General features: G+C 63.1%; 52 protein-coding genes and 2 tRNA genes (2 of these 54 running past the window's edge). 28 read left to right on the top strand and 26 right to left on the bottom strand.

Translation table 11 applies throughout. From position 1 onward, the window contains the following. A protein-coding gene (locus LB555_RS06415; RefSeq protein ID WP_015317474.1) for a sugar kinase crosses the window boundary here: on the top strand, positions 1–525 show its 3' portion. 399 nt of this gene lie to the left of the window's left edge; 525 of the gene's 924 nt are visible here — the last part of the coding sequence; its start codon lies off the left edge, out of view; it ends in the stop codon at positions 523–525. Positions 526–530: 5 nt separating this feature from the next. On the opposite strand, the gene LB555_RS06410 is transcribed toward LB555_RS06415, so the two are convergent. From LB555_RS06410 to LB555_RS06400, 3 genes are all read right to left on the bottom strand, one after another. Next, on the bottom strand, positions 531–1553 hold the full coding sequence (locus tag LB555_RS06410; protein ID WP_015317473.1) for an aldose epimerase family protein: 1023 nt from the start codon (positions 1551–1553) through the stop codon (positions 531–533). An 86-nt stretch (positions 1554–1639) separates the two neighbouring features. Further along, positions 1640–3097 carry an NAD-dependent succinate-semialdehyde dehydrogenase gene (locus LB555_RS06405; RefSeq protein WP_224682494.1) on the bottom strand — a complete coding sequence of 486 codons (1458 nt, stop codon included), beginning with the start codon at positions 3095–3097 and terminating at the stop codon, positions 1640–1642. A 183-nt stretch (positions 3098–3280) separates the two neighbouring features. Beyond that, on the bottom strand, positions 3281–4231 hold the full coding sequence (locus tag LB555_RS06400) for an AEC family transporter (RefSeq protein ID WP_015317471.1): 951 nt from the start codon (positions 4229–4231) through the stop codon (positions 3281–3283). 463 nt (positions 4232–4694) lie between these two features. Here LB555_RS06400 and LB555_RS06395 point away from each other — a divergent pair, with 463 nt between their 5' ends. The 9 genes from LB555_RS06395 (at position 4695) to LB555_RS06355 (ending at position 12308) form a co-directional block, all read left to right on the top strand. After that, positions 4695–5243 carry a histidine phosphatase family protein gene (locus tag LB555_RS06395; RefSeq protein WP_015317470.1) on the top strand — a complete coding sequence of 183 codons (549 nt, stop codon included), beginning with the start codon at positions 4695–4697 and terminating at the stop codon, positions 5241–5243. A 229-nt stretch (positions 5244–5472) separates the two neighbouring features. Then, positions 5473–5546: transfer RNA gene (locus LB555_RS06390), tRNA-Tyr, on the top strand. 1 nt (position 5547) lies between these two features. Continuing rightward, positions 5548–5612: transfer RNA gene (locus tag LB555_RS06385), tRNA-Met, on the top strand. A 357-nt stretch (positions 5613–5969) separates the two neighbouring features. Continuing rightward, a complete protein-coding gene (locus tag LB555_RS06380; protein WP_181174586.1) occupies positions 5970–7112 on the top strand; it encodes a slipin family protein in 1143 nt (380 codons plus the stop codon). 177 nt (positions 7113–7289) lie between these two features. Then, entirely contained in the window at positions 7290–7571 is a 282-nt protein-coding gene (locus LB555_RS06375) for an acyl carrier protein (RefSeq protein ID WP_010909964.1), read from the top strand. Positions 7572–7626: 55 nt separating this feature from the next. Beyond that, positions 7627–8817: a beta-ketoacyl-ACP synthase gene (locus LB555_RS06370; RefSeq protein ID WP_224682493.1), complete on the top strand. Its 1191-nt coding sequence runs from the start codon at positions 7627–7629 to the stop codon at positions 8815–8817. Positions 8818–8861: 44 nt separating this feature from the next. Beyond that, positions 8862–10133, top strand: coding sequence for a beta-ketoacyl-ACP synthase (locus tag LB555_RS06365; protein WP_224682492.1), 1272 nt, complete (start codon positions 8862–8864; stop codon positions 10131–10133). 36 nt (positions 10134–10169) lie between these two features. Further along, a complete protein-coding gene (locus tag LB555_RS06360; protein ID WP_140615990.1) occupies positions 10170–11198 on the top strand; it encodes a zinc-binding dehydrogenase in 1029 nt (342 codons plus the stop codon). Between the two features lie 126 nt (positions 11199–11324). Further along, positions 11325–12308, top strand: a complete 984-nt coding sequence (locus LB555_RS06355; RefSeq protein WP_224682491.1) for a lipid A biosynthesis lauroyl acyltransferase — start codon at positions 11325–11327, stop codon at positions 12306–12308. Between the two features lie 70 nt (positions 12309–12378). Here LB555_RS06355 and LB555_RS06350 read toward each other — a convergent pair whose 3' ends face one another. Beyond that, positions 12379–12807 (bottom strand): L,D-transpeptidase, encoded by a 429-nt coding sequence (locus tag LB555_RS06350; RefSeq protein ID WP_140714882.1) that lies wholly within the window; start codon positions 12805–12807, stop codon positions 12379–12381. Positions 12808–13023: 216 nt separating this feature from the next. Here LB555_RS06350 and LB555_RS06345 point away from each other — a divergent pair, with 216 nt between their 5' ends. The 5 genes from LB555_RS06345 (at position 13024) to LB555_RS06325 (ending at position 19411) form a co-directional block, all read left to right on the top strand. Then, positions 13024–14304, top strand: a complete 1281-nt coding sequence (locus tag LB555_RS06345; RefSeq protein ID WP_224682490.1) for an acetylornithine deacetylase/succinyl-diaminopimelate desuccinylase family protein — start codon at positions 13024–13026, stop codon at positions 14302–14304. 161 nt (positions 14305–14465) lie between these two features. After that, on the top strand, positions 14466–15944 hold the full coding sequence (locus LB555_RS06340; RefSeq protein ID WP_224682489.1) for an ABC transporter substrate-binding protein: 1479 nt from the start codon (positions 14466–14468) through the stop codon (positions 15942–15944). Positions 15945–15978: 34 nt separating this feature from the next. Next, positions 15979–16926: an ABC transporter permease gene (locus tag LB555_RS06335; protein ID WP_224682488.1), complete on the top strand. Its 948-nt coding sequence runs from the start codon at positions 15979–15981 to the stop codon at positions 16924–16926. After that, positions 16923–17792: an ABC transporter permease gene (locus LB555_RS06330; protein ID WP_224682487.1), complete on the top strand. Its 870-nt coding sequence runs from the start codon at positions 16923–16925 to the stop codon at positions 17790–17792. Before LB555_RS06335 ends, LB555_RS06330 begins: the two co-directional genes overlap by 4 nt. After that, entirely contained in the window at positions 17789–19411 is a 1623-nt protein-coding gene (locus tag LB555_RS06325) for an ABC transporter ATP-binding protein (RefSeq protein ID WP_224682486.1), read from the top strand. The genes LB555_RS06330 and LB555_RS06325 overlap by 4 nt, the downstream gene beginning before the upstream one ends. Positions 19412–19427: 16 nt before the next feature. On the opposite strand, the gene LB555_RS06320 is transcribed toward LB555_RS06325, so the two are convergent. After that, positions 19428–19859, bottom strand: a complete 432-nt coding sequence (locus LB555_RS06320) for a TerB family tellurite resistance protein (RefSeq protein WP_015317458.1) — start codon at positions 19857–19859, stop codon at positions 19428–19430. A 114-nt stretch (positions 19860–19973) separates the two neighbouring features. Between LB555_RS06320 and LB555_RS06315 the strand changes: the two genes are divergently transcribed. Continuing rightward, the gene (locus LB555_RS06315) at positions 19974–20759 is read left to right on the top strand and encodes a TSUP family transporter (RefSeq protein ID WP_140724190.1); all 786 of its coding nucleotides are present in this window, start codon (positions 19974–19976) and stop codon (positions 20757–20759) included. Between the two features lie 51 nt (positions 20760–20810). Continuing rightward, positions 20811–20981, top strand: a complete 171-nt coding sequence (locus LB555_RS06310) for a hypothetical protein (RefSeq protein ID WP_023769888.1) — start codon at positions 20811–20813, stop codon at positions 20979–20981. A gap of 167 nt (positions 20982–21148) precedes the next feature. Here the strand turns inward: LB555_RS06310 and LB555_RS06305 are convergent, their stop codons facing one another. Then, a complete protein-coding gene (locus LB555_RS06305; RefSeq protein ID WP_224682485.1) occupies positions 21149–22624 on the bottom strand; it encodes a cobyric acid synthase in 1476 nt (491 codons plus the stop codon). Beyond that, positions 22624–23238 (bottom strand): dimethylsulfonioproprionate lyase family protein, encoded by a 615-nt coding sequence (locus LB555_RS06300; RefSeq protein WP_224595088.1) that lies wholly within the window; start codon positions 23236–23238, stop codon positions 22624–22626. The genes LB555_RS06305 and LB555_RS06300 overlap by 1 nt, the downstream gene beginning before the upstream one ends. A gap of 144 nt (positions 23239–23382) precedes the next feature. Between LB555_RS06300 and LB555_RS06295 the strand changes: the two genes are divergently transcribed. The 3 genes from LB555_RS06295 to mmsB are packed head-to-tail and all read left to right on the top strand — an operon-like array spanning position 23383 to position 25980. Further along, the gene (locus LB555_RS06295) at positions 23383–24549 is read left to right on the top strand and encodes an isobutyryl-CoA dehydrogenase (RefSeq protein ID WP_224595087.1); all 1167 of its coding nucleotides are present in this window, start codon (positions 23383–23385) and stop codon (positions 24547–24549) included. A gap of 23 nt (positions 24550–24572) precedes the next feature. Then, positions 24573–25094 carry a hypothetical protein gene (locus tag LB555_RS06290; RefSeq protein ID WP_224682484.1) on the top strand — a complete coding sequence of 174 codons (522 nt, stop codon included), beginning with the start codon at positions 24573–24575 and terminating at the stop codon, positions 25092–25094. Between the two features lies 1 nt (position 25095). After that, the gene (mmsB, locus tag LB555_RS06285) at positions 25096–25980 is read left to right on the top strand and encodes a 3-hydroxyisobutyrate dehydrogenase (protein ID WP_140791778.1); all 885 of its coding nucleotides are present in this window, start codon (positions 25096–25098) and stop codon (positions 25978–25980) included. A gap of 282 nt (positions 25981–26262) precedes the next feature. Here mmsB and LB555_RS06280 read toward each other — a convergent pair whose 3' ends face one another. From LB555_RS06280 to LB555_RS06250, 7 genes are all read right to left on the bottom strand, one after another. Next, entirely contained in the window at positions 26263–26907 is a 645-nt protein-coding gene (locus tag LB555_RS06280) for a cytochrome c oxidase assembly factor Coa1 family protein (protein WP_224682483.1), read from the bottom strand. Positions 26908–26988: 81 nt separating this feature from the next. Continuing rightward, complete coding sequence (locus LB555_RS06275) at positions 26989–27354, bottom strand: hypothetical protein (protein WP_015317450.1); 366 nt, start codon at positions 27352–27354, stop codon at positions 26989–26991. A gap of 134 nt (positions 27355–27488) precedes the next feature. Continuing rightward, the gene (locus LB555_RS06270; RefSeq protein ID WP_015317449.1) at positions 27489–28868 is read right to left on the bottom strand and encodes an aspartate aminotransferase family protein; all 1380 of its coding nucleotides are present in this window, start codon (positions 28866–28868) and stop codon (positions 27489–27491) included. Between the two features lie 244 nt (positions 28869–29112). Then, complete coding sequence (locus LB555_RS06265; protein ID WP_224523119.1) at positions 29113–31182, bottom strand: prolyl oligopeptidase family serine peptidase; 2070 nt, start codon at positions 31180–31182, stop codon at positions 29113–29115. 98 nt (positions 31183–31280) lie between these two features. Further along, on the bottom strand, positions 31281–32441 hold the full coding sequence (locus LB555_RS06260; protein ID WP_224682482.1) for an MFS transporter: 1161 nt from the start codon (positions 32439–32441) through the stop codon (positions 31281–31283). Positions 32442–32537: 96 nt separating this feature from the next. Beyond that, entirely contained in the window at positions 32538–33713 is a 1176-nt protein-coding gene (locus tag LB555_RS06255; RefSeq protein ID WP_140873557.1) for an MFS transporter, read from the bottom strand. A gap of 167 nt (positions 33714–33880) precedes the next feature. Continuing rightward, entirely contained in the window at positions 33881–35788 is a 1908-nt protein-coding gene (locus LB555_RS06250) for a phospholipase D-like domain-containing protein (RefSeq protein WP_224682481.1), read from the bottom strand. Between the two features lie 258 nt (positions 35789–36046). Here LB555_RS06250 and LB555_RS06245 point away from each other — a divergent pair, with 258 nt between their 5' ends. The 4 genes from LB555_RS06245 (at position 36047) to LB555_RS06230 (ending at position 42207) form a co-directional block, all read left to right on the top strand. Next, complete coding sequence (locus LB555_RS06245) at positions 36047–37624, top strand: trimethylamine methyltransferase family protein (protein ID WP_140661062.1); 1578 nt, start codon at positions 36047–36049, stop codon at positions 37622–37624. 167 nt (positions 37625–37791) lie between these two features. After that, positions 37792–38277: an endonuclease domain-containing protein gene (locus LB555_RS06240; RefSeq protein WP_015317443.1), complete on the top strand. Its 486-nt coding sequence runs from the start codon at positions 37792–37794 to the stop codon at positions 38275–38277. Further along, positions 38274–40844 (top strand): FAD-dependent oxidoreductase, encoded by a 2571-nt coding sequence (locus LB555_RS06235; protein WP_224682480.1) that lies wholly within the window; start codon positions 38274–38276, stop codon positions 40842–40844. Before LB555_RS06240 ends, LB555_RS06235 begins: the two co-directional genes overlap by 4 nt. A gap of 7 nt (positions 40845–40851) precedes the next feature. Continuing rightward, entirely contained in the window at positions 40852–42207 is a 1356-nt protein-coding gene (locus tag LB555_RS06230; RefSeq protein WP_224682479.1) for a M24 family metallopeptidase, read from the top strand. On the opposite strand, the gene LB555_RS06225 is transcribed toward LB555_RS06230, so the two are convergent. Together LB555_RS06225 and LB555_RS06220 are read right to left on the bottom strand one after the other, a co-directional pair. Further along, positions 42172–42999 (bottom strand): phosphate/phosphite/phosphonate ABC transporter substrate-binding protein, encoded by an 828-nt coding sequence (locus tag LB555_RS06225; protein ID WP_224682478.1) that lies wholly within the window; start codon positions 42997–42999, stop codon positions 42172–42174. The two genes, LB555_RS06230 and LB555_RS06225, sit on opposite strands and share 36 nt — an antisense overlap. Positions 43000–43093: 94 nt before the next feature. Beyond that, a complete protein-coding gene (locus LB555_RS06220) occupies positions 43094–44104 on the bottom strand; it encodes a fatty acid desaturase (RefSeq protein ID WP_181166283.1) in 1011 nt (336 codons plus the stop codon). A 228-nt stretch (positions 44105–44332) separates the two neighbouring features. On the opposite strand from LB555_RS06220, the gene LB555_RS06215 reads away from it, so the two are divergent. Both LB555_RS06215 and bmt read left to right on the top strand, forming a co-directional pair. Then, complete coding sequence (locus tag LB555_RS06215; protein ID WP_140615940.1) at positions 44333–45190, top strand: helix-turn-helix domain-containing protein; 858 nt, start codon at positions 44333–44335, stop codon at positions 45188–45190. Positions 45191–45311: 121 nt separating this feature from the next. Then, complete coding sequence (gene bmt, locus LB555_RS06210) at positions 45312–46334, top strand: betaine--homocysteine S-methyltransferase (protein ID WP_224682477.1); 1023 nt, start codon at positions 45312–45314, stop codon at positions 46332–46334. An 18-nt stretch (positions 46335–46352) separates the two neighbouring features. Here bmt and LB555_RS06205 read toward each other — a convergent pair whose 3' ends face one another. The 8 genes from LB555_RS06205 to LB555_RS06170 form a co-directional block, all read right to left on the bottom strand. Continuing rightward, positions 46353–46535, bottom strand: coding sequence for a hypothetical protein (locus LB555_RS06205; RefSeq protein WP_224623363.1), 183 nt, complete (start codon positions 46533–46535; stop codon positions 46353–46355). Between the two features lie 219 nt (positions 46536–46754). Further along, the gene (locus LB555_RS06200; protein WP_224682476.1) at positions 46755–47450 is read right to left on the bottom strand and encodes a glutamine amidotransferase-related protein; all 696 of its coding nucleotides are present in this window, start codon (positions 47448–47450) and stop codon (positions 46755–46757) included. Between the two features lie 160 nt (positions 47451–47610). Further along, positions 47611–49797, bottom strand: coding sequence for a VWA domain-containing protein (locus tag LB555_RS06195; RefSeq protein WP_224682475.1), 2187 nt, complete (start codon positions 49795–49797; stop codon positions 47611–47613). A gap of 2 nt (positions 49798–49799) precedes the next feature. Next, the gene (locus tag LB555_RS06190; RefSeq protein ID WP_224682474.1) at positions 49800–50360 is read right to left on the bottom strand and encodes an RNA polymerase sigma factor; all 561 of its coding nucleotides are present in this window, start codon (positions 50358–50360) and stop codon (positions 49800–49802) included. A 120-nt stretch (positions 50361–50480) separates the two neighbouring features. Continuing rightward, positions 50481–51659, bottom strand: a complete 1179-nt coding sequence (locus LB555_RS06185; RefSeq protein WP_224682690.1) for an NAD(P)/FAD-dependent oxidoreductase — start codon at positions 51657–51659, stop codon at positions 50481–50483. 97 nt (positions 51660–51756) lie between these two features. Beyond that, positions 51757–52494 (bottom strand): dienelactone hydrolase family protein, encoded by a 738-nt coding sequence (locus LB555_RS06180; RefSeq protein WP_224682473.1) that lies wholly within the window; start codon positions 52492–52494, stop codon positions 51757–51759. A gap of 106 nt (positions 52495–52600) precedes the next feature. Further along, entirely contained in the window at positions 52601–53281 is a 681-nt protein-coding gene (locus LB555_RS06175; RefSeq protein WP_224682472.1) for a 4Fe-4S dicluster domain-containing protein, read from the bottom strand. Between the two features lie 97 nt (positions 53282–53378). Beyond that, a complete protein-coding gene (locus tag LB555_RS06170) occupies positions 53379–54953 on the bottom strand; it encodes a trimethylamine methyltransferase family protein (RefSeq protein ID WP_224682471.1) in 1575 nt (524 codons plus the stop codon). A 288-nt stretch (positions 54954–55241) separates the two neighbouring features. On the opposite strand from LB555_RS06170, the gene LB555_RS06165 reads away from it, so the two are divergent. Then, entirely contained in the window at positions 55242–55940 is a 699-nt protein-coding gene (locus LB555_RS06165) for a corrinoid protein (protein ID WP_015317429.1), read from the top strand. A 79-nt stretch (positions 55941–56019) separates the two neighbouring features. Here the strand turns inward: LB555_RS06165 and LB555_RS06160 are convergent, their stop codons facing one another. Next, positions 56020–56157 (bottom strand): entericidin A/B family lipoprotein, encoded by a 138-nt coding sequence (locus LB555_RS06160; RefSeq protein ID WP_015317428.1) that lies wholly within the window; start codon positions 56155–56157, stop codon positions 56020–56022. A 55-nt stretch (positions 56158–56212) separates the two neighbouring features. Between LB555_RS06160 and LB555_RS06155 the strand changes: the two genes are divergently transcribed. Beyond that, complete coding sequence (locus LB555_RS06155) at positions 56213–56842, top strand: DUF1638 domain-containing protein (protein WP_224523149.1); 630 nt, start codon at positions 56213–56215, stop codon at positions 56840–56842. A 5-nt stretch (positions 56843–56847) separates the two neighbouring features. On the opposite strand, the gene LB555_RS06150 is transcribed toward LB555_RS06155, so the two are convergent. After that, positions 56848–57503 carry the 3' portion of an NAD-dependent epimerase/dehydratase family protein gene (locus LB555_RS06150; RefSeq protein WP_224682470.1) on the bottom strand. It continues 265 nt past the right edge of the window, so 656 of the gene's 921 nt are visible here — the last part of the coding sequence; its start codon lies off the right edge, out of view; it ends in the stop codon at positions 56848–56850.

The following is a 57503-nucleotide window of genomic DNA, read 5'->3' as shown; positions in this document are numbered from 1 at the left end:
ACTTTGGCAATTCTCGATGAGGCCGCGCGCCAGACGCTGCTGGCCGCAGTGGCAAAGGCGCGCGCGGCGGGCTCGCTGATTGCCTTCGATCCCAACTATCGGCCGCGGCTCTGGCGTAACCGCGAGGACGCGCAAGCAGCGATTGCCCGGGCGCTTGCGGTTACCGACATCGCGCTGCCGACGTTCCCGGACGAGCAGATGCTGTTCGGCGATGACACACCGCAGGCGACCGCCGAGCGCCTCGGGCAATTGGTCAAGGAGGTCGTGGTCAAGAACGGCGAGGCACCGGCGTTGATTGGCAAGGGTGGAGCGCTGCGGGAGGTCGCCGCAATCCACGTGCCTGCGCCCGTGGACACGACCGGTGCCGGCGATTCCTTCAACGGCGGCTATCTCGCCGCACGGCTTGGCGGGATTGCCCCGGCGGACGCTGTCCAGCGTGCGCACCGCGTCGCCGCCGCCGTCGTGCAGGTCCGCGGCGCATTGGCGCCGTTCGAGACGCTACGGGCGGCGTTCGGCCAGTCCTGAAAAAGTCAGCCCTGCCGGAACCGATATTCCGTCACGTGGTGGTAGATCGCGCCAGGCCATAGCGTCGCCTGCGGGAAATACGGCCGGTTCGGCGCGTCGGGCCATATCTGCGGCTCCAGACAGAAGCCGCTGAAGGCCTTGTAACCCCGCCCTTCCAGGCCGGTGCGTGGCGTCACATATTGCCCGGTATAAAGCTGGACGCCGGGCTCGGTGGTCCAGACTTCCATCTCGACGCCGGAACTCGCCCCTTGCACCCAAGCTGCCTGCTTGAGCGGACCGCGCGCCGCGGCCAGGCAGAAATTCTGGTCGTAGGGTAACTGTTCGCCCTCGGTCTCCATGCGCAGCGGCCGCGCCTGGCGAAAATCGAAGGGCGTGCCGTCGACCGGCTTGACCACGCCGGTCGGGATCATGTCGCCGTCGACAGGCAGATAGGCGCCGGCGTTCAGCATCATCCTATGGTCGAGAATGTCGCCGGCACCGCCATCGTCGAGGTTGAAATAGGAATGCTGGGTGAGATTGCACGGCGTCGGCTCCTCGCAGGTCGCCGTCAATTCGACGCTGAGCGTGCCGGGAATTTTCAGCCGGTAGGTGCAGGTAACGTCGAGCGCTCCGGGAAAGCCCATCGCGCCATCGGGATCATGCAGCGTCAGCGTGACGAAGTCCCTGCCATGCAGCGAAACCGTCCATGGCCGGTGGGAATAGCCTTGCGAGCCGCCATGCAGCGTATGCTTGTCCAGGAAGTTGCGCTCGGTCTGATAGCGGTTGCCGCCAATTGTGAAACGAGCGTCGCCGATGCGGTTGGCGTAGCGCCCAACCACCGCCCCGAAGAAGGCAGTATCTGTCTCATACGCTTCCAGAGTGCTGTAGCCGAGAACCAGCGGCGCGTCATGCCCGGCCAGGCGCAGGTCCTGGACGATGGCGCCGAGCCCGATGATGTTGGCGGTGAGGCCGCCGCCCCTGATCGTGAAGCGGCGGACCGGTTCGCCTGCCTGCGTCGTGCCGAAAACCTCGCCGTCCTTCATCATCATGCCCGCAAACGTCAGTGGATCCAAAGGACTTCGGCTGGTTCTTCAGCCTCGAGGCAGGTGTACGAGCCTGCCTCCGGACTAGCCTATCAGAGGCCGAGGCCGCCGATGCACACATATTTGGTATCGAGGTAATCCTCGATGCCCTGATGTCCGCCTTCCTTGCCAAGTCCGGATTCCTTGACGCCGCCGAACGGTGCTTCAGGTGTGGTGATCAGCCCTTCATTGACGCCAACCATGCCGTATTTCAGGCCTTCCATGACCCGGAAGGCGCGGCCGAGATCGCCGGTGTAGAAGTAGCAGGCAAGGCCGAACTCCGTGTCGTTGGCGAGCGCCACGGCCTCTTCCTCGGTCTCGAACTTGAACACGGGTGCGACCGGCCCAAAAATCTCTTCCTTCATAAAGCGCATTTTCGGCGTCGCGTTGGCGATGACCGTCGGCTGGAAGAACGAACCGCCGAGCGCGTGGCGCTTGCCCCCGGCGACGACCTTGCCGCCCTTGGCCGTGGCGTCGGCGATCAGCTCCTCGACCTTCTCGACCGCCTTCTCGTCGATTAGCGGCCCCTGCTGGACGCCCTCTTCCAGGCCGGAACCAACCTTCAGCCCGTTGCTGGCCGCGGCGAGTTTCTCGACGAACTTGTCATAGACGCCAGCCTGGACCAGGAAGCGGTTGGTGCAGACGCAGGTCTGGCCGGAATTGCGATATTTGGCGGTGATCGCGCCGGCCACCGCACGCTCGATATCGGCGTCGTCGAAAACGATGAACGGCGCGTTGCCGCCGAGTTCCATCGATACCTTCTTGACGGTCACCGACGATTTCTGGATCAGGATCTTGCCGACTTCGGTCGAGCCGGTGAAGGTGATCTTCTTGACCAGCGGATTGGCGCAAATCTCGTCGCCGATCTCGCCGGCGGCGCCGGTCAGGATGTTGATGACGCCCTTGGGAAAGCTGACTTCCTCGGCAAGCGCCCCCCAGGCAAGGCCGGAATACGGCGTCTGCGAGGCCGGCTTGACGACGGCGGTGCAGCCTGCGGCAAGTGCGGGACCGAGCTTGCGGGCCAGCATCGAGGACGGGAAATTCCACGGCGTGATGGCGGCGATGACACCGACCGGTTCTTTCGTCACCAGGATGCGGCGGTCCGCCCATGGCGAGGGCACGACATCGCCATAAGTGCGGCGGCCTTCTTCGGCGAACCACAGGATGTAGGCGGCAGCCGAACCGATCTCGCCCTTGGATTCGAACAGCGACTTGCCCTGCTCGATGGTGAGCAGTTCGGCCAGCACGTCCTGATTGTCCATCATCGCATCATGCAGCTTGCGCAGCAGCTTCGAGCGCTCGAGCGCGGTCGTCTTGCGCCAGGTTTTGAAAGCTTCATCGGCGGCCTCGATGGCGCGGCGAGTCTCTGCCTTGCCCGACTTCGGTACGGTGCCGATCTTGAGGCCTGTAGCCGGATTGTTCACGTCGACCGTCTGGCCGCTGTCGGCCTGCACCCATTCGCCGTTGATGAGATTGGCCTGCCGCATGAAATGGCTGGTTTTCTGAAGCATGGTCTAGCCTCCGTTCGGCGCTCACGGGCCGCTATCTGGATGTCTTCGGTAAAGCGCAGGCAGGGCCGCGCGCTGGAGCCATTGCTCTTAACCTAGGGAAAGCCCCGCAAGCAATCGCAAGATGGCATATAGGGGTTGGACCAGCACAAGACGAGCGCGCCTTGGCGTACGGCGTCGCCAACCTTACCCGAAAACATGCAGGACAACCGTCAGCCAGAAAGCGGTGGTGATCGCCGCGCAGGCCGTGGCGATGGTCATCTGGTTCGATGCCAGCGCCTGGCCGGTGTTGAACTGCACCGCGATGAGATAGGAATTGATACCGGAGGGCAGCGCCGCCACCACGACCGCCACCTTGGCGGTCAGGGGCGGCAGGCCGAGCAGCCAGACGAAGGCAAGAACCAGTGCCGGCATCAGGAACAGTTTGAGCGCCGAAAGCGCCAACGCCGGCCGCACATTGCCTGATATCCCGAAGCGGCGCAGGCTGAGCCCCATGGCAAACAGCGCCACCGGCCCGGCGGTGTTTGCCATGGCCTCGACCAGCCGCATCACAAGAGCCGGCAACGGCACGCCGCCGAGCCGCCATGCGAGACCCAGCAGAATGCCGATGATCAAAGGGTTGATGAACAGCCGCTTGAGGAAACTGTGCAGGACCCGCAGCGGATGCACATGCTCGCCACTGCCGCGGCCGAACATTTCGAACAGCACGATAGAGGCCATCATCATGATCGGCAGGTGCACGCAAACCAGCAGCGACAGCACTTCGAAGCCGCTCGGGCCGAATATGCCGAGGATGAAGGGGGCGCCGAGCAGCACGATGTTGGAGAAGGCCGACGAGACGCCTCCGACAACGCCGGCGCGGGCATCCCGCCCGAATATCCGCGTGATGACGAGATGGCCGGCGGCCCAGGTGATCGCCGCCGCCGTGAAATAAGCACCCCACAGCGGCCAGGGCGCCACGCCATGGAAATCCGCCGTCACCATGGTCTGGAAGAGAAGCAGCGGCATGGCCACGCTGACGGCAAAGTCGGATATCCCCTCGCCGCTCGCCGGTCTCAAATAGCCCGTCAGCCCGGCGAGATAGCCGAGCGCGACAAGACTGAAGACGAACAGGACGGTTTCGGTAAGCGGAGACATTTTTCAGGGATAGGCGAGCCACGGTCGCGGCGCAATCGCGCCCGATCATGCTGCTCGATGCCTGCCGCACCAATCCGTGCCGATGCCATCGTGCGGCGCGCGCCAAACCGCCTCGGCCGAGCCGATCGGAGCTGGCGGGCTGGAACCGGTGCGCGGCGCCAAGGCCCTCGGCAACGCGCAAAGGCCGATGCGAGCCTCGGCATTGTGATCGGCTTCGCCGCGGAACCGACCGTTCGGCGATGTATGGCGCCGCTGGTGAAAACAGCCCTACGCGGCGGCTCTGCCGCATCATCTCGCGGCGATGAAAGGTACCGAGTTCCGCTCGGTGATCGATCTGGTGAAGCAGCAGCTCGCCAAATGTGAGGCGTGAGACACGGCTGACGCCCGGCTTGTCTTTGTGCCTGCTTTCCAATCCTTATATGCGAATGGTTGGAGCCCGACACGGGAGCATGGAAGGGTGGCGATGATCCGGTTAGCCTTGGCGTTGTTCCTGCTTGTCGTCCCCGCCGCCGCGCACGCGACGGACGCCGGCTGGGCGCTGCTGCGCGATGGCGGCCATGTCGTGCTGCTGCGCCACGCTATGGTCACCGGCACCACCGACCCGGCCAATTTCGACATCGGCAATTGCGCCACCCAGGTCAATCTGTCGGCGCGCGGCAAGCAGCAGGCAAGCAAGATCGGCGCCCTGTTTGCCGCCCGCGCGGCTCCCATCGAGCGCATTTTGTCCAGCCGCTATTGCCGCTGCCTCGACACCGCGCGCACCGCCTTCGAAGCCGAGCCGGAGCTGTTCGCACCGCTCGATCTCCTGAAGGGTGACGATGCGCAGAAAGCAGCGCAGATCGCGGCCATCATGAAGGAAATCCGCGCCTATTCCGGCTCCGACAATCTGGTCCTGGTCACCCATCTCGAAAACATCGTGGCGCTGACCGGCGTGTCGCCGCGCGAAGGCGAAGCAGTGGTGGTCGAGCCGCAAGGCGACGGCTTGCGCGTACTCGGCCGCGTCACCTTCTGAGACAACTGCTCCCGAACGCGGGCGCGGCAATGAGTGTTGCCGAAATGCCACCGCCGAAAGAAGCCGCGAATTCGGCACGACAATGTCGCTTGCGACAACCCGTCGCAGGGGCTATAGGCGCGCTCCCGGTCACGAAAACCGAAGCGAGCACAACGGTTGGAGCTTTCGTCTCCGCCCGTGCAGACGGCTTTGCCGCCCTGTATACGGCGCCGCTTTGGGGATTGGGATCGCGGATGTAGCTCAACTGGGAGAGCGCCGGACATAATCCGGAGGTTGTGGGTTCGAGTCCTGTCGTCTGCACCACGGATAGCTCAGTTGGTAGAGCATCAGACTCATAATCTGATTGTCGAAGGTTCGATTCCTTCTCCATTGGCTTGATAAGCCAGCACCCTGCCAGGTGTTATCTGAAACGGTCCGGGGACTGGAATGCTGAAGACGTGACGGACGGCCGAAGCCTTCGGGCCAGGACGTATCGAAAGGTCCGATGCCATCGGCTCGCGGCCAGGCTCGCGGTGATGGTCAAGGCGCAGTGTCGCCGGCAAGGGAGGCTCGCCTCCGGCGCCCGCTTCGCTGCCCCGCGATCCGCTCCCGCAGGCCCGCCGCGCATCGATGCCACCAGTCCCCGGATCATTCGTGTCCGGAATTGGAAGTGAAACGAGAAACGAAGGGAAGATCGACGCATGACGTGACGCCTCGCATGGGGCCATGCCCGACAGGAGTAAGACAATGACTATTCTCGATACAGTTCTTGGGCGCGAGCGCGTCCTCGTTAGGGAAAACGAACGTGCCCTCACTCTCTACAAGGGAGAGATCAAGGCTGTCCTGCTGCCGGGTGAGCACTGGCTCGCCAACCGGAACCAGAGCCTTGAGGTGTCCCGGCACGATCTGAAGAGCCCGGAATTCGTTTCGGCGTACGAGAAGGCGTTGTTCGACAAGCTCCCGGACGTGGCCGCGCGTCATTTCACCGTCGTGCGCACCGGGCGCACGGAAGTTGCCGTCATCGAGCGTGACGGCAACCTGCATTCCGTGCAGGCCCCCGACCGTAAGCTGGTACTGTGGACCGATGCCGGACCGTGGAAGGTGACGGTGATCGACACCTCGGCCGATCTTGCCATCGATCCGGCTGTCATGCGCCGGCTCGGCCAGGCTCGGAAGGCGGAATTGATGTCCGTTCACCCGGTTGTCGACGGCCAGGCCGGGCTGCTGTTCATCGACGGTGTCCTTGTGCGGACGCTTGCCGCTGGCGTGCACGGCTTCTGGAACGTCGGACGGATGGTGCAGATCAAGGTCGTCGACCTCAAGCGCCAGTCGCTCGATGTCGCCGGGCAGGAAGTGCTGACCAGGGATCGCGTCACGATCCGCGTCAACATCGCGGCCGAATACCGGGTCATCGACCCGGTCAAGGCGGTGAGTGCGGTGAAGGACTTCTCCGAGGCCCTCTACCGCGCCCTGCAGTACGCGTTCCGCAAGACGCTGGGCGCGCTCACGCTCGACCAGATCCTCGAAAAGAAGGTGACGGTCGACGAGGAAGCGGCGGCCAAGGTCCGTGCCGACATGGCCGAGATCGGGGTCGAGGTCAGCGATATCTCGCTCAAGGATGTCATCCTGCCGGGTGAGATGCGCGAGATCCTCAACCAGGTGGTCTCGGCCGAAAAGCAGGCCGAGGCCAACGTCATCCGCCGCCGCGAGGAGACGAACGCCACGCGTTCCCTGCTCAACACGGCCAAGGTGATGGCGGAGAACCCGGTGATGCTGCGGCTGAAGGAGCTCGAGGCTCTGGAAACCATCGCCGGCAAGGTCGAGCGACTGACCGTCCACAACGGAACGGTCGGGCTGCTGAACGACCTTGTCAAGCTCCGCGACAGCTGAGCTTACGTAGCGTCAACGGAAGGGGGGGGGGGGGTCGACCGGCGGCCCTTCTTGCGTTTCCTGGGCATCCTACCCATCTGCGCCCGGCTTAACAGGCCTTTTCCTGCCGGGAAAAACCGATTAGACAGCGCCCAAACGAATGCGGACAGATTCCGCCCGCAAAGAAGGAAAAGCCCCTTGTCTACAACGTTCGACAAAGTCGCCAAGATCATTGCCGACACCAGCGAGATCGATATCGACACCATCACGCCCGAGAGCCACACCATTGACGATCTCGGCATCGACAGCCTCGACTTCCTGGACATCGTGTTCGCCATCGACAAGGAATTCGGCATCAAGGTGCCGCTGGAAAAGTGGACCCAGGAAGTCAATGACGGCAAGGCTTCGACCGACGATTACTTCGTCATGAAGAACCTGTGCGCCAAGATCGACGCGCTGGTTGCCGCCAAGACCGCCTGAGGTCATCAGGGCGCGTGACTTGACGCGCTCCGTCACCTGACCCACAAAGCCGCTCATGAGCAGCCCCCACGACGTCGTCATCACAGGTATCGGCCTTGTTTCCTCGCTGGGGGAAGGTCCTGACGCCCATTGGCAAAAGCTGGCGCAACCGGGCCGGGAGCCGGTGCTCGAGGCCGGGCGCTTCGCGCCCTACACGGTTCATCCACTGCCCGAGATCGACTGGAACCTGCAGATCGCCAAGCGCGGCGATCAGCGGCAGATGGAGACATGGCAGAGGCTCGGCACCTATGCCGCGGGCCTCGCGCTCGACGACGCCGGCATCAAGGGCAATGACGAACTCTGCACCACCATGGACATGGTTGTGGCGGCCGGCGGCGGCGAGCGCGACGAAGCGGTCGACGCCGACATTCTAGCCGCTTCGGAAAACCGGAACGACCGCGACGTGCTGCTCAACGAGAAGCTGACCACCGAATTGCGACCGACGCTTTTCCTGGCGCAGCTTTCCAATCTGCTCGCCGGCAACATCTCCATCGTCCACAAGGTGACCGGCTCGTCCAGGACCTTCATGGGCGAGGAAGGCGCTGGCGTCTCCGCCGTCGAGACGGCAGCCGCGCGCATTCGCTCCGGCCAGTCGACGCACATCCTGGTCGGCGGCGCCTTCCAGACGGAACATTCCGACATGCTGCTCGGCTACGAGCTGGCCGGTTATCTGCATCGCGGCCCGTGGAAGCCCGTCTGGCAAAGGCAGGGCGCCGAGGGCGGCGGCGTGGTCTCAGGTTCCGGCGGTGCCTTCCTGGTGCTTGAGCAGCGCGAACACGCGGCAAGCCGCGGACGCAAGATCTACGCTGAACTCGGCCCCGTCGTCTCCGGCCGCGCCAGGCGCGCGCGCGGAGAACTCGACGCCGAGATCGCTCTCCTGCTCAAACAGGCGCTGCCGCTGAACGGCAAGCTGCTCGCCATGTCGGGAGCATCGGGCGCGCATGCGGCAACATCGGCCGAAAAGGCGGCGCTCGACGCCAATCCGGCGATATCGGCGCGCGGTTTTACAACGTTGACCGGGCACATGAAGGAAGCGCAGTTTCCCTTCGCCGTAGCGCTGGCGGCACTCGCGGTCGACCGCAAGGCCGCCTACCCTGTCTTTGACGCCACGGCCGAAAAGCCGTTTGAAGGCATTCCCGCGAGCGTCCTTGCAACGGCGATCGGCTATCACCAATTCGAGGGCATGGCGCTGGTCAACGCCGCTTGAGGCGGCGTCTGGCGAACGCACTGCAGAGATAAGAGGGCTCCCGGATGGCCAATTTCAGAGATCACATGGGCAGGCCCGTGGTTGCCGTCACTGGTATCGGTGTGGTGACCTCGCTCGGCGTCGGCAAATCAGACAATTGGGCCGCGCTGACCTCGGGCAAGTCGGGCATCCACCCGATCACCCGCTTTCCGGTCGATCACCTCAACACACGGATCTCCGGCATGGTCGATTTTCTGCCGTCGAGCTCCAAGGGAGCAAGCCTTCTCACCTATGAACTGGCGGAAACCGCGGCTCAGGAGGCTGTTGGCGAAGCCGGCCTGAATTCCGGCGATTTCGGAGGCCCTCTCTTCCTCGCCTCGCCGCCGGTCGAACTCGACTGGCACGATCGCTTTTCGCTCTACAATTCCGACAAGCAGGATTCCGGCGCCGAAAGGCTGCTGCGCGTGGCGCGCGGCCTGAAGGAACTCGATCTCTTCGAAACCACCCAGTTCGGCTCGATCGCCGACCGGCTCGCCGACCGGTTCGGCACGCGTGGCCTGCCGATCACGCTCTCGACGGCTTGCGCCTCGGGCGCCACCGCCATCCAGCTCGGCGTCGAGGCGATCCGCCGTGGCGAATGCGACCGGGCGCTGTCGATCGGCGCCGACGGCTCGGCGACCGCCGAGGCGCTGATCCGCTTCTCGCTGCTGTCGGCGCTCTCCACCCACAACGACAATCCGGAAAAGGCTTCCAAGCCGTTTTCCAAGGACCGTGACGGCTTCGTTTTGGCCGAGGGATCCGGCGCCCTGGTGCTGGAATCGCTGGAGGCGGCGCTTGCCCGTGGGGCCGCCGTTCTCGGCATCCTCAGCGGCTGTGGCGAAAAGGCCGACGATTTCCACCGCACGCGCTCCAAGCCGGATGGGTCGCCGGCGATTGCCGCTGTCCGGGCCGCACTTGCCGATGCGGGTCTCGGCGAAGACGAGATAGACTATGTCAACGCACACGGCACCTCGACGCCGGAAAACGACAAGATGGAGCACCTGTCGCTGTCGACGGTGTTTGGCGAGCGCATCGGCTCGATGCCGATCTCGTCCAACAAGTCGATGATCGGCCACACGCTGTCGGCGGCGGGCGCGGTCGAAGCGGCGTTTTCGCTGATGACGATGCGCGAAAGCGTCATTCCTCCGACCATCAACTATGACAATCCTGACCCGGCGATCGTGCTCGACGTCGTGCCGAACAAGAAGCGCGATGCGCAGGTTCGCTCCGTTCTGTCGAACTCCTTCGGCTTTGGCGGCCAGAACACTTGCCTTGTCATGGCGCGGGAACCGGTCTAAGCGAGCCCTTTCCGCTTAACAGAACCGACAGGCTCCATGCGCGCACTGCAACTTATCGAGGACCGCCGCCTTGAAACGGTGGACCTGCCACCCCCGCCGCCTCCCGCGCTTGGCGAAGTGACGCTGCGCATCAAGGCGGTGGCGCTGAACCACATCGACGTCTGGGGTTGGCGCGGCATGGCCTTCGCCAAGCGCAAGCTGCCGCTGGTCGTCGGCGCCGAGGCCTCCGGCGAGGTAGAGGCTGTCGGTCCCGGCGTTTCCAGCCTGCTGCCCGGACAATTGGTATCGATCTACGGCGCGCGCACCTGTGGCCTCTGTCGTGCCTGCCGCGAAGGCCGCGACAATCTGTGCGAGCATGTTTCGGGCGTTCACGGCTTCCATCTCGACGGTTTCGCGCAGGAGAAGATCAACCTGCCGGCGCGCCTGCTGGTCCCCGCCCCGCCCGGTGTGACCGATATCGGGGCCGCGGTGGCGCCCGTTACCTTCGGCACCGTCGAGCACATGCTGTTCGACAATGCCAGGCTGCAGCCCGGTGAGACGATCCTCGTCCATGCCGGCGGATCCGGCATCGGCTCGGCGGCCATCCAGCTGGCCAAGCGGATGGGCTGCACGATCATCACCACGGTCGGCTCGAACGACAAGATCGACAAGGCCAAGGCGCTCGGCGCCGACCATGTCATCAACTACCGCGACGATCGTTTCGAGGGCGTCGTGCGCAAGCTGACGAAGAAGAAAGGCGTCGACGTGGTGTTCGAGCATGTGGGCACCGACACCTTTGCCGGTTCGATGCTGTGCCTGAAGCGCGGCGGTCGCCTTGTGACCTGCGGTTCGACCTCCGGCGTGTCGACTCAGATCAACCTGATGCAGCTCTTCCAGCAGCAGTTGAAACTGCTCGGATCCTTCGGTTGCCGGATGGAGAACATGGCCAACGCCATGCAGAAGATGGCCGCGGGACAGGTCGCTCCGGTAATCGACACCGAGGTCGGCTTCGACGATATCGATGCCGCGCTGAAGCGCATGGAAGGCCGCGACGTCTTCGGCAAGATCGTCCTGCGCGTCGCCTAGAGTCGGATGATTTCAGGTCGAATTGACCTGAAATCTGAATCCGCCTCTAAATCAAGGAATAGAGCATGATGTCATCCGAAAACCGCTTCACACTTTTCGGCATCATGCTCTAGAGCCTCGATTTCCGTGCTCAAGAAGCTTCGCCGCGATCTGAAATTTCGCTATGGCAGACAATTGCGCCAGGTGAATTACTGGTTTGTTGCGCGTCTCGCGATGGTCATCATGTCGCTGCTGCGCCTGCTGCCGGTCGACAGCGCGCTGAATTTTGCCGACCGCACCGCACGCCTCATCGGTCCAAGGGTCGGACGCCACCAGGTCGCCCTCGACAATCTGCGCAAGGCCTATCCGGAAAAGAGCGAGGACGAAATCCGGGCCATCGCCTCCGACATGTGGGGCAACATGGCCCGCCTTGCCGCTGAATACATCTTCCTCGACGCCCTGTTCGACTATGACCCAGTGGCCGGAAAGTCCGGCCGTATCGAGGTCAAGGGAACAGAGCATTTCGTGGAGATCGCGGCCGAGAAGCAGCCGCACATCGTCTTCACCGGCCATCTCGGCAATTTCGAGCTGCTGCCGGTGGCGGCCGCGACCTTCGGCATGAACATCACGGCGCTGTTTCGGCCGCCCAACAACCCCTACCTCGCCGACTACATCCTTTCGACAAGGCGATCGACCATGGGAGGCTTGCTGCCTTCGATGGCCGGTGCCTCGTTCGCGCTGGCGGGGGTGTTGGAGAATGGCGGCAATATCGGCGTTCTCGTCGACCAGAAATTCTCCAACGGCCTGGACACGACCTTCTTCGGCCGCCCCTGCCAGAGCAACCGCGTGCTCGGCACCCTTGCCCGCCACTATGACTGCGACGTCTATCCGGCGCGTTGTATCAGGTTGCCGGGCAACCGCTTCCGGCTCGAGATCGAGGACAAGTTGGTCCTGCCGCGCACCGCCGACGGCAGCGTCGATGTCCACGCCACCACCCAGATGCTGAACGACGTCGTCGAGCGCTGGGTCCGAGAGGATCCAGGCCAATGGATGTGGTTCCACAAAAGGTGGGAGATCAGCAAGTGGCGGCGGAAAAACCGCACCAAGCCGGCTCCCGTCTCAAACACCTGAGCAAGCCGCTGGCGGGAACGTGAGTTCCTCCGCCAGCAAACAAAGCCTGTATCAACAAATCGCCAATTGCCTAATTGGTAACGACGATGCGCGTATTGCCGAAGCCCACTTCGCGGACCATTGAATAGAAGGCCGCGGCATTGGCTGTATGCAGCCTTACGCAGCCATGCGAAGCCGGACGGCCGAGCTGCCTGACGGCGCCCGTTCCATGGATGGCATAGCCGCCACGGAAGAACACCGAGTACGGCATCGGCGACATGTCGTATTTGCGCGAATACCACATCCGCGCCGTGCGCTGCGGCCGGTAGGTGCCGCGCGGCGTGAAATAGCCCGGACGGGCGGTCGAGACGGCCCACCGATAGACAGAATCGCCATAACGAACCGTCATTGTCTGCGACGACACGTCGATGTTCGCCACCAATGTGGCCGCCTGACTTGCGGCCGATGCGCCAAACAGCGCAACGACCAATACTGCTGCCTTGAGAAATGACATTTTCATGCGATCAAACCCCTTTGATTGCCCTTGCCTGCTCGCCATCACGTTGTTTTTCACGTTTTTAATGGCGGTGAACAGATAACACACAGTCTTTGACCAATTCGCCAATCCAAAGCAGTGAATTTGAACGATTTCCCGCGATAGTTGCCACAGCGACACGTTGCACGGATTTGATCGACGGGCTTGCAAAACCACTGGGATCGCTGCTCAACTCGCGGCATGAACGGGCGACTCCTCAAGGCAATCGACATCAGGCGCGACGAGTTGGTGGCGCTGACCGCCGACCTGATCCGCTTTCCGACCATAAATCCACCCGGCGAAGCCTACGGACCATGCGCCAACTATATCGGTGCGCGGCTAAGGAAGAGCGGCTTCGAGACCGAGTTCATCCGCGCCGACGGCACGCCCGGGGACACCGATCGCTATCCGCGCATCAATGTCGTTGCGCGGTTTGATGGACGGTCACCTGGTGCCTGCGTCCATTTCAATTCGCATATCGACGTTGTCGAAGCCGGCGACGGCTGGACCGTCGATCCGTTCGCCGGCATCGTCAGGGATGGCAAGGTCTATGGACGCGGCGCCTGCGACATGAAGGGCGGCCTCGCCGCCTCCATCATCGCTGTCGAAGCCTTTTTGGAAGTCTTTCCCGACTTTCCCGGCGCCATCGAGATCTCGGGAACGGTCGATGAGGAATCCGGCGGCTTCGGCGGCGTCGCCCATCTGGCCGGGCTCGGCTATTTCTCGAAACCCAGGGTCGATCACGTCATCATTCCCGAGCCTCTCAACAAGGACCGCATCTGCCTCGGCCATCGCGGCGTCTGGTGGGCGGAAATCGAGACCAAGGGTGAAATCGCGCACGGCTCGATGCCGTTTCTCGGCGACAATGCGGTGCGCCATATGGGCGCGGTGCTGCAGGCATTCGAGGACGAACTGTTCCCGGCACTCGACCTCAAGGTCACGCGCATGCCAGTGGTGCCGGAAGGCGCCAGGCGCTCGACCATGAACATCAATTCCATTCACGGCGGCCAGACCGAGGATTTCCGCCCCGGCCTGCCCTCCCCCAACGTGCCCGATTCCTGCCGTCTGACCATCGACCGCCGCTTCCTTCTCGAGGAGGATCTGGCCACGGTCAAAGCCGAAGTGACCGGCATTCTCGACCGGCTGAAGCGCGAGCGCAAAAAATTCGACTACGAGATCCGCGATCTGATGGAAGTACTGCCGCTGATGACCGAGCGCGACGCGCCCGTCGTCAAGGCGGTGGCGCAAGGCATTCATGCGATCTTCGACCGCGAGCCCGACTACGTCATTTCGCCCGGCACCTACGACCAGAAGCACATCGCCCGCATCGGACATATCCACGACTGCATCGCCTATGGCCCGGGCATTCTCGACCTCGCCCATCGGCCGGACGAGTGGGTCGGCATATCGGACATGGTGGAATCGGCCAAGGTGATGGCGATCGGGCTCAACGTGCTGCTGCGCGGCACGGCCACGGGATAAGCCTGCATCGCGATAAGCTTCGGCCCGCCGACAGGGCTGGCACGACAAAAACATTCCCAGCCATCCTGCCTGGCAGCACGAAACGCAATTTACTCCCACGCGAAATCACGCTTCTATCGCCCGGCTTGAGCACGTGTCCTGAACGCATGGGGAGTTGCACGATGAGATTGTGGAAAACCATTCTGGCCGCCGCGGTTCTCGCATTGGCCGCTGGAACCTCCGCCTTTGCGGCCCGAACCGACCTGGTCATCGGCATTCCGCTCGAACCGCCGCATCTCGACCCAACCGCTGGTGCCGCTGCGGCGATCAAGGAAGTGCTCTACGCCAATGTCTTCGAGGGCCTGACCCGGATCGGACCCAATGGCGAAGTGCTGCCGGATCTGGCGGAAAGCTGGACCATTTCCGATGACGGCAAGGTCTACACCTTCAAGCTGCACACCGGCGTCAAATTCCACGACGGCGCCGATTTCAGCGCCGATGACGTGAAATTCTCGCTCGACCGTGCCCGCGCCGACAATTCGGTCAACGCGCAGAAGGGCCTGTTCGCGGCCATCGAAAAGGTCGATGTCATCGATCCGGCGACGGTGAACGTCACGCTGAAAAACCCGCAAGGATCCTTCCTTTACAATATGGGCTGGGGCGACGCGGTGATGGTGTCGCCGAAATCCGCCGACACCAACAAGGAAAACCCGGTTGGCACCGGCCCGTTCAAGTTCCAGAACTGGGCCAAGGGATCATCGATCACGCTGGTCAAATCTGACCATTACTGGGGCGCTCCGGTTTTCCTCGCCAAGGTCGAGTTCCGCATCGTGCCGGATGCCGCGGCCTATGTGCCGGCCCTTTTGTCCGGCGACATCCAAGCTTTCCCCTTCTTCGATCCCGACAGCCTCGCACAGGTCAAGGACGATCCGCGTTTCAAGGTGGTGATCGGTTCGACCGAAGGCGAGACCATCCTCTCGATCAACAACAAGAAGCCACCTTTCGACAAGCTGCAGGTCAGGCAGGCGATCTCCTACGCGCTCGACCGCAAGGCGATCATCGACGGCGCCTCGGCCGGCCTTGGCCTGCCGATCGGCTCGCATATGTCGCCGGCGAACAAGGACTATGTCGACCTCACCGGCCTCTATCCACACAATGTCGACAAGGCCAAGGAACTGCTGAAGGAGGCCGGGCTGGAGAACGGCTTCAAGGCAACGCTGAAACTGCCGCCGCCCAGCTATGCACGGCTCGGTGGCGAGATCATCGCCTCGCAACTTCGCGATGTCGGCATCAACCTGGAGATCATCCCGGTCGAATGGGCGCAGTGGCTGGACCAGGTGTTCACCAAGAAGGATTACGACCTGACCATCGTCTCCCACACCGAGCCCAACGACATCGATATCTATGCGCGCAAGGACTATTACTTCAACTACGACAATCCGACCTTCGACAAGGTGATCGCCGACCTCAACCTCACCTCCGACGAGGCCAAGCGCAAGGAACTGCTTGGCGAGGCGCAGAAGATCCTGGCCGACGACGCCGTGGTCGGCTTCCTCTACGAATTGCCCAAGGTCGGTGTCTGGGACGCCAAGCTGCAAGGCCTGTGGGAAAATGCGCCGATCCAGGCCAATGACCTGACCAAGGTGAAGTGGAGCGAGTGAGGCTCGTGGTGCGCGCGCCACTCCCTCGCCTTCCATGAGCGCCTACCTCCTCAAGCGCCTCGCCATCGCTTTAGCCACGCTGGTGCTTGCCTCGATGGTGGTGTTCGCCGTGCTGGAGATCCTCCCCGGCGATCCGGCGCGGCTGATGCTGGGCATGAACGCCAGTGCCGACCAAGTGGAACTCTTGCGCAACCAGATGGGCCTCAACGCGCCGATCGTACTGCGCTATCTGCACTGGGCCGGCGGCTTGCTCACCCTCGATTTCGGCCGCTCCTATACCTACTCGGTCCCGGTCATCGATCTCGTGCGTGAACGGCTGGCCGTCTCGCTGCCGCTGGCGCTGATCGCGCTCGCGCTCTCCACCTTGATCGCCATTCCGGTCGGCCTGTTTTCGGCCAGCCGGCGCGGACGGGCCGGCGATACGATTTCAATGGGCGTCGCGCAGCTTGGCGTTGCCGTGCCCAATTTCTGGTTCGCGCTGATGCTGATCTATGTCTTCGCCGTCTGGCTGCGTCTGGTCCCGGCCGGTGGTTTTCCTGGTTGGGGCGCCGGCGCCTGGCCGGCACTGAAATCGCTGCTGTTGCCGGCGGTGGCGCTTGCCTTGCCGCAAGCGGCGATCCTGGCGCGCGTCACCCGCTCGGCGCTGATCGAGGTGCTCAACGAGGATTACATCCGCACCGCCCGCGCCAAGGGCCTGCCCTATCGAGCCGTGCTGTGGCGGCACGCGCTACGCAACGCCATGATCCCGGTGCTGACCATCCTTGGCCTGCAGTTCGCCTTCCTGCTCGCCGGCACCATCATCATCGAAAATGTCTTCTATTTGCCCGGACTCGGCCGGCTGGTGTTCCAGGCGATCACCCAGCGCGACCTGATCGTCGTCGAGAGCGTCGTCATGCTGCTGGTCGCCGCCGTCATTGCCGTCAACCTCGTCGTCGACCTTTCCTATGCGGTGGTCGATCCCCGCCTGAGGACCCGGCAATGACGCTGCGCATCGACATCCCCGACGAGACGTTCCGCGGCATCCTGGTCAAGGCGTTTGGGAACACCGCTTTCGTTACCGGTTTCGTCATCACCGTGCTGATCCTGGCGATGGCGGTCGTCTCCTATGTCTGGACACCCTACGATGTGACGAGGCTGGTCATTGCGGACAAGACGCAAGGTCCCTCGCTGGCGCACTGGTTCGGCACCGACCATTTCGGCCGCGATATCCTGTCGATGATCATGGTTGGCGCCCGCAACTCGATCGCCGTGGCGCTGGTCGCCGTCGGGATCGGTATGGGTGTCGGCGTGCCGCTTGGCGCCTTCGCCGCCGCGCGCGGCGGCCTCGCCGACGAGGCGCTGATGCGCATCAACGACCTCGTCTTCGCCTTCCCCGCGCTGCTGTCGGCCATCATGATAACAGCCATCTTCGGGCCGGGCGCCGTCAACGCGATCATAGCCATCGGTATCTTCAACATTCCGGTGTTCGCCCGCGTCGCCCGCGCCGGCGCGCTGGCCGTCTGGCCGCGTGAATTCATCCTTGCCGCGCGCGCCGCCGGCAAGAGCAGCACGCAGATATCGATCGAACACGTGCTGCCCAACATCGCCACGCTGCTCCTAGTGCAAGGCACAATCCAGTTCGCGCTGGGCATCCTGGCCGAAGCCGGGCTTTCCTATCTCGGCCTCGGCGCTCAGCCGCCGATGCCGAGCTGGGGCCGCATGCTGTTCGACGCCCAGACGCGCATGGTGGTGGCGCCGTGGATGGCGATCTTCCCCGGCATGGCGATCGTCGTCACCGTGCTCGGCCTGAATCTTCTGGGCGACGGCATCGCCGACATTCTCGACCCGAAATCGCGGCGGCAGCGATGAGCCTGCTCGAAGTCGATAATCTGTCGCTGGTCATCGGCGACACACAGATCCTGAAAGACATGGAGCTCTCCGTCGCGCCCGGCGAAGTGATGGGGCTGGTCGGCGAATCCGGCTCCGGCAAATCGATGACCGCGCTGACGGTGATGCGGCTCCTGCCCCATGCCGCACGCGCCACCGGGCGCATTACATTCGACGGCATCGATATTCTCGGCGCGACCGAGGACCAGATGTGTGCCTTGCGCGGCGACGACATCGGCATGGTTTTCCAGGAGCCGATGACGGCGCTCAATCCGGTCAAGACGATCGGCGAACAAGTCGCCGAAGGCATACGCTGGCACACCAGGGCAAGCCGTGCCGACGCCGAGGAGCGGGCGCGAAAAATGCTCGACCGCGTCGGCCTGCCCGAAGCGAAATTCCCGCTGTCGCGCTATCCGCACGAATTGTCGGGCGGCCAGCGCCAGCGCGTCGTCATCGCCATCGCCTGCGCGCTGAAGCCGAAGCTGCTGATCGCCGACGAGCCGACGACGGCGCTCGACGTGGTGCTGCAGGCACAGATCCTCGACCTCCTGCGCGATCTCGTGGCGGAGAACCGCATGGGTCTGCTGCTGGTCTCGCATGATCTCGCTGTCGTAACAGAGATGGCCGACCGCATCACCATCCTGCGCCATGGCGAGGTGATGGACGCCGGCGACACGGCGCGTACGCTCTCGGAACAGTTCCATCCCTATACGCGCCAGCTGGCGCAGGCCTCGATGCATGTTCCGGCGCGCGCCAAGCCTCATCGTGTCGGGATGGACCAACCCTTGCTGCAGGTTGAGGGCGTCAGCCGCGACTACCCCGGCCGCCGCATCGCGCTGTTCAGGCGCGCGCCCGACATACGTGCGGTCGACGATGTCTCCCTGTCGATGGCGCCGGGCCAGTCGGTGGCGCTGGTCGGCAGCTCCGGCTGCGGCAAGTCGACCCTTGCCCGCATGATCCTGGCGTTGGACCGGCCGAGTTCGGGCGTGATCCGCTTTCGCGGCGAACCCATCACCGGCAGGAGCGAGGCCGAGCTGAAGCCGGCCAGGCGCGATATGCAGGTTGTCTTCCAGGACCCCTACGGCTCCTTCGATCCGCGCCAGAAGGTCGAAAAACTGGTCGCCGAACCCCTGCATGTCCTGGAGAAAAAACCGACGCGCGCCGAGCGCCGCGAGATGGTGGCGCATGCGCTGCACGAGGTCGGCCTCGACCAACGCGACATGGACAAATATCCGCACGAATTTTCCGGCGGCCAGCGCCAACGCCTGTCGATCGCCCGCGCCATCATCACACGCCCCAAGCTTGTCGTCGCCGACGAGCCGGTCTCGGCGCTCGATGTTTCGATTCGTGCACAGATCCTGGACCTCTTCGCCGGACTCAACCAGAAACTCGGCATCGCCTATCTCTTCATCACTCACGACCTGGCCGTCGCCCGCGCCATCACGGATGAGGTGCTTGTCATGAATGACGGCAAGATCGTCGAGCGCGGCAGGACGAGCGAAGTGCTCGATCAGCCACAATCAGAGGCGGCCAAGGCGCTTGTCGCTGCGGCGCCGGATCTGCGCCGGGCGATCGCGAAACGGATGCAGGAACAGGGGTGAGTTGCCGATCCGCCTGCTACTCTTCCGGCTTCACCACATCGACCGGGCTGATGTCGAGCAAATCGAGCGTGCGGCGCAACAGGCGCACCTCGGTCTCGGCCAGTTGCGAATCCGCCTTGGCGATTTCCGCCATGTGCTGCGCCAATTGCTTGCGCCGCCCGACGTCGAGGTCGCGAAACAGCGCGATCGCCTGCGAGCCGTTGGTCTCGTAGCCGAATTCGTTGAGATATTCGATGACCGCGTCGATGCTGGTTTCCGGAATGCCGAAAGCATCCTTGCAGATGCGCCGGAAGGCGATCATCTCGCTCTCGCTCACCGTGCCATCGGCCAGGATCATCCGGAACAGCATCAGCAGTTCCGCCGACAGGACGGGATCGTCCGCGACCTTGCGCACGCCCGGGTCGCCGTCGAAGATCGAGCGTATCTGATCCAGCAATGCGAATGCCATGAACGGCCCCTTTCCGATTCCTCGTCAACAGAATTAGCGCGGAATCGGCCTTGCGCAAACGGGGTGGCCGTGGTCGAACGCGCGCTGCAGCCGACGGACATCTCGACATATCAGATGATCGACCTCACCGCCCAGACCATCGCCATGCTCGCTTTCGCCGCCTTTGCCGCGGGCTTTGTCGATTCGATTGCCGGCGGCGGCGGGCTGATCACCATTCCGGCGCTGCTGCTCGCCGGTTTTTCGCCGGTCGAGGCGCTTGGAACCAACAAGCTGCAAGGCATGTTCGGCTCCGGGTCGGCGACGATCCACTACGCCTCGAAAGGCCATGTCGACCTGCGCCGGCAGTTGCCATCGGCGCTGCTTGCCCTCGCCGGCGGCGCCATCGGCGCACTGCTGGCCACGGTCGTGCCCGGCGACCTGTTACGCGCGGCCCTGCCGCTGGTGCTGATTGCCATTGCGCTCTACTTCGCGCTCAAGCCCAACATGAACGATGTCGACCGGGCCGAGCGCCTGTCGCCCTTCCTGTTCGGCGTGACCGTGGTGCCGGCCATCGGGTTCTATGATGGCGTATTCGGGCCGGGCGCCGGTTCCTTCTACATGCTGGCCTTCGTGACGCTCGCCGGCTACGGCGTGCTCAAGGCAACGGCGCACACCAAACTGCTCAATTTCGCCTCCAACATCGGCGGCTTCATCATCTTTGCCGCTGTCGGCGTCATCTCATGGAAGATTGGCCTGATGATGGGCGTCGCCCAGTTCCTCGGCGCCCGCGTTGGCGCGAGCTTGGCCATGCGTATCGGCGCCAAGCTGATCAAGCCGCTGCTGGTCATTGTCTGCGTGGCTCTGGCGGTGAAGCTGCTGGCCGATCCGGCCAACCCGTTGCGTGTCATGATTGGTCTGTGATCACGCGCCTGTTACAGTGCTGATGTTCGAATCATGTTGGAGGAGCCAGACATGAATCTCAGCGCGCCTACCCAGATTGTTTTCATCATCTCCGTTGTCATCGCCATCATCGGCATTCTTGCCGCGCTTGGCGTCCTTGCGTTCATTCCGATCGCATCGGTGTGGATTGTTCTTATCGCCTACATCGTGCTGGCCGCCGGCTGCCTGATGCGCGGCGCCTGACAAGTTTCCCTCGACAAGCGGGGACTGAGAGTGCCCGGCCAAGCCGGGCGTTTTTGATTCTAATGCGGGCTCTGCTAGATTCGCTTGGCGGAAGGATGGGCAATGCCAATCGAGATGTCTGGTCGTTCGGCACGTACTGGCCGAAGGCCAGCGAGAAGGCCCGACCTTCAACGCGCCAGCGAAAAAATCGCGTCGCAGTCGAGATGGGTCTCCAGCTCGGCCGCGACTTCGTCCAGCGCCCGCTCGACTTCGGCACGATAGTCGAGGCCACCGCCCTTGATGCCTAGGCTTTCGAGGAATTTCCCGCGAAAGCCGTCGGCGCCGAACAGGCCATGCATGTAAGTGCCGATCACCTTGCCGTCCGCCGAGATCGCGCCATCCTCGGCGCCATTGATGATCGCCGACGGGCGCCTGGTGTCCGGACCCGTGGTGCGGCCGAGGTGGATTTCGTAGCCTTCGAGCGGCAGATCGAACGGTACCGAGCGGGCGGTGACATTGCGCACAGTCTTTTCCGGCTCCATCACCGTCTCGACATCGAGCAGGCCGAGCCCCTCGGCTTCCGTGACGGAACCTTCGATGCCGTCGGGATCGCGTACCATGCGGCCGAGCATCTGGAACCCGCCGCAGATGCCGACGACATGGCCGCCGCGCTTGCGGTGCGCCGCAAGATCCCGATCCCAACCATTCTCGCGAAACTTCAGGAGATCGCCGATCGTCGACTTGGAGCCGGGAATGACCACCAGCCCGGCATCGGCCGGCAGCTTCTTTCCCGGCGGCACGAACACCACTTCGACCTGCGGTTCGGCCTTGAGCGGGTCGAGATCGTCGAAATTCGCAATGCGGCCAAGCATCGGCACCGCCACCTTGAGCGCGCGCGCCTCGCCGGATGCCAGCCGCTCCAGCACCACGGAATCTTCCGAGGGTAGCCGTGGCGCGGCCTTCAGCCACGGCACGACGCCGAAACAGCGCCAGTCGGTGAACTTCTCGATCGCCTTGATGCCGTCATCGAACAGCGAGACATCGCCCCGGAACTTGTTGATGAGATAGCCGACGATCATGCGCCGGTCTTCTTCCGGCAGGATCAGATGCGTGCCCGCGACCGAGGCGATGACGCCACCGCGATCGATGTCGCCGACCAGCACCACCGGCACATCGGCGCGCGTGGCAAAGCCCATATTGGCGATATCGCGGCTGCGGAGGTTGATTTCGGCCGGCGAGCCGGCGCCCTCCACGATGACGAGGTCGGCGCCCTCGCCGACCTTGCCCCAGGACTCCAGCACTGCATCCATCAGCCGGCCCTTCAGCGCCTGGTAGTCGCGCGCCCGCGCCTCGCCGAACACCTTGCCCTGGACGATGACCTGCGCGCCGACATCGGTCTGCGGCTTGAGCAGCACCGGGTTCATATGCACCGATGGCGGCACGCCGCAGGCGATCGCCTGCAGCCATTGCGCGCGGCCGATCTCGCCGCCACCATGGTTGTTGTCGCCGGGGATATCGGCGACGGCGGCGTTGTTCGACATGTTCTGCGGCTTGAATGGCCGCACCTTCAGGCCACGCTTTTTCGCGGCGCGGCAAAGACCTGCGACCAGCACCGTCTTGCCGACATCCGACCCTGTGCCTTGCAGCATGATTGCCCTGGCCATCAGCCTCTGACCTGCGTCGCGGTGCCGGTGATCGTGGATTTTTGCGCCAACGGCCCGCCGCGCCAGATATAGAGCGCCAGCAGCGGCTCCTTGCCCGTTCGCATGGCATGGTTGACGTTGGAGGCATGGTGGACGACCTCGCCGGCCTCCCGCCTGCGAAAACCGCTTTCGCCCATGCGCCATTCCGTACCGCCAGTCAGCGGAATATAGATTTCCTCGGCGACGTGATGATGGTCGGGGTAGACGATCCCGGGTCCAAGAATCAGCAGCCCGGCGGCAGCCTCTTCGTTGACGAAGTGCCCACGCGTGCCGAAGATTTCCAGCCAGCCGTAATTGTCGATGAAGGCCCTGCCGAAATCAGCCTCGGTGTAGGTCTGTCCCCAATGCAGTTCGTTGCGCTGCTCGGCCAGCAATCGCACCAGCGGCCTCGCATCCGGCGGTGCCAGTCCGGCCGCGCGATCAAGATGGCGCAGGCAGCCAAGCGCATGCGGCTCCAACTTTCGGGCCGGCATGTCCCAACCTATGCGTGCCACGGCGTCGCGCACCAGAGCGTCATCGACGGAAGCGAGATAGGCGTGGAACTTTTCCAGCAGCTTATCGAATTTTGTCGTCACATCTTGCTCCGGGCATGCATTGGTGCACAGCCGCTCCGCGATAGGTCGGGTTGCGCGGCGGCATCATTGGTCTAGATTGATGCGCGCGCAAAGCCAAAAACGACAGGCCAGCTAGCTAGCTGGCCAGCCTACAGGGAGCACGCCATGGACGCCGCGGTCGATGCGAGCACCAGCCAGTTCGAACTCAATGAGGAACAGCGTGCCATCCAGGAGATGGCGCGGGCCTTCGCCGCCGATCGCGTGGCGCCCGATGCGCTCGACTGGGACCGCAGGCGACATTTCCCCGCCGATGTGATCCGCGAGACGGGGCCGCTCGGCCTCGGCGGCATCTATATCAGGGACGATGTCGGCGGTTCCGCGCTCGGCCGGCTCGACGCCGTACTGATCTTCGAGGCGCTGTCGCACGCCGACCCGGCCTTTTCCTCCTTCATCTCGATCCACAACATGGTGGCCTCGATGATCGACCGGTTCGGCAATGATGAGCAGCGCCAGCGCTTCCTGCCGAAGCTCACCTCCATGGAATGGCTGGCGAGCTATTGCCTGACCGAGCCTGGCTCGGGTTCGGATGCGGCGGCGCTGAAGACGCGCGCGGTGAAAAGCGGCGGCGATTACATCCTCAACGGCGCCAAGCAGTTCATCTCCGGCGCCGGCGACAGCGATGTCTATGCCGTCATGGTGCGCACCGGCGCCGACGGCCCGAAAGGCATCTCCACCATCGTCGTGCCCAAGGATGCGCCCGGCCTCTCCTTCGGCGCCAATGAGCACAAGATGGGCTGGCACATGCAGTCGACCCGCCAGGTCATCTTCGAGGATTGCAAGGTGCCGGCGGAGAACCTCTTGTCGGGCGAAGGCGCCGGCTTCGGCATCGCCATGGCCGGGCTCGACGGCGGCCGGCTGAACATCGCCGCCTGTTCGCTGGGCGGCGCCCAGTCGGCGCTCGACAAGGCGCTGTCCTATACCGCCGAGCGCAAGGCATTCGGCTCGAAGATCAACCAGTTCCAGGCGCTGCAGTTCAGGCTGGCCGACATGGAGACAGAGTTGCAGGCGGCGCGCATATTCCTCTATGCGGCGGCCTCCAAACTCGACCGCAAGGCGCCGGACGCCGGCAAATGGTCGGCAATGGCCAAGCGCTTCGTCACCGACACCGGCTTCAACGTCGCCAACGACGCGCTGCAACTGCTCGGCGGCTATGGCTATTTGCATGATTACGGCATCGAGAAGCTGGTGCGCGATCTCAGGGTGCACCAGATCCTCGAAGGCACCAACGAAATCATGCGCGTCATCATCGCGCGCGCCCTGATCGGCCGCTAGGTCGGAACTGAGGGGGGATAGCAGTGTTTGGATTCGGCAAAGTGGCTAGCGCCACCTCACTAGTTACTCAAGCTGTTCAACAGATGTTGGCGCCCTTCAACATCTCTGGAGGCCTACCTGTTGGCTTCTGGCGCGACCCTTATGTCATTGGCTACCTCCAAAGTACGATTGGTATGTTGGCCAAATTGGTCAGCCAAGGGGCGCTGGCTGGTGAAAAGATAGGCCAAGTAAATCTGAACGTCTTCAATAATTTAGTCCCAGGGCAAGGTCTTCAACTTCTTAGGATGGCGAACGAATTTTATGCCGAGAAGAACCTCGACTATCTGGACGGCATGGATAAAGGCTCCATGGCAGTGCTGGTGATTTACGGAAGCAGGGATTTCGATACTCATACCGACGTAGAAAAAGCGCGGACGATGGTTGAACAAACGACGATGGACCTCGGACAGTCAGCTGCGCCAGCAGGCCCTGCCGAAGTGGGCTCAATGTTACAATTTTTGCTGTTCAACACAGTTGTGGCAAACCGACTTGGAAGGGCTGAGTAAAATGACGACGATCGCCTTCATCGGCCTCGGCAATATGGGCAATCCGATGGCCGCAAACCTGGTCAAGGCTGGGCATGCCGTGCACGGTTTCGACCTGATGCCGGAAAACCTCGCGGTCGCGCGCGAACATGGCGTCGTCGTCATGGCCAATGCGCTCGCAGCGGTGAAGGATGCCGACGTGGTCATCACCATGCTGCCTGCCGGCAAGCATGTTTTGTCGGTCTATGGGGACATCGCTCCTAAAGCCAGGAACGGCGCGCTGTTCATCGATTCCTCGACGATCGACGTCGAATCGGCGCGCAAGGCGCATGCGATCGCAGCAAAGCACGGCCTGCTGTCGATCGACGCGCCGGTTTCGGGCGGCACCGGTGGTGCCACGGCCGGTACATTGACCTTCATGGCCGGGGGAGCCGACGATGCCTTCTCGGCCGCCGAGCCGATCCTGAAGCCGATGGCCGGCCGCATCGTCCATTGCGGCGGTGACGGCGCCGGACAGGCGGCGAAGATCTGCAACAACATGATCCTCGGCATTTCGATGATCGGCGTCGCCGAGGCGTTCGTGCTGGCGGAAAAACTCGGCCTGTCGCATCAGGCGCTGTTCGACGTCGCCTCGACCTCGTCGGGCCAGTGCTGGTCGCTGACCACCTATTGCCCGGTGCCTGGCCCGGTTCCCACTTCACCCGCCAACAGGGATTACAAGCCCGGATTTGCGGCGGCTCTTATGCTGAAAGACCTGAAATTGTCGCAGGAAGCAGCGCTTGGCGCGGGCGCGGTGACACCGCTTGGCGCAGAAGCGGCGCAGCTCTATGCCCTGTTCAACGCCCAGGGCCATGGCGGCGCCGATTTCTCCGGCATAATAAATTTTCTGCGCGGCAACTCGGCGTAAGCAGCGGATTTGGTTTATTTTTTTCGGGTTCTTCCGGACCAAGGGCCGCAAATTTAGATTTGCTTAAGCTCTCGATAACTCCGCGGTAACGATGTCCCTATAAAACAGATTGCGAGGCGGACATATCGCATCCGCCCGGCGCTCCGGATCAGGTCTCGCGTACCGGAGCCCGTAAGTTTCGCAAGTGTCTTGGTAGCGAAACGCCATGCGTATCTGGCAAAGCCGCGTTCCCGATGGGGCGCGGTTTTTGCATTTCCGGCCCCTTTATTACCAACGATCAGTCTATATTCCGATCGCCGCACCCGGGATCGGCACATGGTCTTCATTGGTCAGCACGATCGGTGCATCGACGCCGTCGACGCGGACCACGAGCAGGCGCGTACTCCATGTGCCGGCATCGCGAACCAGATGGGAATATACGGTGCCCTTGCCCTTGGCGCCGTGGACGGGAATGCTGAACTGGGCGTCGCCCGCGCCATTTGCACTGACGTTGAGATGACCGCCGACCCAGAAATTGTCGGCCAAATCGTCGCCGATGGCGGCCTTGACCCGAACATCGGTGCGGACGGCGTCCATGGTCATGCGGTAGGCGTCGCTGCCTTTGAGCACGAAAGGGATGCTGCCGACCATCGTCGCACAACCGCCGATACTGACCACCCATACGGCAAGGCCGGCAATCGCCCAATTGCGCTGCGTCTTGCGGAACTGCTCGGCGTCGCGCCAAGCCCGGTTTTGCCAAGCCCAGCGGCTGCCGCGCGCGCCGAGCACGAAGATCATGATGAGGTTGACGACGGGGATCAGCGCCAGCAGCGCGATGAAGGTGCTGTTGCCGATGCCCCAAATCCAGTTGAGGAAGAAGGCGCCCCAGTTCCAGCGATCGAGTTCGGCTGGAATTTCAGCCGGTTGGTTGAGCGGTTGTCCGGCCATGTTGTTCCCCATCGGCGTGTATGCCGATTGGTTCTAGCGCAAGACTTCGACGATGCGCAAAAAAGTTCCGGGGCTTCCGCCTCAACCCTTTGTGGAAAGGCGGCGAAAATTTGCCCTCACCGCGCGGCCGGCCGGCTTCAGCGCTGCGCTGATCGACCGTTCGGCCGCGACGCCGTTGAACAGCGACGGCGTTCGACCCGAGAGAACCTCCGGCCAGAAACGTGACGCCGATTGCAGGAAAGACATTTGCGCCGCAAGCGCGCCCTCGGCCATGGCGACGGTCTTCTCGCTGACAGCCATTGCCGTCTCCGCGCTCCAGGGCTCGCCGCTTCGCGCCTCCATGGCCATCAGCGGCAGCCGCATCATCACCACCAGCGGCGCCAGCATCAGGTCCGCGCCAAGGCTGGCCGCCTCTTGCACGCGTCGGCTTTTGCCGGTCTTTCTCATGTGGGCAATCCCCTGTCGCGGCCGGATCGGCCGCCCCTTACATTACGCTCCGAAGGCGAAATTCGTTCCCGCTCATACCGTATATTTCCGGGATTGGGCGTTTCTTCGCAGAAACGCCCAATCGAGGTTTGCTCCTATCGCTTGCGCAGGTCCGCCTGTGCCAGGTCGAGCGCCTTGCCGATGCGCTCGCAAGCCATGTCGATCGTATCGCGGGTCCAGATCAGCGGCGGCGACAGGATCATCGTATCGCCGGTGGCCCGCAGCATCATGCCGTTGGCGATGGCGTGGTCGCGCACCGTCACCGCGGCACTTCCCGACGGCAGGAAGCGCTCCTTCGTCGCCTTGTCCTTGACGATCTCGATCGCGCCCATCAGGCCGATCGAGCGCACTTCGCCGACCAGATCATGCCCGGCAATACGCTCCTGCAATGCGCTAGCGAAATAAGGTCCGGTGTCGTTCCTGACACGGTCGACCAGCCCTTCCCTCTCGATGATCTCCAGGTTCTTCAAGGCCACAGCGCAAGCCACTGGGTGCCCCGAATAGGTGTAGCCATGGTTGAATTCGCCGCCCTTCTCGACCAGCGTCGAGGCAATGCGGTCGCCAACCAGCAGCGCCGAAAGAGGCTGATAGCCCGAGGTCAGCGCCTTGGCCGTGGTGATGGTGTCCGCTTCGATGCCGAAGGTCTGCGCCGCGAACCACTCACCTGTGCGGCCATAGCCGGTAATGACCTCGTCCAGCATCAAAAGCACATCGTATTTGCGGCAGATGCGCTGCACTTCGGGCCAGTAGCTCGCCGGCGGTATCTTGACGCCGCCCGCGCCCATCACCGGCTCGCCGATGAAGGCCGCGACCTTGTCGGCACCGGCCTCGAGGATGGCATCCTCGACGGACTTTGCCGCGCGCAGGCCGAAATCGTGGTCGCTTTCACCCGGCAGAGCCAGCTCGTAGGCATAGGGCATCATCACATGGACGATGTTGGGCACCGCACCGTTGAGCTGCTTGTGCATGGCATCCATGCCACCGAGCGAAGTGCCGGCAATGGTCGAGCCGTGATAGGCCATCTTGCGCGAGATGACGCGGTTCTTCTCCGGCTTGCCCTCAAGCACCCAGTAATGGCGCACTAGGCGCAAGGCGGTGTCGTTGGCCTCCGAACCGGACGAGCCGTAAAACACCTGGTTCACGTTGCGTGGTGCGATCTCGGCCAGCTTCTTCGACAACAGCACCGGCGTCGGCGTGGAGCATTTGAAGAAGGAATTGTAGTAAGGCAGTTCCTTCATCTGTGCATAGGCGGCCTCGGCCAGCTCGTCGCGGCCGTAGCCGATATTGACGCACCACAGGCCGGCCATGCCGTCCAGCAGTTCCGTCCCTTCGGAATCGTAGATGAACGGGCCATTGGCGCGGGTGATGACGCGCGCGCCTGCCTCACGCAGCTCCTTATGATCGGTGAAGGGATGCAGGTGATGCGCGGCGTCGATCTGCTGAAGCTGCTTCAGCGAATAATTCTGGTAGGTCATTGATTTGGTCTTTCCTCTGAAATCATTCCGGCGGTGCCGGGGCGAATTCGTCAGAGGACGGCAGGCGGCGAATAGCCGATGCGGGCGCACAGCCGCAAAAGCTCGGCGCGGAGCGTGCGTGACGACGGTGTCACCGCGACCCGGAATGCGCGAGCTGATAGTCTAGCGAGAGCCATGAAGGTACCTTAGAGCAAAGGGCGGTCGAGGTGAACCACCCTTTGCTCAGGGGTGCCATGGAATGAGGTCAGGCTTTTCCGCCCAGTGCCCGCTGCAGGAAGACATACTTCATCGCCGTCTGCGCCGCCTGCGGTCGGCGGTCGCCGCGCCCGCCATGTCCGCCCTCGGTCTCCTCGAAGAACAGCGTCCTGCCGTGTCCTGCCTCCTGCAGGCGGGCCGCCATCTTGCGCGCATGGCCGGGGTGAACCCGGTCGTCGGCGGTCGAGGTCGTCAAGAGCACCGGCGGATAGCCGGCATCGGCCTTGACATGTTGATAGGGCGAATAGGCGGAAAGCCACTTGGCGTCTTCCGGCTTCGACGGATCGCCATATTCGGCCATCCACGAAGCGCCCGGCGGCAATTCGGTGTAGCGCAGCATGTCGAGCAGTGGCACCTCGATGATGACGGCGCCGAAAAGCTCGGGATGCTGCGTCAGGGAAGCGCCGGTCAGCAGGCCGCCATTGGAGCCGCCCTGGATGCCAAGCGATTGAGCCGTGGCGATACCGCGCCTGACGACGTCCTGCGCCACTGCCGCGAAATCATCAAACCCGTTCTGGCGTTTGCCTTTCAGCGCCGCCTGGTGCCAGGCCGGTCCGAACTCGCCGCCGCCGCGAATGCAGGCCTGCACATAGGCATTGCCTTTCTCCAGCCATAGCTTGCCGCGCACGCCGGCATAGCCGGGCAACAGCGGCACTTCGAAACCGCCATAGCCGTAGAGTAGCGTCGGCACCGGACCGTTCTGGTCGCGCCGCCTGACGACGAAATAAGGGATCATCGTGCCGTCCTTCGAGCGCGCCTCGAACTGCTCCGAGATCAGCGGCGAGGCATCGAAGCGGGCCGGCTGCGATTTCACGGTCGCCAGCGTCTCGCCATTGTCATCGGACCAGATGATCGAGCTTGGCGTCAGGAAATCGGTGAAGGAAAAGGAGACGGTGGAGCCGAAATGCTCGGCATGGCTGATGCCGACAGTGCCGTTTTCAGGCAGCGCGATGGGTTTCAGCGACCAGGCGCCGCGCTCGCGCTCGCAGACGAGAACCTTGCCGCGCACATTGTCCATCAAGCTGATGAACAGGCGGTCCTGCGTTCTTGCGAGCCCGGCAATGGAAACCCGATGCGCCGGCGCCAACAAGGTTTCGATGGCGCCAAAACCGCCGGTTTCGATCCAATGCGCGAAGTCGAAGGAGTAAAGCCCGTCCGGCTGGCATGCGGTGCCGTCCGGCGCCGTCCATGGCGTGCGCACCCCGAACACCAGTTGATCCCTAAAGAGCGAGGTGTCGGTGACGTCGTCGGGCAGCGGGATGCGGCGGTTCTCGCCCGAAGGCAGGCGCAGGAAACTGTGCGATGCGAAGAAGTTGAGTGTCCGCGCCAGAAACAGGTGACGCTTCTCGCCGTCGAACTCGACACCGGCGCCAACGGCAAGATCCTCGATCTCTGCCTCGAAGATCGGGGTCGCCTCTTCCAGCCTGGTGCCGCGCTTCCAGAGCTTGACCACGCGCGGATAGCCGGATTCTGTCTTGTCGGCCTCTTCGAAAGCGGCCGAGATGATGACCGTATCCTCGTCCAGCCAGCCGAAGCCCGATTTCGACGCCGGCGCCTGAAAACCGCCTTCCACGAAGGACTTGGCCGCGATGTCGAACTCGCGCATCGCGCTGGCGTCACCGCCATCGGGCGACATCGAGACCAGGCAGCGGTTGAAATCGGGGTAGAGCCTGACGGCGCCGCCGAACACCCATTTTATCCCCTCCCTCGCAGCCAGCTGGTCGAAGTCGATGATTGTCTCCCAGTCGGGCTTGTCGGTCTTGTAGGAAGCGACTGTCGTGCGGCGCCACAGGCCGAGCGCATTGGTCTTGTCCTGCCAGAAATTGTAGACATGACCGGCGATCGCCGCGCCAACCGCGATATTGTCCTCGGCCGTCATCAGGTCGAGCGCCGTCTGGAACGACGCCTGATAGGATGGATCGCCCTGCAATTCCGCCACCGTGACCTCGTTCTGGCGATGCACCCAGTCGAGCGATTCCTTGCTTGTCCTGTCCTCCAGCCAGAGGAACGGATCGCCGGTCTTCTGAAAGGGCTGGGCTCTGGTTGTCGAAGCGGTCATGCAGGTCTCCGGGATTTTGAACGGCTTCGCCTACATTGCGTTGGCGGCGCTGACATTCAAGGTGCGATACGGCCTTTCGCGGCCCTTGCGGCGTTGCTTCACCGCACCCGCCGACGGATAATCGTCGCCAACGCAAGCGCGGCGCAGATCGCGCCGAGCGTCAGCGGCAGGCCGCTCGCACCGGTCACATCCATTATGCCGCCCGCTAGCGGCGGGACGACAATGCCGCCGACACCCCACATCAGGGAGAATGCCGCATTGCCGGCAACCAGCGCCGAACCGGTGAAGCGCTCGCCAAGTTCGATGATGGACATCGTGTAGATGCCGTAGGACACAGCTCCCCAGACGAAGACGCAAGGCCAGATCAGCGGCGTTTCGATCAGCATTGGCAAAAGCACGCAGCCAAACAGCGTCAGCAGGACGCAGATGAAGCGCACGAAACGGGCCGTCAGCCGCTCGGCCAGCAGGCCAAGCGGAACCTGCATGGCGATGTTGCCGGCGATCATGACCGACAGCAGCGCCGACATGCGAGCCTCCGCGATGCCATGATGCGTGCCGTAGACGGGCAGCAGCGCCAGCACCGCCTGCTCGAAGCCCGCGGCTACGACCACCGCCGACAGAAGCAGCCATGCGAGCGGCATGAAAGCCATCACCGAAACCTGATGCCCGGCCTCGTCTACTCTGGGCAGCCGTGGCAGAACCGACGCCAGGCAGATGCCGCAGAGCACGAAGGCGCCAATGCCAACAAGGAACGGCGGCCAGCCTTCTGTGCCAACGGCGAGCAGGCAGAGCGGGCCGGAGGCGAAGCCGGCCGAAATGATCGTCGAATAGAGGCCCATGATGCGGCCGCGCCGGGCCGGCGGCGCCAGCGCGATTACCCAGATTTCGCTGAGCACATAGAGCGGGTTGGTCACGGCGCCGATCAGCAAGCGCAGCGGAAACCAGAGATAGACGTTCTGCGTCCAGCCGATCAGCGCCAGCACGACAGCTGAAAGCGCCGCGCAAGTGAGGGCCGTGCGCCCTGCTCCGAACCGCCTCGCCAGCGCTGGAATAATTGGCGACGAGACGATGAACCCGATCGGCGTCATCGCCGCCGACAGGCCGATCATCGCGGGCGAGACACCCTGGCGCTGCAGGATGAAGCTCAGCAGCGGATAGGACAGGCCCTGCGCGATGGCGAAAACGGACACGGTCGCGATCACACCGGTGATCGCTGCCCATCGCATCGTCTCGTCGCTTCTCGTGTCCACCAGGTCCATGATCCATAACGCTGTCGCGGTTGCAGACTTAGCGGTTCGGCCCGGCGGCGGTAAGCCCCGCGGCCCGGACGGATGCCCGGCTCCAGCCAAACCCTGTCAGGAGCCTGCGCGGCTGGCCGATCTATAAAGCGCGAAGGCGACCAGCAAAGCGTCGAGGCCAATGATCACGGTTGGCAAACCCACCGGCCCGATCGCCTGCATCAGCAGGCCCGCGCCCGGCGGACCAACGATACCGCCGACACCCCATAGCAAGGCGAACGCCGCATTGCCGGTGACCAGCAGCGAACCTCTGAAGCGGCTGCCGAGTTCGACCAGCGCCATCGTATAGACACCGTAGCCCACCGCGCCCATCACCAGAAGCACGCCCCAGATCAGCTGTGTGGTAATCAGCAGCGGGAGCAGAACAGCGCAAACGGTCGTCGCCACCGCGCAGGCCAGGATCATCGGTCGGCCACCGAAGCGTTCGGCGAGCAGGCCGAGCGGGATCTGCAGAAGGATGTTGCCCAGCGACAGCGACATCACCAGCGCGGCGAGCACCGCCTCGGGCAAGCCATAGCCGGCCCCAAACACGGGAACCAGGGCATAGGTGCTTTGCTGGACGGCGGCCGAGACCAGCACCGCCAGCAGCAGCGCCGGCGCCAGCCGGGCAAAACCGACAAAGCTGCCGGCAGGCTGGCCGTCATCCTCGAAACCGGCGAGCTTCGAGGAGACAAGGCGCAAAATGACGGCACAGAGCAGGAAACCGACGATGCCGACGCTGAAGGGAGCCCAGCCCTCGATACCGACCAGAGTGAGCGTAAAGGGGCCGGCGGCATAGCCGGCGCCCATCAGTGTGTTGAACACGCCCATCACTCGCCCGCGCCGCGACGGCGGCGCCAGCGACAGCGCCCAGACTTCGCCCAGCACATAGAGCGGGTTGATGACGATGCCGATGATGAATCGGATGACGTACCAGGCAACCCAGTCTTGCAGACAGAAGATGGCCAGGAAGCACATCGCCCCAATCAGCGAGCAGCCAACCGCCAGGTTTCGCGCCCCGACCAGCCGCACGGCAGCCGGCACGAAAGAGGCCGACAGAATCAGGCCAACCGGCATCATCGCCGCCGACAAGCCGATCAGGGCGGGCGACATGCCTTGCTTCTGCATCAGGAGCGTAAACAGCGGCGAGCTCAACCCTTGCGCCGCTCCGAACATGGCTAATGCGGCGGTGACGCCCGCGAGCGCCGCCCATTGCGTTCCCGCTTCGCCTTCGCTCGAGCCGGTCGCGACCATGCCGTCATCCATGTCAATGCGGCCATCGGCCAGCAAGCACGACTAGCTACTGGTTCGACCAGAGGAAAGGAAGAGCCGAACCGGAGATCCGCTTGCACCAAGGAAATCGACCGACCGGCCGACGCCATCGGCCCGGATGAACGAACCTTGGATACAGAACGCGATGGCTACGGGAAGTAGCGGGCGATTGCGCCTTTCTTGCCGTCCGCATAGGGCTTCAGCCACTTGTCGTCGATGGCAATCCCGTCAGCATCGGAAGGGCCCTTGCCGATCGTCCTGCGCCAGGCCCGGAACTTATAGTGGTCGAAGACGTCGAGCATGTGCACGGCATAGGCCGCGGCAAAGGTCTTGTCGCCTTCCACGATGACCAGATTCTCGTCGTTTTCGTAGGAAGCCTTGTAACCGAGGTTATGGCTGCCGGTAATGACGGTGGCGTTGTCCTCCATCGGATCGATGATAACGATCTTATCGTGCACGATCGCGTGGCCGACGGTGAGCACTTCGGCCTGGAAATCCGTCGCGATCGTGGCCCCGGTCAGGTTCGCCGCCCGTACGATGGAGACATTCGGGGCCTCCCAGACTTTCTCCGGATAGACAAAGGGCGACTTGCCGTCCTTGTTCGACTTGTGGGTGACCGGATCCTTGGTGGGAGCGACATAGTTGGGCATGGCCGTCTCGTCGCTGATCGCGCCCTGCACGATGAGGTTCGGATCGGCTTTCGCCGCCGCAACCGCCTGGTCCACGATCGAATTTTCGCCGAGCAGCGAAGGGTTGAACACCAGGAACAGCACGGCCCGCTTCGCCGCTTTGATGCGGGCAAAGACGTCCTGGAGGTCGACCGGACGCACCGAAATGTCCTTCTTGTTGCGGTTCGGGTCGTTGGGCGAAAACCACACCGTTATGCCGTCCAACCCCACCGAGGCGCCGTTGAGGGGGTTTGGCATGTGGTTCTCCTTGCGGAACGGCACGCCCTGCGTCTGCGCGACGTGGCCGGCAGCACTTTCGGAAGCCGGTGGCGGAAACACATCGGCTTTCATGCGTTCCCAATAGGCGTCGAACACCTCCGCCATCGCCGGATCGTCGCGAACAAAAGCGTTGTTGGACTGGCCGCATATGCCAGTCGACGTCCAGTTGGTACTGCCGGTCATGACCGCTTGCGGATTGCCCTGGGTGTCGCGGTAGACGACGAACTTGTTGTGGCCGATATGGTTGTTGTTGAACAGGCGGTCCGTCACCACGACGCCCGCATCGTGCAAACGCTTCCTGTAGGGTGCGTTGCCGGCATCCCAGGCCTTGGTCTGGTCATCCCTGCCGGAATTGGAGAGGATGACTTCGACTACATCCCTGGCTGCGATGATGGCGTCGCACAATTCGTCGTCGCCGAGCTCATAGAGCGCAAGCCTGACCGTGCCGCCTTCGGCCTTGGCCCGTTTCAACAGGCTGGTCAGCACGTCAGGCACGTCGCCATGCAGATAGGCGCGGATCTTGCTGGTCGGGTCTTGCAGCAGCGCCCTGATCTTGTCGCGCTGGCCGACCTTGATGCCGGCTTCCGCCAGCGCATGCGACATCCATTGCGTCGAAAGCACGCCGTTGGTGAAGGCAACGCGTGCCTTGCCGAACATTTGGCCCAGGAAGATTGGCGGACTGACCGCGCCCTGCCCAAGATAGCCAAGGGGTCGCGCCGGTCCGGTATAGGCGGGTTTGCCGTCGACGACCTGATCGGGGCGCACCGGCACGGGATCGAGGCCCGCCTTCATGTCGCCAACGGGACGCACGCGGTAGGCGATCATTTCGCCGTCCGGCCTGACGTCTATGCTGTCGCGGCGGCGCCTGACAGTCAGATCGCGCCAGAATGTCTTCTGCACCGGCCAGACACCGGTATCCTGAGGAATCCATCGGGGATTGCGCTGACCCTTGAAGGGCACCCAGGACGCAAGGCAACGCTCCTCGCCTGTATCGGGATAGAGGCGCACGATCTCGAAACCGAGGCAGCCTGGGATCATCCCGTCAACATCCCAGGAAAGGAACGCGACTTCGTTGTTTGTCGCGGCACGCACTTTGACGACGTCAGGCATGGCGTCCCTCCAAAAGCAGTTCAACGCGCAAGTATGTCAGAAGTAAAAGACGGTACTGTAACGCCTCTTTAAATCTGCACCATCCGACAGCCTCACGCAGACCCTGCCGGCGCGCCGGTGTGGCCAGGGCGGAGTCGCGGCCACCTGGCTGCCGTTCCGGCATGTCGCTTCCCTCGCTCTAGTGGTCGCCGCCTCCGCAATGGCCGGAGGGGCGCCGGTCCATTATGCCGCCCGTTATCGCATCCTACGAGGACCATCATGACCGCCGTCCTACAACCCTCAGAACCGGCATTGGCGCCCGACCGTGCCCGCCGCGGCGGTCGCGCCGGCAAGCGCGCCGGTGGCTCGGCCGCGTTCGAGCAGCCGGCTTTCCGCCAACTGAAAAATCCGCTGACGCCGACCAAGCTGGTGTCCGAGGACGAGCTGGAATCGATCCACCTCGCCTCCTTGCGGGTGTTGCGCGAGATTGGCGTAGACGTCCTGCACGACGAAGCCCGCAGCATCATGAAGGCTCATGGCGCCGACGTACGCGAGGGCTCGGAGCGCGTGCGCTTCGACAGCGACATGATCCTGGAGCTGGTGTCGAACTGCCCGTCCGAATTCACCATCCATGCCCGCAACCCCGAGCACAATGTGCGCTTTGGCGGTGACAATCTGATCATCTCGATGATGGCCTCGGCGCCCAATTGCTCCGACATCGATCGTGGCCGCCGGCCCGGCAACCAGCAGGATTATCGCAATTTCCTGCGGCTGGCGCAGATGCACAACATCCTGAATTGCACGGGCGGCTATCCGGTCGAGCCGACTGACATCCACCCGTCGGTGCGCCATCTCGAATGCATCCGCGACCTCGCCACGCTGACCGACAAGGTGTTCCACATCTATTCGCTCGGCAAGGAGCGCAATGTCGACGGCATCGAGATCACCCGCATCGCGCGCGGCATCAGCCATGAGCAATTGCTCGCGGAACCGTCCGTCTTCACCATCATCAACACCAATTCGCCGCTCAAGCTCGACGTGCCGATGATGGAAGGCATCATCCAGATGTCGAGCAAGGGCCAGGTCGTCATCGTCACGCCCTTCACCCTCTCGGGCGCCATGGCGCCCGTCACCATCGCCGGCGCGCTGGTGCAGCAGAATGCCGAGGCGCTGTCCGGCATTGCCTTCGCCCAGATGGTCAGGAAGGGCGCGCCGGTCGGCTATGGCGGCTTCACCTCTAACGTCGACATGAAGTCCGGTTCGCCGGCCTTCGGCACGCCCGAATACATGAAGGCACAGCTCGTCGGGGGCCAGCTCGCCCGCCGCTACAACATCCCCTACCGCACCTCCAACACCTGCGCCGCCAACACCGTCGATGCGCAGGCAGCCTATGAAAGCGTGTTCTCTCTGTGGGGCGCGGTGCAGGGCGGCGGCAACCTGATGATGCATGCGGCCGGCTGGCTGGAAGGCGGCCTGCGCTGCTCCTACGAGAAGACCATTCTGGATATCGACCTGTTGCAGATGGTGGCCGAATTCCTGACCCCGCTTGACCTTTCCGATGAAGCGCTCGGCTTCGACGCCATCCAGTCGGTCGGCCCCGGCGGCCACTTCTTCGGCACCCAGCACACGCAGGACCGCTACAAGACCGCGTTTTATTCGCCCATCCTTTCGGACTGGCGCAATTTCGAGACCTGGGCGGAAGCCGGCTCGCCAACGGCAATGGAAAAGGCCAACAAGGTTTGGAAGGAGCGGCTGGCCTCCTATGACGAGCCCTACATGGATCCCGCCATCCGCGAGGAGCTCAACGCCTTTGTTGCGAAGCGCACAGCCGAAGGCGGCGCGCCGACCGATTTTTGAGCGGCAGTGTTCATTTTGATGAGCCGATCATTCGTATGGATTCGATGAATAGTCGACCCCCACTCCGTCGAGCTTCGCTCGACACCTCTCCCCCGATCGACGGGGGAGAGGAAAAGCGCGAGCCTAGCCCAGTTGGCTCCCTTCCTCTCCCTCCGGAGGGGGGAGAGGTGGCGCTGCGAAGCAGCGACGGAGTGGGGGAAGGCGCTCCTCAAACGCGCAGTCGCCGAAAAACAGGCACAACCCAGAGAGCCAGAAAACTCAGGCAAGGCGACAATCAAGCGGAAGCACTGCTTTGGCTCGAACTAAAAGCCCGCAAGCTTGGCGGCTACAAGTTCACGCGACAGTTCTCTATCGAACCCTACTACGCTGACTTCGCCTGCCGCGAAAAATGGCTTGTTGTCGAAGTCGACGGACACCAGCATGCGGACAGTCCCTATGACCGCCGCCGCGACGACTTCATGCGCGCTCAGGGCTATTCGATCCTGCGCCTTTGGAGCCATGACGTCGTGAAACATCGCACTTCCGTCTGTGAAACCATCCTTGCCGCGCTTGACGGCAAGCTGATCGAAAACATCGCTGTATCCGACCTCCGCTTTGTCTTCGTGTCCCATTCCTCCGATTCAATCTCTTCAAAAACGGAACTATCCTCATGAAATCCCATGCAAAAGCGGTTGTCATTGGCGGCGGTGTCGTCGGCTGCTCGGTGCTCTACCACCTGGCCAAGACCGGCTGGACCGACATCATGCTGATCGAGCGCTCGGAGCTCACCTCCGGCTCGTCCTGGCATGCGGCCGGCGGCTTCCATACGCTGAACGGCGATCCGAACGTCGCCAAGCTGCAGGCCTATACGGTCCAGCTTTACAAAGAGATCGAGGAGATTTCGGGCCAGTCCTGCTCGCTGCACCTGACCGGGGGCGTGATGTTGGCCGATACGCCCGAGCGCATGGACTTCCTGCGCCTTGCCCACGCCAAGGGCCGCTATCTCGGCATGGACACCGAACTGATCACGCCGTCCGAGGCCAAGGCGATGTTCCCGCTGATGGACGAGACCAATTTCGTCGGCGCCATGTGGGATCCGGTCGAAGGCCATCTCGACCCCTCCGGGACCACCATTGCCTATTCCAAGGCGGCCAAAAAACTCGGCGCCGAAATCGTGCTGCGCAACCGCGTCGTCGACCTGACACAGCAGCCGGACGGCACCTGGAACGTCGTCACCGAACAAGGCACGGTTCACGCCGAACATGTCGTCAACTGCGGCGGCCTGTGGGCGCGCGAGATCGGCCGCATGGTCGGCATCGAGCTGCCGGTGCTGGCCATGGAGCACATGTATCTCTTGACCGAGCCGATGCCGGAGGTCGAGGAGTTCAACAAGTCGACCGGCCGCGAAATGATCGGTGTGCTCGACTTCAAGGGCGAGATCTACACCCGCCAGGAGCGCAACGGCATCCTGCTCGGCACCTATGAAAAGGCCTGCAAGCCGTGGTCGCCGGTCAACACGCCATGGGACTTCGGCCATGAACTGCTGCCGCCCGATCTCGACCGCATCGCGCCGTCGCTGGAAATCGGCTTCAAGCATTTCCCCGGCATCGAAAAGGCCGGCATCAAGCAGATCATCAACGGCCCCTTCACCTTCGCGCTCGACGGCAATCCGCTGGTCGGCCCGGTGCAGGGCCTGACCAATTTCTGGTGCGCCTGCGCCGTCATGGCCGGCTTCAGCCAGGGCGGCGGCGTCGGCCTGGCGTTGTCCAACTGGATGGTGCATGGCGATCCGGGATTCGACGTCTGGGGCATGGATGTCGCCCGCTTCGGCGAATGGGCTGGGCTGCGCTACACCAATGCCAAGGTGCGCGAAAACTATTCGCGCCGCTTTTCGATCCGCTTCCCCAACGAGGAACTGCCGGCTGCCCGCCCGGCGCAGACGACGCCGCTCTACGACACCATGCTCGCCAACAATGCCGTGATGGGCGACTCCTGGGGTCTCGAAACCCCGCTCTGGTTCGCGCCGAAGGGCAGCGAGCCGAAAGACGTCGTCTCCTTCCACCGCTCCAACGACTTTGAACCGATCGGCGAGGAAGTGCGCGCCACGCGCGAGCGCGTCGGCGTCACCGAGATCGCCAACTTCGCCAAATACGAAGTGTCGGGGCCGGGCGCGGAAGAGTTCCTCAACCGGCTGATGACCAACCGCATGCCGAAGACCGGCCGCATCGTGCTGACACCGATGATCAACGAGTTCGGCAAGCTGATCGGCGATTTTACCATCGCCAAGGCCGGTGAAGACCGCTTCATGATCTGGGGCTCGTCGGCAGCGCAGAAATACCACATGCGCTGGTTCGAAAAGCACCTGCCCAAGGATGGTTCGGTGCGCATCCACCGTTTCGACCAGACACTGGTCGGCCTGTCGATCGCCGGCCCGAAATCGCGCGACCTCCTGCAGAAGCTGGTCGATGTCGACATCTCGACCAAGGCGTTCCGCTTCATGGATTTCCGCGAAATGGCGGTCGGCGGCGCGCCCTGCCTGGTCAACCGCATTACCTATACCGGTGACCTCGGCTACGAGATCTGGATGGCGCCAGCCTATGAGCGCCTTGTCTACAAGGCGATCAAGGACGCTGGCGAGGAATTCGGGATCGTCGATTTCGGCATGCGCGCCTTGCTGTCGATGCGCCTGGAAAAGAATTTCCCGACCTGGTTCCGCGAGTTGCGGCCGATCTACGGGCCGTTCGAAGGCTCCATGGACCGCTTCATCAAGCTCGAGAAGAACGACTTCATCGGCCGTGAAGCCGCCGCCAAGGAACAGGCGCAAGGGCCGAAACTGCGCCGCGTCTCCTTCATCGTCGATGCCGCCGATGCCGACGTGATGGGGGACGAGCCGATCTGGGCCAAGGTCGGCAAGGATTACGGCACGGTTGAAAAGCCGCATGGCTACGGCGCGCCGCGCTTCGACACGTCGGGCAAGGAAATACGTGGCTCGAAGGCCGCCGAAGGCGCGTCGGCCGTGCGCGGCATCGTCGACGGCGACTGGCGCGTGGTCGGCTGGGTGACATCGGGCGGCTATGCGCACTACGTGCAAAAGTCGATGGCGCAAGGCTATGTGCCGGCCGCCCTTGCCGAGGATGAAAGCGCGGGGCTGTTCGAGATCGAGATTCTTGGGTCTCGGCGTCCGGCCCGCATCAATGTCGAGGCACCCTTCGACCCAAGCGGCGAGAAGATGCGGACCTGAGGACGGGATGGACAGCGGGGCGCCAAAGGGAAGCTTCGGCCGACACCGCAAGATCATGCCGTTTGTATCAGGCTCGATCGAGGCGCTGCGCGACGCCTCCCGCGAGAAGGCGGCTTCGCTCAACCAGCATGTGCTGGGCTATGGCGCGCAAGCCGAAGCGGAATGGGCGGCGGCGGGTGTTAGCGCGCCCGACCTGCCGACAATCCGAAAATACCGGCTCGAGCGCATCCGCGCCGAGCTGAAGCGCCGCGGCTACGCCGGCGCCTTGCTCTATGATCCCGTCAACATCCGCTATGCGACCGACTCGACCAACATGCAGCTCTGGGTCGCGCACAATCCGACGCGGCATTGCTTCGTCGCCACCGAGGGTCCGGTGGTGCTGTTCGACTACTTTTCCTGCGAGCACCTGTCCGATCATTCCGGCATCGTCGACGAAGTTCGGCCGGCCGTGTCGTGGATGTATCTTTATGGCGGCGAGCTGACCGAGCAGAAAGTCCGCCGTTGGGCCGCCGGTATCGCCGATTTGATCAGGGAGCATGGCGGCGGCAACAACCGCATCGCGGTCGATCACATCAACCCGGAAGGCGTTGAAGAACTCCACCGCCTCGGCATTTCCATCGGCAATGGCGAGGCGGTGATGGAAAACGCGCGGCTGATCAAGTCGCCGGATGAAATCCTTGCCATGCGCCGCGCCATCATCGCTTGCGAGGCGGCGATGGGCGAGATGGAACAGGCGCTCAAGCCTGGTATCTCCGAAAACGAATTGTGGGCGCAACTCCATCGCGGCAACATCGCGCGCGGCGGCGAATGGATCGAGACGCGGCTGCTGACGTCGGGGCCGCGCACCAATCCGTGGTTCCAGGAATGCTCGTCGCGGATCATAGAGGCCGGCGATCTCGTCGCCTTCGATACCGATTTGATCGGCCCCTACGGCTTCTGCGCCGATCTCTCGCGCACCTGGCTCTGTGGCGATACAAAGCCGACCAACGAACAGCGCGACCTGTTCCGCATCGCCGCCGACCAGATCGAGTACAACACCGCTTTGATGCAGCCCGGCGTCTCGTTTCGCGAACTGGTCGAACGCTCGGCTGTACCGCCTGGAGACTGCTTCCCAACCCGCTACGGCGTGCTCTACCACGGCGTCGGACTGGCCGACGAATATCCGACCTTGCCGCATGCCAGCGACTGGACATCCGATACACCCGACGGCGTGCTGGAACCGGGCATGGTGCTGTGTGTGGAGAGCTATATCGGCCGGCTTGGCGGTCGCGAGGGTGTCAAGATCGAGGAACAGATCCTGATCACCGACACCGGCAACGAAAAGCTTTCAACCTACCCGTTGGATTCGAGGCTGCTCGGCTAGCCCGGCAAGGGCTTCACGCATCGCCCGCACGGTCTTTTCCGGCGTCGTCATCGCGGTGATGAACGGCAAGCCTTTGCGCCTTCCCGTCCAGCCGACGATCACGATCTTGCGCGCCGCCGGCTCGAAACGCTGTGCCAGCGCCCAGCTTTCGCAATCGATCGCGGCAACATCCGCTTTGCCTTCCGCGACCGCCACGATCGAGTCGCGATGGCCGCCGCTTTCGCTGCGCGATGAAAATACGTCCAGGTTTTCGCCGGCCGCTTTCAGGTCACGCGTCAGCGCGATGATGCCCGACATGGAATCGAGGCTGTTGAAGGTGAAGCGCCTGCCCCGGATGAGATCGAGCGGCAGCAAGGCCCTGCCATCGGCGGGCGACCGAACCTCCGGCCCCTCGCCCGAACGCATCACCAGCGCGCTCGAATAAAGTTCGCCCTGCCCGCCTTCATAGGCTTCATAGCTTGGCTGACCGACCACCTGCACATGCCGGGACAGACCGAGTTCCATCGGCCCCCAGCAGGTCTGCGCGAACAGCAGCGCCGGATGCATCCAGAGCTTGTGGAAATCGAGTTCGTCCGGCGGCAGCGTCGCCGGATCGGGCGCGACGAGTTTACCTTCACCGTCCCGAATGCCGCCCGGCACCGGCGGCAGGTCGCCATTGCGGCGCACGATGGATTGCGGCGCATCGATACCCCTTCGCCGGAATGAATCGCGCAACCACGCCCATTGGGCGTCGACCTCGTCGCGCGCCTCCGGCCAGTCATACATCGGCAACGCCGCAATCAATTCGCTCATGCCGATATCAAACCACCATGCCGGGACAAAGGATCGCAAAAACGCGGCGCCCAATCAGAATTGGCCGACACGTTATCCACTCTACACGCGGATACTATTCCTTGGGCGGTTCGGCGGGAACCGGCGCGCTGCCAAGCCCACTGATGCTGCGCGCCCTGACGCGCGGCTTGAACGCCCTGCCCGGCTCGGGCGCGCGCCGCAGAACCGGATGCACGATCGGCTCCTTGGCCTTGAAGGCATAGGATCTGAGCAGCGCGAAATAGTTCGGATAGGCATAGCCATTGTTCATCCGCAGCCATTCCTCACGCCGGTCACGAAACAGCTTCGGCAGCCGGTACCAGGCGATGGTCGGGCTCTTGTGATGGACGAAGTGCAGATTGTTGTTGAGGAACAGGAACGACAGCGGTGAGCGCTCGACAATCACCGTGCGGCCTTCCGGATGCTCCGACCACTGGTGCTCGGCATAGGTGCGGATCGAGATCAGCGACTGGCCGAGCCAGACCGGCACCAGCACATAGAGCCAAACCGGCATGCCGAAGCCGAACTGCACGACCGGCAGCACCACGGCAAGGCCTATCGCATGCAGCAGCCAGGCCTTGCGGATCGCCTTGTCTCCGGCAATCACGTGCTTGGCGTCATCGATGAAGAAGCCGATGCAGGACAGCCATGGCCCCAGGACGAGGCGACCGGCCATGGTGTTGTTGACCTTCAGCACGAATTTCATCAGCGGCGGCATTTCTTCGTGCATCCAGAGCGCCTGGTAATAGCTCTCGGGATCGTCGAGCGGATCGGTCAGCCGCTCGTCCGCGTGGTGGCGCAGGTGAATGGTCTTGAAACGGCGGAACGGCCAGGCAAGGCCGATCGGCAGGAAGACGAAAGCTTCATTGACGAGGCCGTTGCGGGTCGGGTGACCATGCAGCACCTCGTGCATGATAGAAGATTGCAATGCCAGCGTGACGGCCATGACGATCAGTGCAGCTATGGGATATGACGGCCAGAGGAAGAAGCCGGCGGCCAACCATGTGCCGTAGCAGAAGAAAGCGAGAACCACGGTCGGCCATTCGATGGCCGATCTGCTGCTTCGACGGATGCTCTTGCCAGTCATGCTATCGACCACTGTCCTCAGTCGCCGGAACCCCCACCGGTTCCTGACAGCATTGTGTCAAGAGATATGATTCCACTCAACGCGACAAAGTGCACAAAATGTTGCGTCTGCGCATTCTTGGCTGCATATGTTATACATTGTAAACAGTCTTAGGGATTCGTTTACGCCTGAAGCGCTTCTTCGGCCGCTTCGGCGAAAAATTTTCCTCCCGATCCAAGGAGTGAGATGATGGACAAGCGCGACCTGTCGGCAATCTTCCGGGAGCGTCTGAAGCTCCTCCTGACACGCTCCGACCTCAACCAGTCGGCTTTCGCGTCAGCAGTCGGCATCGACAGGTCGGCGCTGTCGCAACTGATGTCAGGTGCCTCGACCCGCCTGCCGCGCGCCGAAACCTTGCTCAACATCGCCGCCGAATTCAAAGTGTCGCTAGACTGGCTGCTTGGTCTTAGCCAGGACGAGGGCGTGACCGGCGAAATCCGCGAGAGCCTGGAGATCGAGGAAGCGCCCGACGGTTTCGACCGCACGCTGCTCGCCAAATGGTTCGCGGAAGCGGCGGGCACCAAGATCCGCTATGTGCCGGCTGGCATTCCCGATCTCCTGCGCACCCACGCGCTCGTCGACTACGAAGCCAACATCACCAACAGGAGCCGACTGGCGCAGGCCAGCGAAACGCAATACCGCATCGAGTACAACCGGCGGCCGGAAACCGACATGGAAGTCTGCATGCCGCGCCACACGTTGGAGATCTTCGCCCGCGGCCTCGGTGTGTGGGACCGTTTCCCGGCGGCCGACCGCCAGCAGCAGCTTGCCCATATGGCGACGCTGCTCGACGACCTCTACCCGACCTTCCGCCTGTTCCTTTATGATGGCCGCATGCGCTATTCGATCCCGCTGACCATATTCGGCCCCTATCGCGCGGCGATCTATGTCGGCGACATGTATGTGGTGCTGAACGCCACCCAGCCGGTCCAGGCCCTGACCCAACATTTCGACAATCTGATCCGCGCCGCCGACATCAATCCGCACGAAGCGGCCGCCTTCGCGCGCAACCTGGCCGACATGTCGTTCGCATCAGGCTCTGCCTGAGCGCTCAGCACCGCATTTTCATTGACTGGACATAAAGACTTCTTTATATCCTTATTCGAATTCCCAGACATGTTCGAATTCCAAGACACGGTTCGAATTCCAGGACACGAAAGCCAATCCGATGACGACGAGCAATCCGATCGATGCGCTGCTGGCTGAAAAGGGTGTGCTGCTGGCCGATGGCGCCACGGGCACCAATTTGTTCGCCATGGGTCTGGAGGCCGGCGAGGCGCCGGAACTGCTGAACGAAACCGCGCCCGACACCATCACCAGCCTGCACCAGAATTTCGTCGACGCCGGCGCCGACATCATCCTGACCAACTCGTTCGGCGGCACCCGCCACCGGCTGAAACTGCACCATGCGCAGGACCGCGTGCATGCGCTGAACAAGCGCGCGGCCGAGATCGCCCGCGCTGTCGCCGACAAGGCCGGCCGCAAGGTGATCGTCGCCGGCTCGGTCGGTCCGACAGGGGAACTGCTGGTGCCGCTTGGTGCCATGACCTATGACGAAGCGGTCGACGCCTTTGCCGAGCAGATCGAAGGTCTCAAGGAAGGTGGCGCCGAAGTCGCCTGGATCGAGACGATGTCGGCGCCCGACGAGATCCGCGCGGCGGCCGAAGCCGCCATCCGCGTCGGCCTGCCCTACACCTATACCGGCTCGTTCGACACCGCCGGCCGCACCATGATGGGCCTGCTGCCGAAAGACATCCACGGCGTCGCCGACGGCCTGTCGCAAGCGCCGCTCGGGGTTGGCGCCAATTGCGGCGTCGGCGCTTCCGACATCCTGGCCTCGCTGCTCGACATGACCGAGGCCAAGCCGGAGGCGACTGTCATCGTCAAGGGCAATTGCGGCATTCCCGAATTCCGTGGCACCGAGATCCACTATTCCGGTACGCCGGAACTGATGGCCGATTATGTCCGGCTCGCCGTGGATGGCGGAGCCAAGATCATCGGTGGCTGCTGCGGCACCTCGTTCCAGCATCTGGCCGCGATGCGCAAGGCGCTCGACGCCCACACCAGGGCGGATCGCCCGACCGTCGAAAAAATCGTCGAGCGCATTGGCTCGATGCGCAACAAGGTGGCGACGGCAAACACCGCCGAGACCAGCGAAGCCCGCCGCGAGCGGCGGCGCAGCCGCGCCTGAGGCGATTTCTTTTTGCGGTTATTCGCTGTTGTCGGCGTAGCTTGACTGCGCCGACTGGAAATCGACCACGTTGTCGCCGCGCATTGTTGCCAGCGCACCGGATGCGCTCGGATCGGAAATCTGCTCCAGCATGACGCGGAAGCGGTCATTGGTCAGCGCCGACATGGCGGTGTGGCGCGCCTGCGCGACATCGTCGCTCATGCGTCTGGATTCGGCTGACGGGGCTGATAAACTCGCCGAAGCGTCCCGTGCCGGCGGAGTCGGGTTGGCGATGGTTGTGATTTTCAATTCCGGCTCCCTCAAGCCTTAGACATGACCGGTGTAGCGAGAGGAAATTGCGATCCGGTACCGGAAATGCCGAGCAATTTAACGATCCCGTGCGGGTCGCTCCAATCTTGCGGCAGTATCGTCGTCGACCAGCTAGATCAAAGGCGGAAAAAGTTTACGCAGGAACCCGTTGAACCAGGCGGCCTGCGCTGCATCATGCAGGCTCATAAGACGATCCTGTTCTTCACGCGTCTGCGCGCCCGGCTTGTCATAGTTCGCGGTCGGGCGGTCCTGTACACGTCGAAAACCTGTACGCGTGACTTCCGCGTGGAACTGCAATCCGTAGATCTTATCACCGATGCGAAAAGCCTGGTTGGGAAACGAGGCGCTCGAAGCAAGGTGCTGGGCGCCTTCAGGCAAATCAAAGCCGTGCCAGTGTGATTGCGTGACATGGATCGGCTCGGACAGAAAATCCTCCGCTCCCGCTGTCGGGTAGAGTGGATAGCAGCCAAATTCATGCACGCCGCTCACCGGCGGACCGACATGAGCACCGCGATGCCAGTCGATCTGCTGCGCGCCTTGGCAGATGCCGAGCAAGGGGATATCGGAACTCATGCAGAAGTCGATAAATCGGTACTCGTTCACCAAGAATGGATGCAGTGACGTGTCGTAGACATTGTACATTCCGCCGTAGACCACGCCGCCCGCGACATCCTCATCCGCCTCCAGCGCCTCTCCGGCATAGGCTCGACGCAAGACGGGCTGGTAGCCGCTTTGCTGGAGGTAGGCGAACACACGGTCGTCGGCAGGTTCGTCGCCGTGCCGCACCAGGATAATACGTCTCTTCATTGCTCTCTGCCTTCCTCCCGCCAGAATGGGTGGTGGACGACCATGGCGCAACGAAAAAAAGGCCGGCAAGGGCAAAGATCCCTCGCCGGCCTGCCTCACCGCCCGTGGGCCGGTTATCAGAACGATCCCATCATCTGAAAGAAACCGGCCGTCATCGCCACTACCGGTTGCCGCCCAGCGCCGAGGCAAGGCGCACAAGCGAAAGGAACTCGGACCTGTACCCAAACGGGTCGGCTCCTCGGGCGGCAGTGGCAATCTCCATGATCTTGTCGTAGCCGAACTTCGCGGTCGCATCCTCGTCGCGCAGCTTCTGGCCGAAGGCCGCGACGGCTACGGAGAAACGCTGGTCGGTACTGGCCTGATCGAAGGACGCGACCTCGTTGGCCGAGGTCACCGGCGTGGTGATCAGCTTTGAGACGTCCTCGTTGGGCAGCTTGTAGCGGATCTTGACGAAGGCATATTCGTCCGCATTGACGACACCGCCATTGTTGACCGTCGCCTGGCCGTAGCGCAGCGGATCGATCTGCTCGCCGCCACCGCCTTTGGGCGTGATCTCGTAGATCGCGGTGACCGAATGGCCCGAGCCGATATCGCCGGCATCGACGCGGTCATTGTTGAAATCCTCGCGGTTGAGCGCCCGGGTCTCGTAGCCGATCAGCCGGTATTCCGACACCTTGTCCGGGTTGAACTCGACCTGGATCTTGACGTCCTTGGCGATGGTGAACAGCGTCGAGGAGGCATCTTCGACCAGCACCTTCTCGGCCTCGGCCAGCGTGTCGATATAGGCGGCGGTGCCGTTGCCGTTCTGGGCAATGGTCTGCATCATTTCATCGTTCAGATTGCCGCGGCCGAAGCCGAACACCGACAGAAACACGCCGGTCTTGCGTTCGCTCTCGATCAGCCGCTTCAGGTCATCATCATCGGTCTGGCCGACATTGAAGTCGCCGTCAGTGGCAAGCATCACTCGGTTGACGCCATCCTTGATGAAGGACTGCTGGGCAAGCTTGTAGGCTTCCTTGATGCCGGCCTCGCCTGCCGTCGAGCCACCGGGCTGCAGATTGTCGACGGCATTGAGGATCTTGTCCTTCTCGGCAACCTTTGTCGGCATCAGCACGGTGCCGGCATCGCCCGCATAGGTGACGATCGAGATGGTGTCGTCGGCCTTCAGCTTGCTGACCAGCAGCCGGAACGCCGACTTGAGCAGCGGCAGCTTGTCCGGTTCGTCCATCGAGCCCGACACGTCGATCAGGAAGACCAGATTGGCCTTCGGCTGCTCGGTCGGCTTGATGTCGAAACCCTTGATGGCGACGTGCATCAGCTTGGTGTGCGCGTTCCACGGCGTCGGCATGACGCTGACGGTCGAGTTGAACGGCGTTGAGGCCGATTCCGGCCCCTTCCAGTCATAAGGGAAGTAATTGATCATCTCCTCGACGCGGACCGCGTCGGCTTGCGGCAGGTAGCCCTGCTTCAGCGAGCCGCGCACGAAGGAATAGGACGCGGTGTCGACATCGATCGAGAAGGTCGAGACCGGGTCTTGCAGTGCCGCATGCACGGGATTGGTCTTGAAATCCTGGACGCGATCGCGGTTTTCCTCCTGCGGCGCGATCTGGTCGGCCGGGATGGCCGCCGGCTGCTGCGGGGCCATAAGCTTGGGCTCGGCTCCCTGGACGCGATTGGCCCGCGCGGCATTAGGCGCGTTTGGCATGAGGCCGGCACTCTCCCGTGAAACCTCGCCGCTGGGTGCGGGGGCCGGCCTGGAGGTTGGCAAAGTCCCATACTCCACCTCCTTGCCGCTGTAGGTCTTTAGGTCAAACCTCGACGATACAGTCGGGCTCACCGGCGCGCCCGGTTGTGCTGCGCCACCGGCGGCATCCGATTCGGAGTTCGGCGGTGCGGCCGGCGCAAGTGCATCGCTGGCGTCGCGGCTTTCCACATCCAAGTCTGCCTTCTTGTCCTTCTCCAGCGCCGTGGGAGCCTGTTTCGGCTCGGCGACGGTTGGCTTCTGCGTCGCCGGCTTGTCGGCCAGCGTCTCGGTGATCTTCTCGTCGCCGCCGAACGGCGACGGTTGTTCCCTCAGCAAATGGAAGGTGGCGTATCCAGCGATCGGCAGGGCGACGAGCCCGGCAAGGGCCGGCGTGGCAATGAGTTTCTTTTGCATGATCTCGCTCCAGAGCTTTTGTGCTCGCTCCGTGAGACGAAGGCCGCCAACCGATCCTTGGGTGACGGCGGAAATATTTTCCTGATCATAGGCGCGCAGGGCAGCTTCGAAAGCGCGTGCCTTCGCGCTCTCGTCCGGCGCCGGTACCGCTGCATTGCGCAGCTTTCTGAGTTCGTTGTCGTCGACCATGGTCACACTTCCCCGGCTGAACGCATCAACGTCTTCAGCCGTTTCTTCGCTTCATGGATGTGCCAGGAAACCGTCGTCTCCGAGATCGCCATCGCCTCGGCGGCGGCCGCGTGGCTCAAGCCTTCGCCATAGACAAGCATCACGGCATCGCGCTGCTTGTCCGGCAATTGCCGCACCGCCGCCCACAACGCCTCGGTGGGGTCTTCACCCTCGGCCGGGCCTTCGCCCGAAATCAGCGCATGGACGCCATAGGCCTCGGTCTTGACCGTCTCGCGCTGGGTCTTGCGCATCGTGTCGCGCGCGGCGTTCATCGTCATGGTGTAGAGCCATGTCGTGAACGCGCCGCCGCCGCGATAATCCCGGATCGCCTTGCCCAGCCTGACACAGACTTCCTGGGCGATGTCTTCGGCATCGGCCTTCCTGCCGCACCAGCGATAGGCGGCGCGATAGACGAAGTCGTAGTGACGCTCCAGCAATTTGCCGAAGGCCCCCCTGTCTCCGCCCTTCGCCCGCCCGATCAGTTCGGCGTCGGAGGCTTCGCTCTCATCCAGCATCATCGCCATCATTTGCCTGTTGGACGAAGGCTAATGGCTAATCCTTGGGGTGATGGAAAGATTTTTCTCGAATTTGGACGTTCGCGTGTAGGGCGTGGCGAGTGAGGTCAGGCCGGTCTCACCTGAACGTCAACACGCCTGGCCCGCAGCCCAGCCAGACGACCACGCCCATTGGAAATTATAGCCGCCGAGCCAGCCGGTGACGTCGACGACCTCGCCGATGAAGAACAGGCCCGGCACCAGCTTCGCCTGCATCGTCTTCTGGTCGAGGCCGTTGGTGTCTACCCCGCCGAGCGTCACTTCGGCCGTCCGGTAGCCCTCCGAACCGGCTGGCTTGATGCGCCAGTCGTTGACCGCGGCCTCGACGGTTTTGATCTGGGCCTCGGAAAGATCGGCGAGGTTGCCGTCCAGCCCGGTTCGCTCGGCTATCGCCTGTGCCAGCCGTTTCGGCAAATGATTTGCCAGCACGGTCTGCGCCGCTTGCCGGCCATTGCCACGCCTGGCAGCGCGGATGAGTTCAGCCACATCCATGCCCGGCAGCATGGCGATACGGATCTCATCGCCCTCGCGCCAATAGGAGGAGATCTGCAGGACGGATGGCCCGCTGACGCCGCGATGCGTGAACAGCATCGCCTCGGAAAACCGCGTCTTGCCGCAGGCAATCTCGGCGTCGACCGCGTTTCCGGCCAGGGGCGAAAGCCGCTCAAGCGTTTTTGCGTCGAAGGTCAGCGGCACCAGGGCAGGCCGTGTTTCGACGACGGCAAGGCCATACCGTTCCGCAAGCTCGTAGCCGAAGCCCGTCGCGCCCATCTTGGGGATCGACTTGCCGCCACAGGCCACGACCAGGGACTGGCAGGAAACCGAGCCCGTGGAGAGGGCGAGTTCAAACCCTCCCTCGGTTCTGCCGATAGCCTCGACGCGGGTCGACAATACCAGCTCGGCGCCCCTGCCCCGCATTTCCGAGACCAGCACATCGATGATCTGGCGCGCCGAGCCGTCGCAGAACAGCTGCCCCAATGTCTTCTCGTGATAGGCAATGCCGTGGCGTTCGACCAGCGCAATGAAGTCGCGCTGCGTATAGCGGCTGAGCGCCGAGATGCAGAAATGCGGATTCCTCGAGATGAAATTCTTCGGGCTCGCATGGATGTTGGTGAAATTGCACCGGCCACCGCCGGAGATACGGATCTTTTCGCCGGGTGCCGCCGCGTGATCGAGGATCAGCACCGAACGGCCGCGCTTGGCGGCTTCCACGGCGCACATCATTCCGGCGGCGCCGGCGCCGATGATCACGACATCATAGGATTGCATCAGGTTGATCGTTCCCGCGCGGCTCCCGCTCATTCAGCGAGACGCCCTGATACCGCGAACGGATCGGGCAGCCAACAGGCGAGAATAGCCGCTAGACTCAGGTCATTGTCTCGGCAAACAGCGCCGTCAGCCGTTTCCAGTGACGCTCGGCTCCAGCTTCGTCGTAGACACTGTGGTCGGGCACGCACCAGCCATGCGCCATGCCGACATAATTCTCCAGCAGATGGTCGACTCCCGCCGTCCTCAGCGCCTCGGCCAGCTTGGTCGACTGCTCCGGTGGGAAACTCCGGTCGACGCCCGCCATGCCGACATACACACGCGCCTTGATGGAGGCCGCCTTGCGGTGCGGGCTGTCGGCGGCATCGCTGGCGAGGTTGCCGCCATGAAAACTGGCCGCGGCCTTGATCCTGTCGGGGTAGGTCGCGGCCGCGTTGAGCGCCCGCGCCCCGCCCATGCAATAGCCGACAGTGCCGATCGGTCCCGTGACGCCTTCGCCGGCGAGCGCGTCGACAAAGGCGGCGCTGTCGCTTAGGGTCATTTCCTGCGTCGTGCCGGTGACCAGCGCCATCAGCGGCGCCCTGGTCCTTTCTTCGACAAAAGCGGTCTTGGCGTCGAACGGGCCATAAGGAGCATTGCGGTAGAAGAGATCGGGCACCAGCACCGCATAGCCCTCGCCCGCCAGCCGTTCCGCCATCAGGTCAAGCGCCGGGCGCGGACCGAAGGCGTCCTGGTAGAGAATGACGCCAGCCTTGGCTGAAGAAACCTTGGCCGAGCGGAACAGGCCCGCCTTCGCCACACCGTCACGGGTCTTGATGTGAAGGTCCTGCTTCATCATTGCGTGCTCCGTTTGCCAGATGCGCGATACATATCCGCGCAAGCCGCCACGGCAAGGCGTTCCCTGAGCCCGGCGGTCAACATTTCGTGCGGGATCGCGTGATGCGCTAAGGACCAGCGAACGCAGCCATGTGGAAGGCCTGGACCTCCGGCGGATAGCGATACTGCGCGCCATAGGGGCAGGCATTGCGGTCAAGACAACCACCGGCCCGGCACGGCTCGCCATTCGCCCCCCGCACATGCGCGAGGCAGGCCTGGTAGGCGAAACCATCCGTCGAATAAGCGGCGACCGGACAGGATTTCAGACAAGGTTTGTCGACGCAGGTGTCGCAAAGATGGATCGTCTCCCGAAATTCCGGAAGCGTTATCTCGTCCTCGAACAGCAGCGCGCCGCGATAAGCATGCCAAAGCCCGTATTGCGGATGCATGAGGATGCCGAGCGGCGACGGCCTCAGCCCTTCCGCCCGAACAGCCCATTGCTGAAACGGCAGGTAAGGTTTGTCCGACGGCGAAACGACGCGGGCACCAAACTCTTGCGCCACCTCGCCGATGACCTCCCGCGACCAGGTGTCGAGCGGATCGGCGATCGCCTGTGGCTGCTGGTCCCGCCAGCGCAGGAAATGCGGCCAAGGCGCAGCGCCCGCCTGCCCTACCAGCAGGACAGACTTTGCCGGCGCGCCCGAGGCACCATCAGGAGCACCCTCGTCATCGGGAAAAAGAAGACCTCCACGCAGGATGAGGCCGTTGGCGCCAAGCGCGGCCGTGATCTCGTCGATCATGCCGCGCACGCAATCATCCCTTCTTGTCCGGATCGGAGAAGGCACTCCGCCAGACTTCCTTGTGGATGATGTTGGCGACTTTAGCCCCGCCTGACTCGGGCTCCTTTCAGGTGAAGGCGTCGGGCATCGACCCCTTCTTCTTGGCGATGAAATCCTTCAGGGCTTCATCAATGCCTTCATCAAGGTGCGGCGCTTCGTAAGCCTCCAGCCAGCGCCGCGCCAGATCGTTGGCGCGCTGCGGTGCGGTCTTCTGGCCCTCGGCCAGCCACTGCTCGTAGGAGTTGTTGTCGGCGATCGACGAGCGGTAGAAGGCGGTCTGGAAATTGGCCTGGGTATGGTCGCAGCCGAGATAGTGGCTGCCTGGGCCGACCTGGCGGATGGCGTCCATCGCCTGGCCGTTCTCCGACAGGTCGACGCCCTCGGAGAATTTCTGGGTCATGCCGAGCTGGTCGATATCCATCATGAATTTTTCGTAGCAGGAGGCCAGCCCGCCTTCGAGCCAGCCTGCCGAATGCAGGACGAAATTGGTGCCGGCGAGAATGGTCGAGTTCAGCGTGTTGGCGCTCTCATAGGCTGCCTGTGCGTCCGGAACTTTCGAAGCGCAAAGCGAGCCGCCGGTACGGAACGGCAGGCCGAGCCGGCGGGCCAGTTGTGCAGCGCCATAGGAGACCAGCGACGGCTCCGGCGTGCCGAAGGTCGGCGCGCCCGACTGCATCGAGATCGACGAGGCGAAGGTGCCGAACAGCACCGGCGCGCCCGGACGGATCAGCTGCGTGAACGAGGCGCCGGCCAGCACTTCGGCCAGGACCTGCGTCAGCGTGCCGGCGACCGTCACCGGGCTCATCGCGCCGGCCAGGATGAACGGCGTGACGATGCAGGCCTGGTTATGACGCGAATAGACCTTCAGGGCGCCAAGCATGGTCTCGTCGAACACCATCGGCGAGTTGGCGTTGATCAGGCTGGTCAGCACCGTGTTGTTCTCGACGAAGTCGTCGCCGAAGACGAGCTTGGCCATCGCCACCGTGTCCTCGGCGCGCTCCGGCGCGGTCACCGAACCCATGAACGGCTTGTCGGAATATTTGATGTGCGCGTAGACCATGTCGAGATGGCGCTTGTTGACCGGCACGTCGACCGGCTCGCACACCGTGCCGCCCGAATGGTGGATCGACGGCGCCATATAGGCGAGCTTCACGAAATTCTGGAAATCCTCGATCGTCGCGTAGCGCCTGACGCCGTCGAGATCGCGCACGAAGGGCGGACCATAGACCGGCGCGAACACGGTCGCATTGCCACCGATCTGCACCGAGCGCTCCGAATTGCGGGCATGCTGGGTGTAGATGGGCGGCGCGGTCTTCAAGAGCGAACGGCAGAGCCCCTTGGGAAAATGCACGCGCTCGCCCTTGACGTCGGCGCCGGCCTCTTTCCAGAGCTGCAGTGCTTCGGCGTCATCGCGAAAAATGATGCCGATCTCTTCCAGCACCGTGTCGGTGTTCTTCTCGATCAGCGCCAGGCCTTCCTCGTTCAGCACCTCGTAGACGTTGATCTTGCGCTTGATATAGCTGAGCTGGGTGCCGGGGCCGCCGCCGGAGCGCGCCGCACGCCTGGCCGCCGCTCCGCCGCCGGCGCCGCGCCCACGCCGCGCGTTTGACGCTTCCTGGTCGACTGCCGCGTGTTCACTCATGATCGCTCTTCCCTGAATATGGCCCGCCTGACTATGGCTGGTCCGTAACCGTTGCGGCCGCATGACGCGGCTTTGCCCGGATCGTAGCCATGCACCCTATTCGAAACGGCCCGTCCGCGCCAACGCCTGTCGCAAAATCGACAAGAAAACCGATAGATTTTCCAGTCGCTTTCCTTTTGCGGGAAGTCGCAAATCAGCTATGGATACCCGCCCGTTGCGGGTTAGGTATGAACACCATTATTTTGTGCCTTGCGACACAGTCGCGATGCCGTGAGGAGCTGGATAAAAATGTCCGACGACGAGATCATCCTTTCCGAGCTTTCCGACGACGAGCTGGTGCAGCAGATGCACGACGATCTCTATGACGGGCTGAAGGAAGAGATCGAGGAAGGCACCAACATCCTCCTTGAGCGCGGCTGGGCGCCCTACAAGGTGCTTACTGAGGCGCTGGTCGAAGGCATGCGTATCGTCGGCGAGGATTTTCGCGACGGCATCCTGTTCGTGCCGGAAGTGCTTTTGTCCGCCAACGCCATGAAGGCCGGCATGTTCATCCTGCGTCCGCTGCTCGCCGCCACCGGCGCGCCGAAACAGGGCAAGATGGTGATCGGCACCGTCAAGGGCGACATCCACGACATCGGCAAGAACCTCGTCGGCATGATGATGGAGGGTGCTGGCTTCGACGTCATCGATCTCGGCATCAACAACGCGGTCGAAAAGTATCTCGACGCGATTGAAAAGCACCAGCCCGACATCATCGGCATGTCGGCACTGCTCACCACCACCATGCCCTACATGAAGGTCGTCATCGACACGATGAAGGAAAAGGGCATTCGCGACGACTACGTCGTGCTGGTCGGCGGCGCGCCGCTCAACGAGGAATTCGGCAAGGCCGTCGGCGCCGACGCTTATTGCCGCGACGCGGCGGTAGCGGTCGAGACCGCCAAGGATTTCATGAAGCGCAAGCACAACGTGCGTGCTTCGGCCTGATCCAAGGCATCAGGGCGACGAAAAGAAGCCGCGCCTTGCAGCGCGGCTTTTTTGTCCCCAGATGAGAGACGGCCGCCGATCAATTGGCGACGGTGTCCTTGACCGCCCTCGCCGTCGATTTGACATCCTTGCCGACACCCCGAACGGTGTTGGCGCAGGCCGTAAGTGCAAGAGCGCAGGCAAGGATAGCCATCGGCGCTATGCGTAGCAGTTTCATGGACGGTGTCTCCCTCGACAGATAAATTAGCCCCACAGCGAAAAGCCGGCTCGACTTGGTCAAGACGAAAAAAACAAAACCGAATCAGACAGACAGGCTGCTCGTCATCGCCTGCGGGATGATTGCGCGCGAGGTGTTGGCCGTCAAGGAACAGCTCGGGCTGGATCACCTCGAATTGACGTGTTTGCCGGCGGAGTTTCATTTCCATCCCGACCGCATCGCGCCGGCCATGGACAAGGCGATCGAAAAGGCCAGGGCGGAAGGCTATGAACACATCTTCGTCGGCTATGCCGATTGCGGCACTGGCGGCCTGCTTGACCGCGTGTTGGAGAAGCATGGCGTCGAACGCATGGCCGGCCCGCATTGCTTCGCGTTCTATCAAGGCATGGAAGCCTATGCGAAGGTCGCCGACGACGACATGATGTCCTTCTACATGACGGACTTCCTGTGCCGCCAGTTCGATGCCTTCTTCATGAAGCCGCTCGGGCTGGACAAGCACCCGGAGCTGATCAACGACTATTTCGGCAATTACGAGAAGCTGATCTATCTGGCGCAGACCGATGATCCGGAGCTCGACAAGGTCGCGGAAAAGGCCGCCGCCCTGCTCGGCCTCGCCTATGAGCGCCGCTCCACCGGTTTTGGCGACCTGACGCCAGGCCTGGAGCGGGCGGCCGCGAACGCCTGACGGCTTCAGGCCGGGTCTTCGGCTGCCAGCGCCGCCAGCACGTCGGCAAAGCTCGTCCTGCAAGCAAAACCCAGCCTGTCCCTCGCCCGCGACGCGTCATAGATCCGGTCGATCGAGGAAAACATCGTCCAGCCCTTCCTCGCGTAGAGAGCGGGAAATTCAGGAAAATACCGCGCCACCACGGACGGTGCGTCCTTGATCAACGCCTCGCAATCTTCGGGTTGGAACGGCGTCGGCGCGCAGACGATGAAGATGTCGAAGCCGAGCTCCGGTGCCTTCTCCAAGGCCGCGACATGCGCCTGCGCCGCGTCCTCCACCGTCAGCCGCCGAAACAGCAGTTCGTTCGCCTTGGTGTTGGCGTCCGACTGCTCGATGACAGGCGCCATGTCGTCGGCCTCGGGGAAGAAACGTGCCGTGCGCAGCACCACCACCGGCAGCCCGTGCTGGAGGTGGTAGAGACGGCAGAGATGCTCGGCGGATAGCTTGGTGACGCCATAGATGTTGCGCGGCTCGGGCGACATCGCTTCCGTCAGCCACGCCGCCTTGCGCGCACCGCCCTTGAAGCCGTCGCGTATCGCCTGCGAGATCATCAGCGAGGTCGTTGACGTGAAGACGAAGCGTTGCACATTGGCCGCCACCGCCGCGTCGAGCAGGTTTAGCG

Source organism: Mesorhizobium sp. BR-1-1-10, from assembly GCF_020165595.1.
Classification (GTDB): domain Bacteria; phylum Pseudomonadota; class Alphaproteobacteria; order Rhizobiales; family Rhizobiaceae; genus Mesorhizobium; species Mesorhizobium australicum.
This window is presented reverse-complemented; position numbering and strand designations above follow the sequence as displayed.

Bases quoted from the DNA above. Each gene is read 5' to 3' on its own strand.
- LB555_RS06410 (WP_015317473.1), bottom strand. From the start codon at position 1,553: ATGATGATGAAGGACGGCGAGGTTTTCGGCACGACGCAGGCAGGCGAA.
- LB555_RS06405 (WP_224682494.1), bottom strand. From the start codon at position 3,097: ATGCTTCAGAAAACCAGCCATTTCATGCGGCAGGCCAATCTCATCAAC.
- LB555_RS06400 (WP_015317471.1), bottom strand. From the start codon at position 4,231: ATGTCTCCGCTTACCGAAACCGTCCTGTTCGTCTTCAGTCTTGTCGCG.
- LB555_RS06395 (WP_015317470.1), top strand. From the start codon at position 4,695: ATGATCCGGTTAGCCTTGGCGTTGTTCCTGCTTGTCGTCCCCGCCGCC.
- LB555_RS06380 (WP_181174586.1), top strand. From the start codon at position 5,970: ATGACTATTCTCGATACAGTTCTTGGGCGCGAGCGCGTCCTCGTTAGG.
- LB555_RS06370 (WP_224682493.1), top strand. From the start codon at position 7,627: ATGAGCAGCCCCCACGACGTCGTCATCACAGGTATCGGCCTTGTTTCC.
- LB555_RS06365 (WP_224682492.1), top strand. From the start codon at position 8,862: ATGGCCAATTTCAGAGATCACATGGGCAGGCCCGTGGTTGCCGTCACT.
- LB555_RS06360 (WP_140615990.1), top strand. From the start codon at position 10,170: ATGCGCGCACTGCAACTTATCGAGGACCGCCGCCTTGAAACGGTGGAC.
- LB555_RS06350 (WP_140714882.1), bottom strand. From the start codon at position 12,807: ATGAAAATGTCATTTCTCAAGGCAGCAGTATTGGTCGTTGCGCTGTTT.
- LB555_RS06345 (WP_224682490.1), top strand. From the start codon at position 13,024: ATGAACGGGCGACTCCTCAAGGCAATCGACATCAGGCGCGACGAGTTG.
- LB555_RS06340 (WP_224682489.1), top strand. From the start codon at position 14,466: ATGAGATTGTGGAAAACCATTCTGGCCGCCGCGGTTCTCGCATTGGCC.
- LB555_RS06335 (WP_224682488.1), top strand. From the start codon at position 15,979: ATGAGCGCCTACCTCCTCAAGCGCCTCGCCATCGCTTTAGCCACGCTG.
- LB555_RS06330 (WP_224682487.1), top strand. From the start codon at position 16,923: ATGACGCTGCGCATCGACATCCCCGACGAGACGTTCCGCGGCATCCTG.
- LB555_RS06325 (WP_224682486.1), top strand. From the start codon at position 17,789: ATGAGCCTGCTCGAAGTCGATAATCTGTCGCTGGTCATCGGCGACACA.
- LB555_RS06320 (WP_015317458.1), bottom strand. From the start codon at position 19,859: ATGGCATTCGCATTGCTGGATCAGATACGCTCGATCTTCGACGGCGAC.
- LB555_RS06315 (WP_140724190.1), top strand. From the start codon at position 19,974: ATGATCGACCTCACCGCCCAGACCATCGCCATGCTCGCTTTCGCCGCC.
- LB555_RS06310 (WP_023769888.1), top strand. From the start codon at position 20,811: ATGAATCTCAGCGCGCCTACCCAGATTGTTTTCATCATCTCCGTTGTC.
- LB555_RS06305 (WP_224682485.1), bottom strand. From the start codon at position 22,624: ATGGCCAGGGCAATCATGCTGCAAGGCACAGGGTCGGATGTCGGCAAG.
- LB555_RS06295 (WP_224595087.1), top strand. From the start codon at position 23,383: ATGGACGCCGCGGTCGATGCGAGCACCAGCCAGTTCGAACTCAATGAG.
- mmsB (WP_140791778.1), top strand. From the start codon at position 25,096: ATGACGACGATCGCCTTCATCGGCCTCGGCAATATGGGCAATCCGATG.
- LB555_RS06280 (WP_224682483.1), bottom strand. From the start codon at position 26,907: ATGGCCGGACAACCGCTCAACCAACCGGCTGAAATTCCAGCCGAACTC.
- LB555_RS06275 (WP_015317450.1), bottom strand. From the start codon at position 27,354: ATGAGAAAGACCGGCAAAAGCCGACGCGTGCAAGAGGCGGCCAGCCTT.
- LB555_RS06270 (WP_015317449.1), bottom strand. From the start codon at position 28,868: ATGACCTACCAGAATTATTCGCTGAAGCAGCTTCAGCAGATCGACGCC.
- LB555_RS06265 (WP_224523119.1), bottom strand. From the start codon at position 31,182: ATGACCGCTTCGACAACCAGAGCCCAGCCCTTTCAGAAGACCGGCGAT.
- LB555_RS06260 (WP_224682482.1), bottom strand. From the start codon at position 32,441: ATGGACCTGGTGGACACGAGAAGCGACGAGACGATGCGATGGGCAGCG.
- LB555_RS06255 (WP_140873557.1), bottom strand. From the start codon at position 33,713: ATGGTCGCGACCGGCTCGAGCGAAGGCGAAGCGGGAACGCAATGGGCG.
- LB555_RS06250 (WP_224682481.1), bottom strand. From the start codon at position 35,788: ATGCCTGACGTCGTCAAAGTGCGTGCCGCGACAAACAACGAAGTCGCG.
- LB555_RS06245 (WP_140661062.1), top strand. From the start codon at position 36,047: ATGACCGCCGTCCTACAACCCTCAGAACCGGCATTGGCGCCCGACCGT.
- LB555_RS06235 (WP_224682480.1), top strand. From the start codon at position 38,274: ATGAAATCCCATGCAAAAGCGGTTGTCATTGGCGGCGGTGTCGTCGGC.
- LB555_RS06230 (WP_224682479.1), top strand. From the start codon at position 40,852: ATGGACAGCGGGGCGCCAAAGGGAAGCTTCGGCCGACACCGCAAGATC.
- LB555_RS06225 (WP_224682478.1), bottom strand. From the start codon at position 42,999: ATGAGCGAATTGATTGCGGCGTTGCCGATGTATGACTGGCCGGAGGCG.
- LB555_RS06220 (WP_181166283.1), bottom strand. From the start codon at position 44,104: ATGACTGGCAAGAGCATCCGTCGAAGCAGCAGATCGGCCATCGAATGG.
- LB555_RS06215 (WP_140615940.1), top strand. From the start codon at position 44,333: ATGGACAAGCGCGACCTGTCGGCAATCTTCCGGGAGCGTCTGAAGCTC.
- bmt (WP_224682477.1), top strand. From the start codon at position 45,312: ATGACGACGAGCAATCCGATCGATGCGCTGCTGGCTGAAAAGGGTGTG.
- LB555_RS06205 (WP_224623363.1), bottom strand. From the start codon at position 46,535: ATGAGCGACGATGTCGCGCAGGCGCGCCACACCGCCATGTCGGCGCTG.
- LB555_RS06200 (WP_224682476.1), bottom strand. From the start codon at position 47,450: ATGAAGAGACGTATTATCCTGGTGCGGCACGGCGACGAACCTGCCGAC.
- LB555_RS06195 (WP_224682475.1), bottom strand. From the start codon at position 49,797: ATGGTCGACGACAACGAACTCAGAAAGCTGCGCAATGCAGCGGTACCG.
- LB555_RS06190 (WP_224682474.1), bottom strand. From the start codon at position 50,360: ATGGCGATGATGCTGGATGAGAGCGAAGCCTCCGACGCCGAACTGATC.
- LB555_RS06185 (WP_224682690.1), bottom strand. From the start codon at position 51,659: ATGCAATCCTATGATGTCGTGATCATCGGCGCCGGCGCCGCCGGAATG.
- LB555_RS06180 (WP_224682473.1), bottom strand. From the start codon at position 52,494: ATGATGAAGCAGGACCTTCACATCAAGACCCGTGACGGTGTGGCGAAG.
- LB555_RS06170 (WP_224682471.1), bottom strand. From the start codon at position 54,953: ATGAGTGAACACGCGGCAGTCGACCAGGAAGCGTCAAACGCGCGGCGT.
- LB555_RS06165 (WP_015317429.1), top strand. From the start codon at position 55,242: ATGTCCGACGACGAGATCATCCTTTCCGAGCTTTCCGACGACGAGCTG.
- LB555_RS06160 (WP_015317428.1), bottom strand. From the start codon at position 56,157: ATGAAACTGCTACGCATAGCGCCGATGGCTATCCTTGCCTGCGCTCTT.